Origin of the sequence: Paenibacillus sp. P46E (assembly GCF_001909095.1) — a bacterium.
Classification (GTDB): Bacteria; Bacillota; Bacilli; order Paenibacillales; family Paenibacillaceae; genus Paenibacillus_AQ; species Paenibacillus_AQ helianthi.
The window spans coordinates 1-57671 of the sequence record NZ_LVYZ01000054.1 but is presented as its reverse complement, the minus strand read 5'-3'; the positions used below and the strand labels follow the sequence as shown (position 1 = coordinate 57671).

Here is a 57671-nt window from a genome sequence, read left to right as displayed (position 1 = left end):
GCATGGGAACTAGTTTCCTGATTCAGCTAAGGACGGATCAGGAAACATTCCCGGTAAGCTTTTTCAGATAGTAAGAATTGGAATTATATTTATATTGGTTTTGCAAGCGTTATCAATGGTATATTCAGGACTATCCTGATATGCATAGATCAAACACACATTACAAGGGGGATAAAAAATGAAAAGCAAGAGTATCAAGACTGCTTTCACGCTCATGCTCATGAGTTCCATGCTGATTGCCGGCTGTGGTGGGAACAACAATGCCGACAACAGTAAAAATGCGGCTAACACCGGAAATAATACGCCAGCTGCAACTGCGACCGATAGTGCAGCGAATACAACTGCAGATACCAGCCCCGTTACATTCTCATTCTTCGGTGCTGATGCCAGCCCTAACTGGAACAAAATGCAGGACGAAGTAGGTAAAGTGATTACGGAAAAAACCGGTGTAACCCTGAATGCTGAATATGATGTAGGCAGTGGCGGCGGTGAACAAAAGATTTCTCTGATGGCAGCCAGCGGTGACGTGCCTGATCTGATCTTTGCTAAAGGTAATCTAAGTAAACTGGTTGATGCAGGCCTGGTTATTGATATGACAGATTTGATCGAAAAGTATGCGCCTAACTTGAAAAAGGTCTACGGCGATAATATGAAGCGGTTGAAATACAGCAAAGACGATCAAAAAATCTACTCCATTCCTACAAATGCCGGGGTTGATCAACAATCCTTTGACGCCGGAGGCGGTTTTGAAATTCAGCAGCGTGTACTGAAAGAACTTGGATATCCTCAAGTGAAGACAGTTCAAGATTATGAAAAGGTTCTTAAAGACTATGTAGCCAAACATCCTGAAACCGACGGTCAGCCAACTATTCCGCTTACGCTGAATGCAGATGACTGGAAAATCATGATCACGGTTACCAACCCGGCATTCCTATCCACTGGTGCACCGGATGATGGTGAATATTATGTAGATCCAACGACATATGCAGCACAACTTCACTACAAACGTCCAGCTGAAAAAGAATATTTCCGTTGGTTGAACCACATGTACAGCGAAGGGCTGCTGGACAAAGATACTTTTGTACAAAAGGATGACCAATATAAAGCAAAAGTGGCCAGCGGACGCGTACTCGGTCTGATCTCCCAGAAATGGGAATACCAAGATGGGGAGAATGCTCTGAAGGCAGCAGGTAAAGACGAGTATACTTATGCCCACTTCCCGGTAACTTTGACCGATGAGTACAAAGACCACTCCTTCCAATCTGCAGGCCTTGATGCATCTGGAATCGCCATTACTACCGCTTGTAAAGATCCTGTTCGCGCCATTAAATTCCTGGACTGGCTCGCTTCTGACGAAGGACAGGTACTGATGAACTGGGGTATTGAAGGAAAACAATATACGGTTAACGCAGACGGCAAACGTGAAATTCCTGCTGATGTTCAAAAGAAGAAAACAGATGACGCTAACAATTTTGCCAAAGAAACAGGTATTGGCCTGTACACAGCTTTGACTGCTCACTATGGTGACGGAGTGAAGGATTCCACAGGCAACTACTACACTACTAACTTCCCTGAACAAATTGTAGCTGGATATACTGATGCTGAAAAAGAAACTCTGAAGGCTTACAAGGCTACAACATGGAAGGACTTGTTCCCTAAGGAGTCTGACTTCCCGGTTAAGGAATGGGGCGCTCTGTACAACATGCCTACTCCTACAGATGGTGATTATCAGGTTACTTTCAAGAAAACGCAGGATATTATCCGTAAACGTATCCCTGAAGCCATCTTGTCCAAACCAGCTGATTTCGATAAGGTATATGATGCATTCATCGCTGAGCTGAACAAAGCCGGTGCTGAAAAGATGGAAGCTGAATACACTGATCTCGTAAAAGCAAGAGTATCCCTGTGGACTGGCAAGGATTTGTAATCTAACAAATTAGTAATTGAAGCATTTATCTGCTATCTGCTAATGTAAAGCAAAGGCCCGACTTTGGTCAGGGCCTTTTGCCTGTAATTAGGTACTTGGAGGAGGAGAGGGAATGGCGGAGGAGAGCAAAACACATACCTGGATGTTGAAATATGACCAGCCGGCGGCGGTATGGGAAGAAGCGCTGCCGCTCGGTAACGGGCATATGGGAGCTATGGTATTCGGCGGAGCAGCCAAGGAGCGCATTCAGCTTAATGAGGATACATTATGGGCTGGGTTTCCCCGGGACAGCAACAATTACGAAGCTCAGCGTTATTTGAAGAAAGTGCGTGGACTGGTCTCCGAAGGCAGCTATGGCGAGGCTGAGGATCTTATTAACACACGGATGCTTGGTGTAAACACACAGCCGTATTTACCGCTGGGCGATCTGTATCTGGAACATCCGGGAGTGGAGAATACTGAGGGGTACCACCGGGTTTTGGATCTGGACAGCGGCATTGCCAACGTGTCTTATCGGACAGCTGATGGTACTTTTACCCGTGAGGCTTTTATTAGCGCACCGGATGGAGTCTGTGTGATTCGGGTGGCAAGTGAGATAAAGGGGAAGCTTGAACTGGTCATCTCATTGGATAGCCTCTTGAAACATAGTGTACAAAGCAGCGGACAGCAAAAGCTGACGATGCGCGGGCAGTGTCCTACGTATGTAGCCGATAATTATTTTGGGGATCATCCGTACCCGGTCCAGTACGAGGAGGGCCTGGGTATTGGCTTTGAACTGCAGCTGGAGGCGAAGGTTACCGGCGGAAGTGTGCAGATAGTAGAAGGAAAGATTGTAATCACCGGCGCGGACAGTGTAGTACTGCTGCTTGCAGCAGGGACCACTTATGAAGAGTTGAAGCAGAAGGCGGCGCATATCCGCACCGACCTGGCTGAAATCTCTACCACAATTCCAAGCCCTGCAGAAATTTGTGCAGAGCGCTTATCGGCGGCTGCGCAGAGGTCCTATCAGGAACTGCGGCAACGTCATGTGGATGACCACCAGGCAATCTTCCGCCGCGTGGACCTCAATCTCGGGGGCTGGGAAGCAGCTGCACTGCCGACGGACCAGCGTTTAGCCGCATACCGGGAGGGTCAGGCCGATCCGGCATTGGAGGCGTTTTTATTTCAATATGGCCGTTATTTGCTGATGGCCAGTTCCCGGCCGGGTACCCAGGCCGCCAATTTGCAAGGAATATGGAACCATCATCTGACACCGCCATGGAACAGCAACTATACCACCAATATTAATGCACAGATGAACTATTGGCTGGCTGAGGTATGCAATCTGAGTGAATGTCATGAACCTTTGATCGATTTGATTCGTGAGGTCAGTGTCACCGGGTCAAGAACAGCCGCTATTCATTATGGAGCCCGTGGCTGGGTTGCCCATCACAATGTGGATCTGTGGCGTCATTCATCTCCATCGGGCGGGGACGCCAGCTGGGCCTTCTGGCCGATGGGCGGGGTATGGCTCAGCAGCCATCTGTGGGAACATTATGCATTTAACCCGGACCGCGAATACCTTGCACAGACGGCATATCCGCTAATGAAAGGGGCGGCGTTATTCTGTCTGGACTGGCTGACGGAAGGGCCGGATGGCATGCTGATTACGAATCCCTCTACCTCGCCGGAGAACCGTTTTGTAACGGAAGATGGCCGGCCGTGCAGTATCTCTATGGGTTCTGCTATGGATATGAGCCTTATCCGCGAATTGTTCGGAAATTGTCTTACAGCTGCTAATATTCTCGGTGTTGACGAAGACTTCCGGCTTCAGTTGGAAGAGACGGCTTCCCGCATGTTCCCTCTGCAGATCAGCAGAGACGGGCGCTTGCAGGAGTGGTTCCAGGATTTCACCGAGTCTGAGCCGGGGCACCGTCATGTCTCCCATTTGTATGGGCTGTATCCCGGGAATATGATTAATGAGAAGGAAACACCGGATCTGCTGGAAGCCGCCCGCTTGTCACTGGAGAAGCGGATCGCCTCCGGCGGAGGCCACACCGGCTGGAGCTGCGCATGGCTGATCAATCTGTACGCCCGGCTGAAGGATGGAGCCGCCGCATACGGTTTTGTGCGTACGCTGTTAACCCGTTCCGTGTACCCGAACCTGTTCGATGCCCATCCGCCGTTTCAGATTGACGGAAATTTCGGAGCTGCCGCAGGGATTGCGGAAATGCTGCTGCAGAGCCATCTGGGAGAAATCAGCCTGCTGCCTGCTCTGCCGGATCATTGGAACAACGGCCGGGTGGAGGGGCTCAGAGCCCGGGGGGGCTTCGTGGTGGATATCGAGTGGCAGGATCATGTACTTGTCTCTGCCAAGATTACAGCCGGGCAGGATAGCTTCTGCCGGTTGAGCTATTCGCGTGAGCTGAAGCTTCAGCTTCAGGGCGGCATGATGGAAGAACCTGGAACTCCGCTGTATATGAAGGCTGGAGATAGTATTATCGCAAGCGTGTAAAAGAGCATTCATGCAGAACAGAAGCCGTGTCAATATGGCGGCTTACATTGTATACTGCTTTCTGGCAAAGGAATTGCCGGGAAGCAGTTTTTTTGCATATTCAGATTTATATGTTTTACAACCGCTAAGGACATTGTTTAGCTGTGGGCCTTATTCTGCGGCTGTGTCGAACCGATAATAGAGAATATATAGCAAGATTTTACGATGGGAATTGCTCCAAGAATAAAATGCAAGGTATATGGGATGCTACGGTTGTGCAGACTGGATTTTCGGCATCTACTATACAGTACATACTATTGGGTGAGCCATTATAGGGCATGCAGGAGGAACAGGATCTATGGGGAAAAAGCATTTGTCGCTGATGAAGTCCATTCTGGGAGGCGTGCTTATATGTGCGGCTCTGCCGCCGGCGCTATACTGGGGTTGGGACCAGGCTTATGCGTCCAGCACTCAAACCGTGCTCCAATCGGGAACGGAAATGGCCCAGAAGCTGACTGCAGCAATGAATAACCGGAGAGAGAACATCACATTCGTATATGAAGGAAAGACCACCAATTTGAAATCCTTGGTGCAAAAGGCTATTGACCAGGCTATGGGTAGCGACCCTTACCTCTACTATATTATTGACAGCTACGCTTTTTCTTACCAGGGGAGCAGCCGCTCAGCCAACGTAACGGTGCAGATGAAGTACCGGGAGACATTGCAGCAGACCGCTCTGGTGAACAAGCAGGTGAAGACGATTCTGCAGCAGATTATTACTTCCGGGATGAACAATCACCAGAAGGTGAAGGTTATTCATGACTGGGTGGTACTGCATCTGCAATATGATGCTACGTACCGTAAATATACAGCTTACGAAGGATTAGAGACCGGCAGTGCTGTCTGCCAGGGATATTCATTGCTAACCTATAAATTGCTCCTGGGTGCGGGTATCCCTAATAAAATTGTTGAAGGTACGGCAAGACCGGCGGGTAGACCTGCCCAATCCCATGCCTGGAACCTGGTGCAGCTTGACGGGCGCTGGTACCACTTGGATACCACCTGGGACGATCCAACACCAAGCCCGGAGGGCGGTGTCAGCACGCTTTACTACATGCGGACTGATGCCCAGATGCGGCATGATCACAGCTGGATCAAGTCCTATCCGGCAGCATCCGTCGGCTACGCGCAGACCTTGTCTGAGCTGGTGAACCGCGGAGGGCAGAACGTGTCTGTATACAAGGACCTTCAGCAGAAGCTTGACTACCGTCTGTATGAGGAGGGCCAGGTGGTTAGTTCTGCGTCAGAGTTGAATCCCCTCGTGAAGGAGGCTGTGGCGTCAGGTAAACAGTCCCTTTTGTTCCGTTACCGGGGCACGGAAAGGCTGCTCAAAATCGATCTGCAGGGATTGTACAGCTTAGGCTTGAAGAATTTATCTTATAACACTACTCCGTTTGATAATACCGGGGATTTGAAGGTATATGTGACCTGGAAATAACCCTCAACGGTTCAGCAAAACAGGGATGTCACCGAGCCATTTGGCTGCGGGACATCCCTGTTTTGCTGTTGACTATTATATTCACCTGTTAATCTGCGTGAGTGCTCAGATCGCATTGATCCAGCGGGATAATGCGGCTCTGGCGGAACCAGCGGTAACCGATCCAGATTAGCAGGAACAGCGGGAGGCTGACATAGGAGACGAGGATACCATACCAATCGACCGTGCCGCCTGTGAAAGCACCAAGGTTTTGTCCGAATACGGCAATGAGACATAGCGCCAGTGCGAACAACGGCCCAAAGGGGAACCATCTGGCCCGGTAAGGCAGCTCATCCAGCGAATGGCCCTGCGCTACAAAAGCGCGGCGGAAACGGTAATGGCACACCGCAATACCGAGCCAGTTAATGAATCCGCACATCCCGGAAGCATTAAGCAGCCAATTATAGACGGCACCATCACCAAAGAATGAAGCCAGAAAAGCCAGCATACCTACCGCAGTGGTCACGAGAAGAGCCCCAACAGGCACTCCGCGGCGGTTCAGTCTGCCGAGCGCACGCGGTGCCATGCCATCCTTGGCCATTGCATACAGGACACGGGTGGAAGCGTACATGCCAGAATTTCCGGCGGACAGTACAGAACTGAGAATGACAGCATTCATGACGGATGCGGCAATCGCAAGTCCTGCTTTATTGAAGACGATGGTGAACGGGCTGACACCGATATCATCGATGCCGCCGCGGAGCAGATCCGGATTGGTATAAGGGATAAGCAGCCCGATCACAAGAATGGCGAAAATGTAGAAGATCAGGATGCGCCAGAATACCTGGCGGATGGCCAGCGGCACATTGCGGCGCGGGTTTTCACTCTCCCCTGCTGCAACTCCGACGAGTTCAGTACCCTGGAAGGAGAAACCGGCAGCCATGAAGACCCCGACGAAGGCAAAGAAGCCGCCATGGAAGGAGCTCCCGCCAAGCTGGAAGTTGCTGAGGCCTACGGCTTTGCCGCCCATAATCCCGAAGATCATCAGCACGCCGACAGCCAGGAACACCACTACAGTGATAATTTTAATAATCGCAAACCAGTACTCCGATTCGCCGTAACCGCGTGAAGACAGGAAGTTCAATCCGAACATCAGCAGCAGGAACAGAAGGCTCCAGAGTACGGAAGGGCTGTCCGGGAACCAGTACTTTATAATCACTGTGGCAGCGGACAGTTCGGCAGCGATGGTGACAGCCCAGTTGTACCAGAAGTTCCAGCCGATGGCGAAGCCGAAGGCAGGGCTGACAAACCGCGTGCCGTAGGTGCTGAAGGAGCCGGAGTCCGGCAGGTACGTTGCCAGCTCTCCAAGACTGGTCATAAGAAAATACACCATAATGCCGACCGCCGTATAGGCCAGCAGGGCACCTCCCGGTCCGGAAGAAGCGATAGCGCCGCCGCTGGCCAGGAACAGCCCCGTTCCGATGGAACCGCCGAGCGCGATCATGGTTAAATGTCTGGCCTTGAAGGTTTTGCGCAGCCCCGGAGCGGCAGGGTTACTGCTCTGTGCCGTTAAGTGCTGCTGTTTGTCTTTCTTAGCTTGCATGAATAGAACACTCCCTTAATTGTGATGTTTCTGTTCAAGGGCTCTAACCAAGAAGGATATCCATCCTGCAAGCACAAAAAAACCGCAGACGGATTCTGCGGTTTCCTGTATATACAGCTCCGCACCATACTCCCTGTTCAGATAGCGCAACACAGTGCCTGGCCGCAGTTTCCTGACGGGACAAGCGCTGTGACAGTTCCGTGCCTTTCGGCGACGGCCCCAGCCTGCACTGCTTAATAAGAGCAGCGGCGCAGACTTCGGCGGATATTCCTTTCGGCGGCGTTTCACAGACGGCTCTTATAGCGTCTCCACGCGCGTACTCTTTATATCCGCGACCTCTACCTCATCTTAGGTATGATGAGGCTATCTTGTAACGATATGAACACAACAGGGATTAGTATAATGCAACTTGGCTGGGCAAGCAATGACAATTTAAGGCAGGTTAACGTCAGGTTCTCCGGCGCTCCGACATCTGCTGCCAGACGGTACCGGCAGCCTCTTCACCGGATGCGATGCGCTCCAGCGCCATTCGGGCCTGCAGGCCGACCTCGAATTCAGGGTCGTCCGCAGCAAGGCTCAGCGCGTCCTGAGCTTCAGCTGTGCCGACCTCGTAGAGGAAGCGTGCCGCCCGCCAGCGGACGAGCTTGCTCTTGTCCGTGAGCGCCGCTGTCATCACCGGCGTCGCTGCCGGATCGCCGATGTCGGACAGCGTGTCTCCGGCCGTGCGCCGCACGGCTGGGGCGCTGTCTGCCATCGCCTCATAGAGCAGCTCCATCGCCTCGGGCGTGCGGATGTCGCCCAGGTACACGACCGCAAGCCTGCGGATATGCAGCTTGGGGTCGTGCAGCGCCGTGCGCAGCTCCGGCAGGAGCTCTGCCGTAGGCTGAAGATCCTCCAGCGCGGCGTAGCGCACGCGCCAGTCCTCGTCCTTCAGGTCTCGCAGCAGCTCGGCCTGTTCCTTCTTCTGCCGCTGCTCGATGAACTCGCCGCCAACCCCGTGCGCGATGGCCTGCTGCACGAGGGAGTCGAGGCGTTCCTGCGGATACGCCGCTTCCAGCTCCTGTTCGACCTCGCGCGCGATCGCTTCGGGCTCGCCGTAGCGCACGCCGTAATCGGTGAGCTTGCGCTCCTTGATCATTACGGCGCTGGCCACATCCGTTACCGCCTTTGTGAACCGGGCGGCGAGGGCGATGCGCTCCTCACTCGCGCCGGTCTTGACGCGGATCTGGATCGGGATCCCGCGGAACATCTGTACGAACACCTGTGATTCCCCAAAGTGGGCACCGGCCTGTTCATCCTCCAGATTGAAGTCGGCGCTCAGGCCTTCCGCACCGAAACGGGTCTGGACCTCGCGTAGAATCGCTGCCCAGTCGGCACTGCCTCTACGCTCCAGAGCAGCAAAATCAGCCGCGTGATATATGCTGGTGACTCCAGGAATAGTGAGCATCTCCCGCGCCCAGGAAGGGGCGGAACGCTGGCTCTCCGGTGTATAGGTACGGCGGACTCCGGCCTCCAGAGTCTCATCGAGATGAAGCTTCATCGTATTGGGACTTGGAGTCGGTTCAATAAATGTAATCTTCATACGCTTGGCTCCTCTTTAAACGGCGTAAGCACCGTAAGTACTTTACCCGCATTTTACCTCATTTTGACCCCTCAATACAAAAGAGCTGCAACACCGTTCCGCTTAAGCCTGGTACCAAATGGTTAAACTTTGTAGCATAAGGGTTTGGGCATTACGCGACTTTGCAAATCCATTCGTAGAATCCTATAGTTAGAATAAAGTATATTTTCCGGCAACTTGTTAAGGAGAGATGCGGAATGGCCAGATTACGCTACAATAACATTGACAATGTCAGTACCGACAAAACGCTCAAGCAGCTCCGCCAGTGGCGCGAGGAGCGGCGGATGAAGAAGAAAGACTACTCCTATAAAGTGCCGAATTATCCGCCCAAGCTGGACTATCTAGTGGAGAACCGTCTCGATACGACGATAACCTGGATTGGGCATTCGACATTTTTGCTTCAATATGAAGGGATGAATATCATTACCGATCCTGTATGGGCACAGCGGCTGGGGTTTGAGAAACGGATCTGCGAGCCCGGCATTCCGCTCAGCGGCATACCCCCGGTGGATCTTATTCTGATCTCCCATTCGCACTATGATCACCTGCATCTCGCGTCTATACGTAAACTGTACAAGACGGGAACCACGCTGGTGGTGCCGGTAGGACTGAAACGCAAGATGGTGCGCAAAGGCTTTGCGAACTGCCTGGAAATGCAGTGGTGGGAGGAGCTTACCCTGGGGGCCGTGAAGCTGACCTTTGTCCCGACACAGCACTGGACGCGGCGGACGCCCTTTGATACCAATACCTCCCACTGGGGCGGGTTTGTGCTGCAGCCTGCTGAGCCCGGCAAGCATCCCCGGGGTGACGGAGCCGCGCATGAGCTACCGCCCAATCTGTACTTTGCCGGAGACAGCGGATTTTTCCCGGGATTCAAAGAAATTGGCAGCCGCTTCAAGCTGCATGTGGCGCTGATGCCAATCGGTGCCTATGAGCCGGAATGGTTCATGAGCTCGCAGCATGTGACTCCCGAGGAAGCCGTCCAGGCCTTTATGGATGTAGGCGCGGAATTGATGATCCCCATGCACTTTGGAACCTTCCGGCTGGCGGATGACACGGCCCGGGAGGCGCTGGACCGGATGGAACAGGCGCGCCTGGCACATGGAATTGACGGTAAACGTATACGTACACTGGCTTATGGGGAAACGCTGATTGTACATCCGGCGGAGCGGACACCAGCCCAATAGAGATTACATGTATCCGTTTATTGGGCAAAACTATACTTTATAGGCGGATCTTCGGGCTTTTTTCCTTGTTTTTATGCTATAATGAGCCGGAACCCTAAGTGAAAAGGATGGTAATGCTTAATGATCAGTACAAGCGGCGTAACACTCCGCTACGGAAAACGCGCACTATTTGAGGATGTCAACATAAAATTCACACCCGGCAACTGCTACGGCCTAATCGGAGCGAACGGTGCGGGTAAATCCACTTTTTTGAAAATTCTGTCTGGAGAGATTGAAGCCAACATCGGCGATGTGCATATTACACCCGGCGAACGTCTGGCCATACTGAAACAGAACCATTTCGAGTATGACGAGTATCTGGTACTGGAAACGGTAATTATGGGCCATACCCGCCTGTATGACATCATGAAGGAAAAGGATGCGCTCTATGCCAAAAGCGACTTCACCGAAGCTGACGGACTTCGCGCCGGTGAACTGGAAGGCGAATTTGCTGAACTGAACGGCTGGGACGCAGAGCCTGATGCTGCTGCTATGCTGATCGGGCTTGGGATTATGCGTGAAATGCATGATAAGAAAATGGCCGAACTCAGCGGCAACGAGAAGGTCCGGGTACTCCTTGCACAGGCCCTGTTCGGACGTCCGAACAACCTGCTGCTCGATGAGCCTACCAACCATTTGGATCTGGAATCCATCGGCTGGCTGGAGAACTTCCTCATGGATTATGAAGGCACTGTTATTGTCGTATCCCATGACCGTCATTTCCTGAACAAGGTATGTACGCATATTGCCGATATCGATTTCGGTAAAATCCAGATGTATGTAGGCAACTACGACTTCTGGTATGAATCCAGTCAGCTGGCCCAGGCGCTGCAGCGTGACTCGAACAAGAAGAAGGAAGACAAGATGAAGGAGCTGCAGGCGTTCATCCAGCGCTTCTCCGCCAATGCTTCCAAGTCCAAACAGGCGACCTCCCGTAAGAAACAGCTGGAGAAGATTACCCTGGACGATATCCGCCCGTCGAACCGCAAATATCCGTTCCTCAACTTCAAACCGGAGCGTGAAGCCGGTAAGCAACTGCTTACCATCAGCGGGCTGAGCAAATCGGTGGAAGGCGAGAAGCTGCTGGATGAGATCAGCTTTGTGGTCAACAAAGGCGACAAAATTGCTTTTGTCGGTCCTTACTCTCAGCCAAAATCACTGCTGTTCGATGTGATTATGGGCGAGAAAGAGGCTGATGCCGGCGAGTATACCTGGGGCGTTACAACAACACAGGCATATTTTCCGAAAGACAACTCCAGCTATTTCGATGGGGTGAACATGAATCTGGTAGAATGGCTGCGTCAATACTCCAAGGATCAGGACGAAACTTTCCTGCGCGGATTCCTTGGACGGATGCTGTTCGCCGGTGAGGAAGCACTGAAGAAAGCAAGTGTGTTGTCCGGAGGCGAGAAGGTTCGCTGTATGCTGGCCAAGATGATGTTGAACGGTGCCAACGTGCTCGTGTTCGATGAGCCCACCAACCACTTGGATCTGGAATCAATTACTGCACTCAATAACGGACTGATTGATTTTGATGGCACGATTCTATTCACTTCCCATGACCATCAGTTTATTCAGACCATCGCCAACCGTATTATTGAAATTACACCGGCAGGGGTTATCGACCGCTCCATGACCTATGATGAGTATCTGGAGAATCCGGAAATCAAGGAAATGCGTGCCCGGATGTATCCTGTAGAAGTGTAAGAATAATATAGAAGAACAAGCAATGTTCATATGATAAACGGCTGCGTCGTCCCGAAAGGGATAACGCAGCCGTTTATGTTCCAAATATAAACAAGTACCCTTACTTAGGAACCACCGGTCCGGCGGCGCTGATTGTTGGGCTTTTTGTTATTCTGGCTTTTTAGCGGTTTGGCAGAACCGGCTTGAAAGGTGGAACCGGGTTTGCCGGAAGCGTGCTGTTTCTTCTGCTCCAGTTTTTGACGGATGGCATCTGCCAGGTTGATTTTTGGTTTTTCATTGTTCTCGCTCATTATGTTAACCCCCTTAGGTAGCAAGTCCTTTCCTTTATTCTAATTGTTTTTAAAAGCTGCCACAAGGGCAAGAATAATTCAAAGAATGATCTGCCGGGGCACGGGAACAGTATAGAGAGTAATATGGGGGGATGACGGTTGGTTGATATATATGATGATATACGTAAAGGTGAACGGGGCGCTCTAATCAGTATTATCGCCTATCTCATTCTATCGGCCTTCAAGCTGATCAGCGGGTATGTATTCGGTTCGAGCGCACTGCTTGCGGACGGGTTCAACAACCTCACCGATATTGTTGCTTCGCTTGCGGTGCTGATTGGTCTGCGCATTTCGCGGAAACCTCCCGATTCGGATCATGCCTATGGACATTTCCGTGCGGAGACGGTGGCGGCGCTGCTGGCCTCCTTTATCATGGCGGTGGTTGGCATTCAAGTGATTGTGGAAGCTGTCCGTTCCTTATTTGAGGGAGCCAAAGCCACGCCGCAGTTATGGTCAGCCGGGGTCGCAGTGGTGTGTGCCGCAGCTATGATGGGGGTATATATATATAACAAACGGCTCGCCAGACAGATTAATAACCACGCACTGATGGCCGCAGCCAAGGATAATTTCTCGGATGCAATGGTAAGTATTGGAGCTGCGGTAGGGATTGTCGGGGCACAATTCGGCCTGCCCTGGATTGATTCCGCGGCAGCAGTCGCTGTCGGTTTGCTGATAATGAAGACGGCATGGGATATTTTCCGTGATTCAACATACCGCCTGACGGACGGATTCGACCAGGATCAGCTGCTGGATCTTCGAAGCACAATTGCCCGCACACCCGGAGTCGAAGGTATCAAGGACTTAAAGGCCCGTGTTCATGGGAATCATGTGCTGGTGGATGTGGTTGTGGAAGTCGATGCCCAGATTACAGTGAAGCAAGGCCACGCCATCAGTGACTCTATTGAGGAGCGGATGAGCAAGCTGCATAACATCATGAATGTGCAGGTTCATGTCGAACCGAAGTCTTGAGATTCCTTAATTTCTTCTAATTAGCTGTAATTTCCACCAAATCCAAGGAGAATTCAAGACTATAGACCCGGTAGTTACCATAAGTTGGCAAGCTTTTTTGTGAAATTTGGAGCATGTTCCATTTCCCGGTCAAGCCTATAATGAGGGCAGAAAGCAACAAACGAAGCGCGCACCGTTGTTGATTTTCTCATTATGCTAAGCGGGGGAACGCTATGATCGTATCATATAAAGGGCTGGCATCATCTTTGCTGGTCTCGGCATCACTTGCGGTATCACTGGGAGTGTTCAATCCGCAGCAGGCGCAGGCCGCTTCTGTTTCTGCCCAATCATCCGTTTCGGTATCCGCAGCGCAAACAGGCGTTATTGTATCGTCAGTCCGTCTGCGTACAGCTCCATCAACAAATGGAAAAGTGCTGAAATATTTGAATAAGGGCGACCAGGTTGTTATCCTGGAAGAAACGAACAGTTATTGGTACAAAGTCAGAACCGTAGACGGTGACGTTGGATATACAAGCAGGGGAGAGCAGTATATCCAAGTAGCCGCAGCTCAGGCAGTTCAAACAGCAGTGATTCAAGCTACAGTCCGTCTTCGGGATACCCCTTCAACGAGCGGGCAGATTACGGGATATCTATATAAAGATGATCAGGTTGCCATTTTGGAAGTACCGAATAGCTACTGGTACAAGGTAAGAACGGCTAATGGTAATGTTGGATATACAAGCTCGTCGGATCAATACATTTTAGTGGATGAAGGTACGGCATTGCCTGTTCCTGCTCCGACACCAGTGCCAACACCAGTGCCGACACCAACACCTGCACCGGTGCCTACGGCTCCACCACAGGCGGCAGTCATTGAGAGTGTAATTGCTGCAGGGATGGGCTACCTTGGAACCCCTTATGAGTTCGGTTCCAGCCGCAGCGATACCAGCACCTTTGATTGCTCCGATTTTATCCGGCAGATTTTTATGGATGCAGCCAATCTGAAGCTTCCTGCCGATTCCCGGCAGCAGGGTGACTGGATTAAGCAGAACAGTACGGTAGTCACCGATATTTCCGGCCTGAAGCGTGGAGATTTGATGTTCTTCACGGATTATCAAGGCAGCTCGGTTTCCGCATATGCCGGAATTGACAAGTTGACAGCCAGAATTACGCATGTAGCTATGTATTTGGGGGATGGTCAGCTGCTCCAGACCTATTCAGTAACTTCAGGCGGAGTACGGGTTGATAAATTAAGCGCTTCTTGGATGAATCGTTTCCTTTACGGGGGCTCGGTCATCCGCTAAAATATAGAATAGTAGAGATGCGAAGCGACAGCAGTACAAGTTTGTGACGGGTGAACTAGGGCGGGTGTTTTGTGGGGCTATCCCTTTAGTAGATTGATTCTGCTGAAGGGATAGCCTCTATTTTTATGTGTATTATTCATTGGCCCCATAGCAGGCCCAGACATAAACAAGCCGTGCAGATCTTATGGATCTGCACGGCTTGTTGTATGTAGGCCCGCAAAGAGTATGAAAAGGCTGGGATTTACGGGCGCTCGGCCGGGCATAGAATATGCTTCATAGCATGTTCTTCCTGCCGGAGGTACAATTATGAAATCATTACATCGCTGGAGTGATTACATAAGCAGACGCAGGCACCTTGATCCAGGCTTTACCCAGCCAAGTGTAAATTTCTCTCCATTCATTGCCCCAGCTGTCGGTCATGACAGCCCCAGTGGTATCTATGGTCTGTGCGCTCAACCAGCCCGCTGGAGTCATACTATCCATGGAAAGGTGGAAAGGCGTCGCTTTGGTCAGGATAATCATAGGAGTGGCTGGCTTAATATCTGCTTGTGTGATTACAGTTTCGAATTTTTCACCGTATGTGCTACCTGTTACGGTTGTGGTGGTACCCGATACTTCATCGGCTGAAGCTGTTGCGGCAAAAGAAGCTACAAGACCCATTGCTACTGCGATACTGGCGAATTTTTTCATCTGTGATTCCTCCTGGGATTGGTTTGTTTGTAGCAGGTTTTTCCTTATTCGTGCTGTGCTAATAAGCATGTAAACAGAAAGAGGGCCTTATGAACCAAACGTCTTATTTTTTATTTTTCGCAGCAACGGTCAAGGGTGAAGGCCTACATTTTCTACAGCGTGAATAGGATAGAAGAACGTTCCGAAGCATGGATAGGTGGTTTCCGGGGAAAAGGCGGCAGGTTGCTGCTTCACACACATTGAGCCCGGATACTCCATCAGGAGTCCGGGCTCAATGTGTGCCTGTATATGGAGAAGATCTTAAAAGCGGCTGGTGCTATTTACATCGATCTTCCCCTGCGTCCCATAAACAGTGAAACAATGAAGAGAATCAGGAAGATGTAGAACAGTACTTTTGCGATGCCTACAGCGGCAGCTACAACATTGAAGAATCCGAAAATACCGGCGATTAGAGCAATAACAAGCAGAATTACCGACCATTTTAACATGATGTGTCATCCTTTCGGTGTGTAGGGTGTAGTCGAATGTAGTCATTGTTTAAACGGGGAGTCTTGATTTGAAACAAACAAGGGGAGGGGATTTGACTTTTGTTTCGGGCTATTCACGTAAGGGTAACTATGCAGTAATAAGGCAGGGCAAGCAGACATTCAACGATTTGGAAGGGGTTTTGGAAATGATTATTGATCTAAGCGTCGCACTTGTGGCGATTGCATTTGCCGTACTCGTCTACTTTTTAATTAAAACCTTGAAATCAGCGAAGGAATCCCTCGATAAGGTCAGCCAGACTCTGCAGGAAGTGCAGAAAACGATTGACGAACTTACTTATGAAGTGAAAACCACAGTCAGACACGCGAACGATATTACCGCAGATGTTCAGAGCAAAATTCAAAAGATTGATCCGATTGTCGATTCCGTGAAAAACCTCGGAGACGTTATGAATGAACTGACGCTGACCGTGAAGCAGGTATCGGTAACCGTCATTGAGAAGTACCGCAAGTCGCGTGAACTGAAGGAAAAGGCTAAAGCGGTATCGATAGACAGCACTCCGCTTAGTCCCGCAGAAGAACGCACCGTGAATTCCTACGATAGTACAAATGCCAAGAAGGCACCTGGAAAAATAGCCATGGCGTTAAAAGGTGTAGACACAGCCGCTACCATTTGGCAGAAATTCCGCCATTAATTCATAAGACTGAGAACACGCAGCCGGGGCGGCCATCCAAGCAGCAGATCATGAAAGGCGGGATGTTCCATGAACGTTATCCTTCTTTTGCTAAGTCTCCTGTCTCCCTATTTATCTGCATCTCCGCAAAAGGAGTCTGTTCCTGCCGCCTGGTTGTTTCCGCAGTCGCCGGTAGTGCTCGCCACTCAGCACAGTGTAGATGCCAGCCCCTATATCACTGCCTTTGATTCCCTTGCCGGGGTGCCCTTGTATATGCCGGAAGAGGAGCTGCTGCAGGTTAAAGGTACGCCGCTCGCCGTTACCCCGGATCCTTGGCAGGGGTGTGAGGAGTACCATTATCCGGATATGTCCGCCGGAATTTGTGATGGGGCTGTTCTATACGTGCATGTCACTCCGGCTGAAGCGGGGCAATACGGACTGTACCTGAATGGACAGCGGATTGAACCGCAGAAGAATAATCTGCCTGAACTCCTGGGCTCTTCGGATTTTGTAGCTGAAGACGGTGATGTATATATGAGAGGAAGCACCGCACTTAAGATATACCGTAATTCACAGACAGGTGAATGGGACGGTATTGATTTGTTTGACGGGAATTCTTCTTGAGGCGTTTCAAACGCGTGGAAAGATGGTTAATGAAAGTCAGTCATCTTTTTAGCGTTGCCCTCTTATATAATACAAGGAGCGTGATTTCATGGATTCAATCCGTACGCAGGCTTACGCCAAGCTGCTTGAGAATGGTATTCAGGCGATAGAAGAAGTGAATCGGCTGCGCGATAGTGGTTACACTAGAGATGACATTTATGTGATCAGCCATAATGCGGATCGCGAGGGCCGAATTGTGGATGCAGCAGATACGAATGAGGTAGGATTACACGAAGAGGGGCTGTTCGGCTCCATTGCCAACATGTTTCGTTCACGGGGTGACGCACTCCGCAACAAGATTACTTCACTAGGTTTCAGTGCAGCAGAAGCTGGCTTTTACGAGAAAGAGCTTGATACGGGCAAGGTTCTTGTTATCGCCAAAAAAAACCTGCATTAATTCGATGGCATTCACATGGAGAGACCTATAGTCCAATAGCGTAACCTCCAGTCCCACTGCAAGTGGTGGGGCTGGAGGTTACTTTGTTGAATACAAAAACACGGATTTATTCCAATATCTTGCTTTATGGAAACTGGCTTTTTAGATATCGTATGATAGAGTTAAATGTTTTCTGGATTTTACGGTTGAAACACTATTCGTGCGGGGTGAAGAAGATTGAGAATATTAATCGTAGATGATAATCCGACTAACGTAATCATAATCCGTGAAATTCTTAAGAAAGAAGATTACCGGAACTTTATAACTGCAGCTTCTGCCAAAGAGATGCTACAGATGCTGGGTATCGGCACAGGGATTGAAGACAAGCGGCCAAGACAGTCGGATATTGACCTGATTCTGCTGGACATGATGATGCCGGAGATGGATGGGATTGAGGCCTGCCGGGTAGTCCAGCAATATGAGCATCTGAGAGATATACCGATTATTATGGTTACTGCGGTCGGTGACTCCAAGAAATTGGCCGAAGCGCTTGATGCGGGTGCTGTAGATTATGTGACCAAGCCCATTAACAAGGTTGAACTGATGGCACGTATCCGGCTGGCACTTCGTTTAAAGCGCGAAAAGGATTGGCATGTGGAGCGGGACCAGCGGATACAGGACGAGCTGAAGCTGGCTGCATTGGTACAAAATGCAGTCCTCAGTCTGCCGCTCAAGGAGGAGGCTTTTGAAGTTCATGCTCTTTACCAGCCTTCAGCGGAGCTTGCAGGTGACTTGTATGCCTGGTACCCGCTTGGAGACGGCAGGTATGCCGTTATTCTGCTGGATATGATGGGACATGGTATTTCCTCATCCCTATTCTGCATGTTCCTGGCCTCTGTACTCAAGGATACCGTAACGACGTATGTACAGCCGGAGAAAGTTATTCAAGAGCTGAACCGGCGGTTTAACCAGTTATATATCGAGAAACAGCTGGTGCAGTATTATTTTACCGCGATTTATCTGGTCATAGATACCCGGATGAAACGTATTGATTACGTGAACGCGGGACACCCGCCGGGGCTCTTCTTCGAGGGTGGGTCCCTAAGTCCTGTTTTGCTGGAGAGCAACTGTCATCCGGTTGGCCTATTTGACAGCATTGATATAGAGCCGCAAACGCTAACCTTTGAGGATGAAGGCCACTTGGTGCTCTATACCGACGGATTGCTCGAAATGTCAGAGGGCGGACAGGAAGAACAGCTGGACTTTATGGTCGGTTATTTGAACGGAGGGCATGAGTGGCATGAGCAGCTGATGCGTGCCTCCTTCTTCCATGACGTTCCTGACCAGGAACGTGATGATGACAAATGCCTGGTATGGATTTCGCTGAAGAAAGGAACAGATCCGGAATGAAAATAAAGGCTAAACTGCTGATCGGCTTCAGCGCGATGCTGGCCATTATGCTTTTGTTAACCTTCATTGGATACGACCGGCTTAATGATATGAGCAGCCAGCTGGACAGCTTTCAGGATAGGTACAGCAAGGGCCGCGCATCCTCCGGACTCCGGGGTGAAGTAAACGACATGGCGCGTATACTGACGACCTCCATGCTCAATGCCGACAAGCTCTCGGTCGGTTCCCAAAAAAGCGAGCTTGATGTTAAAGTCAAAAAAGCCGAAGGGTACCTCCAGAATATAGAAGATTCAATGGAAACCACAGAAGAAATGCAGCTGCTGAAGCGTATTGAATCAGCTTATTCGGGTTACATCAATTATCAGAACAAAGTGCTTGATATGCTCTCTGCCGGCTATTTTCAGAATGCCAATGCCTACCGGAATGCCGAAGGGCAGAACATTCAGGAAGAGGTGCTGAACAGCCTGAATGCCCTATCGGATTATAACGCATTCAGAATGACGGAAGAGAATACTAACGCTAAGCATGCTTATGAGAGCTCCATCCAGACGGTGACCTTAATTATGGTTATAGGGCTGCTGCTGGGGCTTGGGGTTATTTTATGGGTGATTCCGAGCATTACTCGAGGGCTTGATGTCGTTTCCATGATGATTAAGAGCTTTGGCAACGGCAAAATGAGGGCTATCCGCCGAATCAGGGTTACCTCCAAAGATGAGATTGGGGATGTCGCACGGGTATTTCAGAACATGGCCAAAGATCTTGAACAGAAGCAGGAGATGGAGAAGGCCTATGCACAGGCGCAGAGTGATCAGGCTTGGCTGAACGCAAATATTGCCCGTGTAACAGATCTTCTGCGTGGAGTCAATTCACTGGAACAGGTGTCCCAGACCTTCATTGGTGAGTTCACCCCGGTGCTTGGTGCACAATACGGGGCGATTTACCTGAAGGATCAGAACAATCCTAATCTGCTTGTCAGCAGTGCATCTTATGCGGGAGAGGGCAGCGCCAAACTCAAAGCAAGCTTTGAAATGGGGCAAGGGCTTGTGGGGCAAAGCGCGCTGGATAAAACTCCAATCAAGCTTATAGAGGCACCAGATGACTATATTTCTGTTACATCCGGTTTTGGGGGTTCACATCCGGATCATATTCTGATCTATCCTGTCCTCTTCGAAGATGAATTGATGGGTGTTCTTGAATTTGCTTCCTTGACGCCATTTAGCGTTCTGCAGAATGAATTGCTGCACCAGCTTGCAATCAGCATGGGTGTGATTCTAAATAATATCAGCCGCCGGCTTGTAGTGGAGGAGCTGCTCCGGGAATCCCAGGCGCTTACTGAAGAATTGCAATGCCAGTCGGAGGAGCTGCAGACACAGCAGGAAGAGCTTCGCCGCTCCAATGAGGATCTGGAGGAGCAGACGGATGCGCTTAGACGCTCTGAAGAATTACTGCAGCGGCAGCAGGAAGAATTGGAGCATTACAATACCGAGTTGATCGCTAAGACCCGTGCACTGGAGGACCAGGTGCAGGAGGTGGAAGAGAAGAAGGATGAAATCGAGCATGCCCGCAGCCAGTTGGAGAAGCAGGCGATGCAGCTTGCCGTGACCAGCAAATATAAATCCGAGTTCCTGGCCAATATGTCGCATGAGCTGCGGACCCCACTCAACAGTCTGCTAATTCTATCTCAGCTGCTTACAGAGAATAAGGACGGCAATCTGACGGAGAAGCAGGTGGAGTTCGCACATACGATCTATATGTCTGGCGCAGATCTGCTTAAGATGATTGATGAGATTCTTGATTTATCTAAAGTGGACGCCGGCAAAATGGAGCTGAATTATGAAGAAGTACCTTTAACCGAGCTGAAAACCTTTGTGAAGCAGAATTTTGCACCGCAGGCTGTGAAAAAAGGATTGTCTTTGCGCCTGTTGTTCGATGAGCCGTTGCCGGATTCGCTCTTCACGGACAGTCACCGGCTGAAACAAATTCTGCGGAATCTGTTGTCCAACGCCTTCAAGTTCACGAGTGAGGGTTTTGTGGAATTTGCGGTAAGTGCCGCGGATAAGGAGCATCTGCCCGCCTTCCTTCCGCATGAGTTCGAATATATTGCGATATCTGTGAAGGACAGCGGGATTGGGATTCCTGCAGACAAGACAGATATTGTCTTTGAAGCGTTCCAGCAGTTGGATGGGACAACCAGCCGCAAATATGGCGGTACCGGACTGGGACTATCCATTAGCCGGGAACTTGCACGGCTTATGGGCGGAGCCATTGGTCTGGATTCGCGCGAAGGTCAAGGCAGTGTCTTCACCTTATACTTGCCGGTTAAGGGTCATTACAGCCTCCTTCCCGGTGTGCTCGAGGCTGCAGCTTCCCGTGAGCGTGAGGATTCGGTGATATCCGAATATAACAGCGAGTACGGGACAGGACATACAGGAGACGCTATGCCTGCGCCTATGGAGCCTATTATCATGGAGGATGACCGTGATCATCTGTCTTCCAAGGATAAGATTCTGCTGATTATTGAAGATGATGAGAAATTCGCCAAGATTCTGCTTGATATGGCCCGGAGCCGCGGCTTTAAGGGTCTGGTGGCCCTTCAGGGAGATATTGGCCTGAGTATGGCCCAAACGCATCTGCCGGATGCGATTATCCTGGATATTCAGCTTCCAGTTCTGGATGGCTGGTCGATTCTACGGGAGCTCAAGGGCTCCTCACAGACCCGCCATATTCCTGTTCATGTGATTTCTGTGAATGATGAAGTGAAGCAGGGATTGATGATGGGGGCTATGGCTTACTTAAGAAAGCCATCCTCCAGAGAAGCGCTGGACCATGCATTTTCACAAATTGAGAACTATACGGCCAGTACCCTGAAGCATTTGCTGATTGTAGAGGATGACGCTACTCAGCGCCGCTCTATTATGGAGCTCATCGGGCATGATGATGTCGCTATCACTGCAGTTTCCACTGGACATGAAGCGCTGAGCGAGCTTCGCAAGCAAAGATATGACTGTATGGTTCTCGATCTGATGCTGGATGATATGACGGGTTTTGAGCTGCTGGACCAGATCCGTGATGATGAAGATCTGAATGATATGCCGATTATTATCTATACCGGCAAGGACTTGGACAGTAAGGAAGAAACAAAGCTGCGCAAGTATGCTGAATCTATTATTATTAAGGATGTGCGTTCACCGGAAAGACTGTTGGATGAAACGACGCTGTTCCTGCATAGGGTGGAAGCCAACCTTCCGGAAGATAAGCGTAAAATCCTGCAAAAACTGCACAATAAAGAAGAACTGTTCGACGGTAAAAAAATACTGCTGGTCGATGATGATATCCGCAATGTATTCGCCCTTTCCAGTGTGCTGGAAGGGTATCATATGGAAGTTAAGTTCGCAGAGAACGGCCGTGAGGCGCTGGACATGCTGGTGGAACAGGAGGATTTTGATCTGGTGCTGATGGATATGATGATGCCGGAAATGGATGGCTATGAGGCCATGCGCCGGATCAGACAGATGCCGCAGTATCAGAAACTGCCCATTATTGCGCTTACGGCCAAGGCAATGAAGGAGGACCGGGCCAAGTGTATAGAAGCCGGTGCCTCTGATTATATGAAGAAACCTATCAGTACTGAGCAGCTACTTTCTCTAATGCGTGTCTGGTTGTATTCGTAAGCCCGCTTTTGGGGTAATAGGATTACAGTACTAATTTACAACCCATCCGGAGATATGTTAGGTGCAAGGGAGCCTTGATAATAATGACAGCTATGGAACGCGGGTATGAAGAGCAATCTGCCCAGACCGGGATCAAACAGGAGCTTGAGCAGATTGAAATTGAACTGCTTCTCAGCGGTGTACACCGCCTTTACGGATATGATTTCAGGAATTATGCGCTGCCTTCCCTGAAGCGGCGGATCTGGCATCATGTGCATGCGGAGAACGTAGCCAGCATTTCCGCCCTGCAGGAGAAGGTGCTGCATAACCGGGACTGTTTTGAACGGTTTGTATACAGCTTGTCCATTCCGGTAACGGAAATGTTTCGGGATCCCGGCCTCTTCCTGACCTTCCGTCAAAAGGTAATCCCGCTGCTTCGGACCTATCCCTATATTCGGATCTGGCATGCCGGGTGCTCCACCGGAGAAGAAGTGTATTCCATGGCCATCCTCCTGCATGAGGAAGGACTGTACGACAAGGCGCGCATTTATGCCACGGATATGAACGCACGCTCCCTGCAGCAGGCCAAAGAAGGGGTATACGAGATCAGTAAGATGAAGCAGTATACCAAGAATTACATGGAAGCGGGGGGAACCCGCGCATTCTCCGAATATTATACAGCGAAATATAATTCTGTGATTCTGCAGCCTTATTTGCGCAAAAACATTATTTTTGCAGAGCATAATCTGGCTACAGATACCTCTTTTAATGAGTTCAATGTAATATTCTGCCGGAATGTCATGATCTATTTCAACGACGAGCTCAGGGATCATGTGCATGGCTTGTTCCATGAAAGCTTAAGCCGTTTCGGAGTCCTGGTACTGGGTTCCAAAGAGTCTATACATTTTACCAGGTTCAGCGACAGTTATGAGCCCCTGGACAGAGTGGAAAAAATATACCGTAAGAACAAATAGCGGGTGAGGAGGGGCCAATGGGGGTTCAAGAACCGATTCATATACTGCTTGTCGATGACCGTCCTGAGAATCTGCTGGCGCTGGAAGCAGTGCTTGAAAGCCAGCATTATAAGCTTGTCAAAGCGAATTCCGGTGAAGAAGCACTGCGGTGTTTATTAAGATATGAATTTGCAGTGATTGTACTGGACGTACAGATGCCGGGTATGGATGGAATTGAAACTGCCAAATTGATCAAAGCCAGAGAGAAGACAAAGGATATTCCTATTATTTTTATCTCAGCCAACAGCAAAGAGGCGGAGCATCTGTTTGCGGGATATTCGGCTGGTGCGATTGATTATATGGTCAAGCCCTTCATCCCCCAAATTCTGAAATCCAAAATCGAAGGCTTCGTCGATATGTACCTTACGACCAAAAAGCATCAGATGCAGACCATGCTGCTGCAGCAAAAGACACAAGAGCTGGAGAGAATTAACGGAGAACTGACCAAAGCCAAGGAAGAGGCGGAGATTGCCGCCAAAGCCAAGACGGAATTCCTGGCGATGATGAGCCATGAGATCCGCACGCCGATGAACGGTGTGGTAGGCATGATTGATCTGCTCATGGAGACGGAGCTTGCTCCAGACCAGAAAGAGTATACGGAGATCATCCGCAAAAGTGCCGATACACTCATTACCGTCATTAACGATATTCTTGATTTCACCAAGATGGAATCAGGTAAAATGGAAATGGAAGAACAGTTATTTGAGTTGCAGACCACCATCCAGGAGGTATTTAGTTTATTTTCTGCGGAAGCTGGCAAAAAAAATCTCGAACTGGCCTATTTTATTGACCAAAAGCTGCCTAGGCTGATTTACGGGGATATGGCCCGTTTGCGTCAGGTATTAATCAATTTAGTCGCGAATGCCGTTAAATTTACCAATCAAGGCGGTGTTTACCTTGTAGCCTCGAGTGTGTCTTCGGAAGATAATAAGATGACCGTAGAATTCACCATTAAGGATACAGGCATTGGGATTTCTCCGGAAAAATGTGACCGGCTGTTTCAGCCGTTTTCTCAGCTCGATTCCTCTATGACGCGCAAATACGGCGGCACAGGCCTGGGACTGGCTATCTGTAAATCCCTGGTTGGAATGATGGGCGGCGAAATCCGTGTGGAGTCCATGGAGGAAAAAGGGGCGACCTTTGTTTTTACAATTAAGACTACAGTGCCTGATGATGAACTTGGAAGAACCTTTCAGGAAGAGGACCATACTGTTGTAGAAACCGGTCAGCATTGGCGGAAAAAAATCCTTGTAGTGGATGATCATCCAATCAATCAGCGTCTGATGGTAAGTATGTTGGACAAGCTGGGCTACGACTCCACAGTTGCCCAGGATGGGCATCAGGCGGTGGAATTGTCTCTCCGCGAGGATTATGATTTCATATTTATGGACCTGCAGATGCCTGTTATGGATGGATTGACGGCCACCTCCAGAATCCGGCAGGGCTCTGGACATAATGCCACCCATGCCGTCATTATTGCGATGACCGCGAATGTGATGGAGGGGGTTCAGAACCGCTGTTCTGCTGCTGGAATGGATGGGTACATCAGCAAGCCGCTGAAAATGAGCAGTCTGAAACAGATTATTTTACGTTATGCCTCCAGTGACAATCAGGCTGAGAAACGGAATATCTCACTTTTTAAGGCATAATCCATAAAGTACCATTGTGTGAATGTCGCGTTTTTTGTTTCAACCGTATTGCTTTAGGGTTATTGGTAAAGAAAACATTTATCAGGAGAGATTGTCTATGAATACAAATAAAAGCGAAAAGTTCCACGCAAGAACTGAAACTGAAGGCAATGTATGCACGGTGTACTTAGTTGGCGAGCTCGATTTATCGGTAGCTCCCGATTTTCGTCTGGTGATGGAACCACTGGTAGGGGATACTGGGCTTGACCTTGTGATTAATTTGAAGGAATTGAGATATATTGACAGCACCGGCATTGGCATTCTGCTCTCGATTCTCAAAGCAAGACATGGAATGGACGTTAAGTTTTCAGTTGAGGAAGTTCCGCCGCAAATACAGAAGCTATTTGATATGACAGGAATCTCCAAGTTTTTTGCCCCCCAAGAGAATTCCCACTAGGAAAGGATCGAACTAAGGATGAGTGATGACGTGCAAAAAGTAATACTTCAGTTACCCGCAAGTGCAGAATATGTCGATATCGTCAGACTGAATTTATATGGCATTGCCTCCAAGATGGGTTTTACTTATGAAGACATTGAGGATATGAAAGTAGCAGTATCAGAAGCATGCAACAACTCGGTTCTTTACGCTTACGGGCAGGAAGACGGGATGGTTGATGTGATCTTTGAAGTTGGAACACGAGCCTTGTCCATCACCGTCAAAGATGAGGGGGAGAGCTTTGACGGATTGGAAGAGTCCGAGGAACGCATGACGCTGCATGATAAAGAGCTGAATGATGTTCAGGTAGGCGGGCTGGGTTTTTATTTAATGCAAGCGCTCATGGATGACGTTAGCGTAGTGAGCGAAGCAGGGAGAGGGACAGTTGTCACCCTGACCAAGCGGCTTAATTTCAGCGAGGAGAAAGTATGAACGAAAAAGTGACTCCCCCCGAGTCCATGAACGAAGCGGTAAGTCTGATCTGGGAATACCAGCAGACCAAAGATAATGAAATTGCAACGGTTTTGATCCGAAAATATGAACCTATGGTGAAGATGGCTGCCGGTAAAATTGCCCGCAACCGTCCAGATCTGTACGAAGACTTGTATCAGGTAGGACAAATGGCGCTGATTAGGCTGCTGCAGCAATATGACATCAGTCTGGGAATTCCTTTTGAACCGTATGCCATGAAAAGCATGATCGGGCACATGAAAAATTATCTGCGCGATAAATCCTGGTACATACAGGTCCCTAGAAGGATCAAAGAAAAAGGTGCCCTTGTCCAGCAGGCCATTGATGAGCTAACCATCAGATTGGAACGTTCTCCTGCCGTAGAGGAAATTGCTCATTATCTTGATCTTACCGTAGAAGAAACTGTGGAAGTACTGGCCGGTCGAGAGTGCTACCATTACGTATCCCTGGATTCGCCTCTATCCCAAGAGGAGACAGGAGCTACACTTGGTGAGCTTATCAGCTCTGAAGCCAATGATTATGAGACCGTAGAGAAACGCATGGATTTGCAGCAGGCCCTCGGGCAGCTTAAGGAACAGGAACAGCAGGTGTTGCTGCTGGCTTTCCAGGACGGGCAATCCCAACGTGCCATCGCCCAGAAGCTTGGAGTGTCGCAAATGAGCGTATCACGGATTCAGAAACGGGCTACAGAAAAGCTGAAGCAGATTATGGCGAATTCATCCTATTAATATAAATTAGGGTTATAACAAAATGGACATGCCTGATTCCCGTGCGGGGAGGGCATGTCCATTTTGTATATTATATCAGTACCTGACCGAATCAGCTGTTGGCATCGATGTACTTCTTGATCTCTCCGAGATATTCTCCGATGACCGGCACATTCAGGAACAGACTGAGAATATAGCCCAGTAAGCCCAGAATAACAAAGGTGCCAAGGGAGAGTCCCAGACCACGGGATATGCCTGCCATGAGATTGGTGATAATCCGTTTTTTAGGGTCCGTATAGTTTTCAAGGATATCCTTAAATTCCGATTTTTCCAGCGAATCGGCAATTTTGTCAAGCCTGGCGTTTAGCCGCTTCACTTCATGCCTCAGCTCGAAGGGATGCTCCTCTACATCGTAGGTTTTCGTGTTGTTCCCCGCATCTCCCATAAGGGTTACCTGCTTTCTATAGCCCGTAACCGGACTTTGATAAATAAACAAATATTACATAACAACAGCCAGCTGCAAGTGAGCTGGCTGTTTCCGGATTTAGATCAAGCCGTGAATCACCGCTTTTAGTAAGAAGATTTATAAGAAGCCTTAACTTCTTCTTTAGCTTCCTGTGCTGTATCCGATATATCCTTGGAAGAAGCGGAGGCTTCCTCGGCAACGTCCTTTGAAGCGTCTTTGACATCAGAAACGATATCAGTAGATGCGCTTCCTACCGTTTCGCCGATTTTTTTACCAGTTTCAGATAACGTGGCGGCAATTTGATGTTTGCTGTCATTGACTGTAGTGAAAATATCAGAAGCTTTGGCGGATACCGTGCTGGCAAGATCAGTAGTCTTTTCTAGGGCAGTAGCAGCAATCGTTTTGGTTTTATCCGTTACGACACCTGCAACTTCTTTGGTTTTGTCCGTAGCAGTCGAGAATTTCTCAGACAAGTCACTGCGCATTTCACGGCCTGGCTTGGGAGCGAACAGCAATGCAGCGGCAGCTCCAATCAAACTTCCGATGAAAATACCTTTGAAAAATGTGTTTCCGCTCTCTACCGGATATTCTGTCTCTGCTTTATTCATAACCAATCACTCCTCATTCGATTATTGTATTCCAGTTCCTGGAGGCAGGGAGTAGTGCATATAGTGTAGATAGTTACCTTTGCCGCCGGTACCGGATTTCAGGGTGGCCTGAACGTTCTTACTTCGTATATAAACTTGGGCGTATGGCCTGAAACAGCAAAGAAGGATGGAAAAGATTCCTGGAGCATACTTTAGCATTTGTGATGTTAAGAGACATATTGTGATAAAAACGGGGGATTTTGCGACTTTACAAACTGCCGAAACTTTAAAAGCAAAACAAACCATTCTGGCTTCCTTGATTGACAAAGAAAGGAAGAGGGTAAGGAATACATAATTACAGCGCCCTTGTATTTGAGGATAGAATTCATACATCATTGGAGGTGCACGCAATTATGATCAAAGTCATTACTTCAGCAGAGCGCCATACTTCGAATAAAGAATGGATACACAGTGAATTCAGCTTTTCTTTTGCCGATTACGATGATCCAAGCAATGCGCACTTTGGGGCACTGCTGGCCCATAACGACAACGAGCTTAGACCGGGGCAAGGCATGCATGAGCATCCGCATCATGACCTGGAGATTATCACTTATGTTGTTTCCGGAGTGCTGAAGCATCAGGATGATCAGGGCAATCATGCCGAGCTTCAGGGCGGCAGCATTCAGATCATGAGCGCAGGTACGGGCATTAATCATTCCGAGACTAATCCATCGGACACTGACAATACGCGTTTTCTGCAAATTTGGCTGCTCCCGGATCAGCCGGGCCGTCAGCCCAAATGGGACGCGAAGTTCTATCCGGTTGAGCATAAGACCAATACCCTTCTGCCTGTAGCTTCAGGAAAGGGGGAAGAGGGTGCGCTTGAGATCCATGAGGATGTAACGATCTATCTGTCTTCTCTGGAAACGAACCGGGAGCTGAAGTACCTTCAACGTGAAGAGAGGCGGACGCATATCTACCTTATTTCCGGCAATTTGGAGATCTCTTGCCCGGACGGAACGTTTCACCTTCAGCCAGGCGATGCAGCCCGTATCCGCAAGAGCTGCGATCTGAATTTGAAAGGAACGGGCAGTGACATGAGCGCGGAGTTCCTGCTGATCGACCTTCCTTAGACGTTCAGCAAGACAAAGAGAGTCCCATGCCTTAGTGTCCATCTGCTGATGGCCGTAAGGCATGGGACTCTTGTTCTACTTGTATCACATTTTTATTTCGCCCGCAGGCGTCCGAGTTCGGAAACCAGCGCTTCGACCTGGGAAATGCTTAGTCTGTCACTGCCCATAGCCACTTCGTAAATATCAAGAATATCCTCATAATTTTTTACCGAGAAGGCTGAAGCCTGCATGGCTGCAGCACTTGCCATTTTTAGCTTGCTTTTAATGCCCTCAATCATATATTCAACATTTTCCTGGGTAGGCTGGGATAGATCCATTGGGGTTAACAGTCCTCTCTGCATGTTAATTCAAATATTCTATCATGCTTCGGGGCCCAAACACCATTTTTTTGTCCATTCCATGGATATCATGTTAAAGTGAACTACACACCACCTTACATGTAGAAAGGGGCAGGGGAAATTGGCAATCAGGGAGCAGGAGAGCAGAAAACGCAAAAAAGTGGATGCTTCCGGGCTGACTTCCTTCTTCCGGGAGATCGCGTTCCGGCATCCGCTGGAGCAGATCACATTTTTGTGCATAGGTACGGACAGGTCCACTGGGGATGCGCTTGGACCGCTGACCGGAAGCCGGCTTATGGAGCATGGATTTCCGCATGTAAGCGGCACGCTGCCGTCACCTTGTGACGCGGATAATCTGGAGGCACGGATAGCAGAGATTCCTGTGGGGCAGGTTATTATTGCTATTGACGCATGTCTCGGTCCCCCGGCATCACTTGGCTATTTCCTGACGGCTGCTGAGCCGCTGCGTCCGGCACAATCGGTGGGACTGATGCTTCCGGCGGTGGGGCATTACAGCTTGGCTGCTATTGTAGACGTGAACGGACCACGTCCTTACCGGACACTGCAGAGTACTCCCCTGAACCGAGTGATGGGTATGGCCGGGCAAATTGCCCTGGCTGCAGCGGCCGGATTCGGAATGGATACCCGGAAAGCGTTTCAAAAGTGAAGAAATGGCTTAATAATTAAGACAAGCAAACCGTCTCAAGCCTCGGATCGTATAGCTGTCCGCGAGCCGTGTTTGGCTATTACATAGAAAGAGGGAAGCTGACATGGAAAACATTCGTTGTGAGGGAAGCAATATTTGTTACAGTGATCAGGGCAAAGGTGACGTTATTGTGCTGCTGCACGGTTTCTGTGGAAGCTCCGCTTATTGGGAGCAGGTAATTCCGTCTCTGAGCAGTAATTATCGGGTGATCGCTCCGGACCTGCGGGGCCATGGGGCCTCGGACGCCCCGCTCGGGGCGTATACTGTGGATCAGATGGCTGATGATGTACTGTCACTGCTTAATGCGCTGGAGATCCCGGAGTGCTACCTGCTGGGGCATTCACTGGGCGGATATATCACTCTATCCTTTGCGCAGCGTCACGCATCCCGTCTAAAAGGGTTCGGGCTGATACACTCTAGTGGCTACCCAGACAGTGAAGAAGCCAAAGAGAACCGTCTAAAAAGTGTAAGCACGATTCAGAATGAAGGAATCTTTGCTTTTGTGGATGGTCTGGTACCAGGTCTTTTTGCACCGGGTGCCACTCCTCAACTGCTTGAGCGCACGAAGGAGATCGGTTACAGAACACCTCCGCAAGGGGCAGTGGGTGCAGCGATGGCGATGCGTGAGCGTCCTGACCGCCGCGATGTCATCTCAGCTACGATGCTGCCGGTGCTGCTGGTAGCCGGGGCAGAAGACAGCAAGGTATCTCCAGAGCGGACGTTTACTTCGGACAAACCGAATGTAACCCAGGCGACCCTTCCAGGAGTAGGACATATGAGCATGTATGAAGCTCCCGGACGCTTGTCGGAAATCATTAATGATTACATGCATGCGGCTGTGCGCACATAACTAGAGATTGGAACAAACCGCAAGATCGTTTGCTAAGCATATAGTAAACCTATAGAGGCAGCACCCGCCAGACTAGGCGGGTGCTGCCTTTATTATTGGAACACTACTCCTGATCTCTTCAGCCATAGGCTAGTTAAGTAGCGCATAGATGTGTAATGGTTTAAGATGAATTCAAAGGGCAGCCCAGCTGTAAGGGGTGTCCGTTAAGAGAAGCATAGCAGTCTATGCGCTGCAGCTATGGAGGGAGTGTGCCCTATGTTCCGAAGAGACTACATCGTGCGGATGATTGAGGACATGACGGCAATGGTTGCCAAGGTAATGACGCTTAAGCAGGAGAAAAAGACAACTGAGGCTTTGTGGGAGGTCGATGAGCTGCTGATCCGGCATTTCCGCCTGAATTCCCGGCTGCTGAATTCATTGTCCGTAGAGGATATTATCGATATGTATTTGCTTGGAGGCGTTGTGGAATCCGATAAGCTTCAGGGTGTGGCGCGGCTGCTTAAAGAAGAAGGAGAAATCTATGCTGCGGCTGGAAATCAAGATGCGGCTTTGTTCAGAGCGATGAGGTCGCTGCATCTTTTTTTGTACGCGGATCTTCATGGTGCAGAACGTGAATTGCTGCAGATGCCGGCTGATATTGATGAGCTGTTAATAGAAACGCAGGCGTATAGGCTTCCGGCAAAAACAGAACGGCTGCTGCTCACCTACATGGAATCGATCGGACGGTATGCCAAAGCAGAGGACAGCCTCTACAGACTATGGGAGCAAGGGGAGAATGTTGCCCGGGAAGGTAAAGAGCTGTATGACCGTCTTCTGCTGAAAAGCCCGGAGGAACTGGAACTCGGCGGTCTTCCGTCACAAGAGGTTAGAGAAGGCAGGGAGGAATGGGAGAGACGGCTACAGGTTCACTGAAAAAATGCTATACTACATTAAGAAAATTCAAGAGAACAATCGTCTCCCATGTTATGAATAACTATGACCTAAATGTATAACCCTATAATTTATTTTTGCGTGACGAAAGTGAGATGTACCCTGTGGAATCTTTGAATGCATTGATTGAACAAGTCATAAGCGGCCGTACTCTGATTACGGCAACTCTTAGCCAGCTGCGCAGCAAAGGAGAGACCCTGTATACCAAGGTTCAGGTGAAGCCTGTGGAATTAAAGGGCAAGCTGAATTATCAGTTTGCCTATTATACCGGTCCCAAGGTTGAACACCGCAATATTCCGGCTGAGGCCGCAGCGGAGGAACTGATGTCGCTGCTGAGAGAGACGTTTCGCCAAGGGCTGCTCTGTACCATTGAGGCAGATTATCAAGTGCTGATCAGCAAAAAGTACAAGGTTTCGATTCTGACCAAATCTCCGAGCAAACAGGAGGCTCCGGACTTGGCCCATAACCGCCGCAAGCGGTATGTGCTGGATGAAGGAGAGCCTGTGCCGTTTCTGGTGGAGCTGGGCATTATGAATAGTGATGGAAAGGTGCTGGCTAAGAAATACGACAAGTTCCGCCAGATCAACAGGTTCCTGGAGATGGTGGAGGATGTGCTTAACGATCTGCCTGCTGGCCGTCCATTGACCATTGTTGATTTTGGCTGCGGCAAATCCTATTTGACCTTTGCCCTGTATCATTATCTGGCCATCCGCGAACAGCGGGAGCTGAACATTGTCGGACTCGATCTCAAAGCCGATGTCATTGAGCATTGCAGTGCGCTTGCGTCCAGGCTCGGCTACGACAAGCTGCGCTTCCTGGTTGGTGATATCGCGGACTATAACGAGCTGGATCAGGTCGATATGGTCGTAACACTTCATGCCTGCGATACGGCTACTGATGCTGCACTGGAAAAAGCCGTCCGCTGGGGCGCATCGGTGATCCTTTCAGTTCCCTGCTGCCAGCATGAGCTGTTTGCCCAGATCGAAAGTGAGGTGCTGAATCCGCTGCTGACGCACGGAATTCTAAAAGAACGGTTCTCCGCCCTAGCTACCGACGCGATCCGGGCGAAGCTGCTGGACCTCATGGGTTACCGGACACAACTGCTGGAGTTCATCGATATGGAACATACGCCGAAGAACATCCTCATCCGCGCTGTCAAAAGCGCAAGCGGAGACAACGCTGCCAAATGGCGCGAATACAGTGCATTCCGTGACTTTCTTGGTGCCGAACCGTATCTTGAACGTGCTTGCACTGATCTGCTGCCGGCAAAAAGCAGCCTGGAGGGTTAATCCCTTTAATAGGATGAATAGTTAATACCATGACAGGACGGACGGTTCCCGGAGGGAACAGCCGTCCTGTTTTGAATTTATACATTCATATGGCCCCGCTATAAATAATCCGGATATTCAGCTTACGTTATCTTTTGTTTTAGATTAAATCTGGAAATACTGAAGGTAACTTGATTCATACAGGAGAAATTCGAATGCGGTGGAATAAGCGGCAGAACAGCCCGGAGCGGAATATAGTGTGTATTTGTGCAGGTGCGGTATTTACTGCGGGGGTGGCAGCCTGTCTGTTGAGAGGGCTGTTTTTTACCGGGGAGATGTATCCGTTTCTCACGGTGTGGTTTGCACTGTGCGGGCTTCTTTTCGCCCCGGTGCTGGCTGTATTTGAATTGCACAAGAGGACTGACGGAAGAGGTCAAGAATTCGGGAGCCCTGTGGTGAAAAAGGCCGCTTTGACCCTGCTGGGCTGTCCGCTGGCGATCCTTGTTCTTTATGCATGGTCAGGGCTGCGGGGGCCTATATCTGCGCAGGGGACACTGGATGAGCTGCTCCGTTGGGGATTTTATGCTTCTTTTGCCGTACTGGCTTATTTCTGTTCGGGGTACCGGCAGGGTGCCCGGCTTCTTGGGGCGATGTGGCATGCGATGGGATTAGCCATCAGTTTAAGCGCATTGCTTGCAGTATGTGTTGGGTTCAAGCTCCCCTATGCGGTAGCATATACTTCAGCGCCTGAAGTCAGCGCCACAGGCGCCAGACTGGCAGGTCTGCTCGAATATCCGAATACCTTTGGAGCGGTAATGGCTGTTTTCCTGCTGGAGCGGCTGTTTGCCGCTGCTCCCCTGATGGAATCAGCTAAGTCCAGGCCATCAGCGATCAAACAGTCCGCAGTTACTGGAATGTATGGCATGCTGCCGCTGTTTCCCTATGCTGCCGCGCTGCTCCTCAGTGAGTCGCGCGGCGCGTGGTTGTCCGCGGCCTTCGCCGGCGCCGCGGTCCTGCTCTGGAAGCGGCAGCTCTGCGCGCCGCTTCTGCTTGCCGGCGCCGCGCCTATGGCTGCTGCGGCGCTGCTCTACCGCCAGCTGGCCCGTGCCGGGCTGGCGGTAGAGCCTGGACCCGGCCTGCTGCTGCTGGCCGGGCTGTGGGGCGCCGCGCTGCTTGGCGGCGCGTGGCTGTGCCGCCGCCGGCGAGTCGCGGCAGGCGGGGGCTGCGCCGCCAGGGTGGCTCTGGCGGCGGCGGTGTGGACGGCGGCGGGCAGCGCCGTCCTCCTGCAGGTACGCGAGCGGATAACCGGACCGTCATCGACGGTCGCTGCTCGCGGGCTGCTCTACCGCGATGCCTGGAAGCTCGCGGCAGAGGCGCCCTGGCTGGGACGCGGGGGCGGGACTTGGCGGAGCTCGTATCTCGCCGCCCAGTCCCGCCCCTATGTGGGCAGCCAGGTGCACAATGGTTACCTCGACCTCCTGCTGAACCTGGGAGGCGCCGGCCTTGCCATTCTCCTGCTGCTGCTGGCCGCAGCAGGATGTCTGGTGGCAGCAGCAGCGCCAAGGCTGCTGCCGTCGCTGCTGGCGCTTGCCCTGCACAGCGCCGTCGACTTTGACTGGAGCTACGGCCTCATGTGGCTGCTGCTGTTCCTGCTGCCAGCGCTTGCCCGGGCCGAGAAGCTTCACAGCGCTGCTGCAGGCGAACCGCCACAGCTCCCCATATCCGCCAAGTCGCCACCCGTTCCCGGCGGGCTGGAAAGGGCTGCTGCGGTGGTTGGCCCCACAAGGTCAGTTACATTCCCATTATCACCTGCAAGGGGTCCAGTCACATGTACCTCGTCACAGCTCCCCGCATCCGCCAAGTCGCCACCTGTTCCTGGCGGTCCGGGAAGGTCTGCTTCTGCGCCGGATGTTTTTCCGGTAGCTGCGAACCCTGTATCTGTTGCAGCCTCGCCAGAGCTGACGCCAGTACCTCCCATGTGCATGCTTGTACCCGTCTTCACTATGCCGCTTCGTCCATGGAGGGCTGCGGCAGTCACACTGCTGTGCAGTGTGGCGCTGGCACTCTTCATCCTGTCCTTTCAAGCGATGAAAGGGGAAACACTATATATGCAGGCGGCGGGCACCTTGCAGGTTAAAGACAGAATTGCCCTGCTGCAGCAATCCCTGCAGTGGAACCCTCGTGATCCCATGACTGCTGCCGCTTTATCCCGGATGGTGCCAGTGAACCAGGGACGTGACCTGCTTTTGAAGAGTCTGAAGTACTCTCCAGAGAATGCTGTTATAAAGTGGGAACTGGCAAAACGGGCACTGGAAGGGGATCATCCGGGAACGGCACTGTACTGGGTGCGAAAAAGCCAGCAACTTGATGTCTTTAATGCGGTCAAACGGATAAAAGCGGCAGAAGGAATGCTGGACATGAGTGTACGGAGACTCCGGGAGGGGGACTGGATAAGCGCGCGACTGAGTGCGGAAGCTGGTCTGGAGCTGCTGCGGCAGTACCATCTGTTGGGGGAGCGGGAGATTGGGAAGGGAATTCAGCACAATGACCGCCGGTTTGGCAATAGGCAAGAAGCCGAAGGCTTAGGCCTACGGCTGAGGGGAGTACGTTCCGAAGCCTGGCATTTGGAGACGGCAATCCGTTTGTAAACTGGCAGACGAGTTGCCGGAACTAAAGTTTTAATCTTATGAAATCATGCCGTTGCCAAATTCCTTCTTTTCAGCGACGGCAGCACATCGGACGTTGCGTGGGTTGCTCTATTCTAAGAAGTTGTATCTCCTGTTCTTAAGCCCTGTTACGGGGAGAGATCAGCCATGAATACGCCAATGGCAGTAAGATGACAATCACAAGTGCTGCAATAATCATACTCATGGACAAGCTTTTGGGTAAAAATGCTCCGAGCACCATCAACAGACCGCCGATCATCCACATCCTGCCTGAGAAACGGTGTGTCTTCCGCCATACCTCCGGGCTGGCCAGCGTCCAGGCTGTGCGGATGCCTGTGAAATAGTTGTCCCGGATCTGGGGCATAAAGTTGCCTACTACAACAAACAGCAAGCCCAGAACGACCATAGCAATTTTTCCGGCAGGAATGCTTTGATCCAGACCATAAGAGACGTTCAGTACGAGCATGGCATCGAACACAGCTGCGATCACTAGACGAATCATTTTGTAGGCATTTTGAAATTTACTGTAATTCTCTCTCTTGGGATCAATATTGCGGATGAACTGCATCGCGAGCGGAAAAACCAGCCCCATAAAGCCCGTCAAGGCGATAATAGAACCTTTGCTCCAGTACGAGTTAACCTCACCGCTGATGCTGAAATGGGCAGGGAGCTGATCGGGCAGCTTGCTGTAATTGACCAGTGCATAACCCAGTGAGAGAACACCCAGAATCACAATCATCGTGTCCTGCCATTTCCATTTGAAATCCTTCATCATCAATCAGCCTCCTTGTTTTTATCTTTACCCTGCTTGGGTGTGGACTCTGTGCGGTTTGGCGCTTCACTCTCTTTTCCCGTACCCGTAAACTCAAGGAACCAGCCGAGCACCTCTTCAAGCACGGTCGTATCGAGTGAATACAGAATAAATTGTCCCTGACGTTCGTCCTGTACCAGTCCCGCATGTTTCAGGGCGTTAAGATGATGGGAGATACTGGGCTTTGACATGTTAAAATAATCGGCGATCTCCCCGGCAGTACGATCCTTTTCCCTAAGCAGCCGTAGAATCTGTCTCCGGGTCGGGTCAGCCAGCGCTTTGAAGGATTCGTTCATCATTCACCTGGCCTTTCGATATTTAAATAATTATCTAAATGTATAATATTTCTTTCAGGATAGAAATGTCAATGTGCATTTTCATACCGGAGCGGCAACATTGATTTCTTCTTGAAATATAAGGATTTATATGTTTCACGCTATAAATCATCCTTCTATTTCTCGCTGAAACGGATTCCGTCCCTAAAAAGGACGGCGAAGCCGTTTTCACTTGCCAGAAAGGTTTTCAGTTTCCCTTAAGTAGAAGTCGTAAGCCCGCATATGCTAGAATAGGCTAGGAGAAGCTGGGTACATAGAGTGGAATCGCCAAAAGTTTATGAAACACAAAGCGAATTCCGCGAAAAAAACGGGAGGAGGAGCTGCATTTGCATGTTATTTCTGATCTGATCTCGCAGTTGTTTGAATGGATTCAGAGTCTTGGGTATTTCGGGATTATGATCGGACTAATGATTGAGGTTATCCCAAGTGAAATTGTACTGGCCTATGGCGGCTATCTGGTCTCGCAAGGAGAGATTAATTATTTTGGCGCGGTGCTCTTTGGTACAGTAGGCGGAGTTGTGGCCCAGATATTTGTATACTGGATTGGCCGTTATGGCGGCAGACCCGTTCTGGAGAAATACGGGAAGTACATTTTTATCAAGAAAAAGCATATTGACCATTCCGAAGAATGGTTCCGAAAGTACGGAACTGGCGTTATTTTCACAGCGCGGTTCATTCCGATTGTGCGCCACGCCATATCGGTTCCTGCCGGAATCTCGCGTATGCCGCTGGCCAAGTTCACTTTGCTGACTACGCTTGCGGTCATTCCATGGAGTGCGCTTTTTGTATTTTTAGGTAAGACGCTAGGCGCAAAATGGGAAACAATTGATGAAGAGGCTGCCAAATATACCCACGAGCTGATTCTTGCCGCCATTGCTGTCATTGTTATATACTTCCTGTTCAAATGGTACAAATCCAAGAAGAAAGGTAGTGCAGTATGAAGCAGAATGTAGCCCCTAAATTCGGTCAAGGCCTTACTCCGCGCCAGTTCGTGGAGGGATGACGAAGAATCAGCAGGTATTCGAATCATGGTATGAAAAATTCACCTGGGAAGATGCAAACGACCGGGAGTACTTTGAAAGTTTGAACCACCGGGATGACCTTCGGGTACTGATACTCGCTGCGGATTGGTGTGGAGATGTTGTACGCAATGTACCGGTCGTGTTCCGTATTCTGGAAACAGCAGGCATCCGAACCGAAGTGCTGATTTTGGAAGAAAATCAGGACGTTATGGATGATTATCTAACAATGGGCGGCAGATCCGTGCCGATCGTGATTTTTGCCGATACAGGCGGTTACGTGCTGGGTCATTGGGGACCCCGTCCAGAGCATGTGCAGTCGCTGATGAGAGAGTTCAAACAAGAGAATCCTGACCGCGAGGCTCCTGACTACGAGAGCAAAATTGCCGAAGTCCGCAAGGCGATGGGCCAAGCCTATGGGGAAGGAACGGAATCGCACGCAGTAATCGCCAAAGAACTGCGCAGCCTGATCTCCGGATTCTAAGAAGAGATGCTTAATATTCGTTCATATAATTTGGGATCGCTTCAGACGAATGCTTATTTGCTTACCGGAGCGGACCCCGGACGTGGCATTATTATTGACCCCGGTGCAAATCCGGCAGCCCTTCTCCGGGCTGCTGAAGGAATGGAGATTGAGGCTGTTCTACTCACCCATGCCCACTTTGATCATATCGCCGGGCTTGATGAGATCCGCAAAGCCAAGAAATGTCCAGTGTACCTGCATCCTTTGGAGAGTGAGTGGCTGGGCAGTCCCAAGCTGAACGGCTCCCTCTTGTGGCCGGATGTCACACCACCCATTAGCACAGAACCTGCTGAGTATGATCTGGCAGAAGGGCAGGTACTTACGCTTCTGGGGCTTACCTTCCGTGTCATGCATACGCCTGGGCATTCTCCGGGCAGCGTCAGCTTCCTTTGTGGAAATGATCTCTTTTCCGGTGACGTACTCTTTAAGCTTGGAGTAGGACGTACCGATTTGCCTGGAGGCAGGGAGCGTGATCTTATTGATTCCATCCGGGGGAAATTATACCGGCTGGATGAGGAAGTCAGAGTATTTCCCGGCCATGGGCCACGGACAACGATTGGTTTTGAGCGGCTCCGTAATCCTTATGTGCCCATGTAATGGTCTGCATCGCGCCCAATCGACAATAAGTGAGAAAATACTGATGGACAAGAGAATACAAAGTTGCTACAATATTGTTAATTAAATGTAACATTAACCTCGCGAAGCACGCAGACTGTGGAATAATCCCGGTTTGCGTTCTTTTTTTGTCTATTTTTAAGGAGAAAGGGTGCTAGGGGACGGGATCATGAAAAAAATTAAACAGGAATTACATAGCGGGGAAGAATATCCGGTATCAGTATCTATTATGGTAGCGCAGGAGAAAAAGGAATGTCTCTTCTGGAGCTTCCCGCACGGCAAGGGTGCAATTCAACCCTGGCGGCGGAGATTGTGGGAACTGCAAAATAATTCAGATGGCGAATGAACGATTCGCTCTACATATTCGTATTACATAGGAATGAACGATACAGATGGAGGAGCAGATGAGCGACGGGACGCACGATAGGATCATCAGAGCGCAGCAAGGCGATGCTTCCGCGCTGGCTGTGCTACTGCGGGATCATTATGCCTTTCTCTACAAATATCTGATCAAGGCAACCATGGACCCTTCACTTGCGGAAGAGCTTGCCCAGGATACCATGGTCCGTTGCATGGAGAAGATTGCTGCCTATAACGGAGCTTCTTCTTTTTCCTCATGGCTGATTACCATTGCTACCCGTCTGTATATCGACAGGAAGCGCCGCTGGAAGCTGGAGATGCAGTGGAAACGGCAGGAAGAGGGAGTGAGGTCCATCCGCTGGCGTTTCGAGAGCCGGAATCTGGAGTGGAGCGAGGTACTTGATGCGCTCTCACGCCTGACCTCCGCTCAGCGCATGGCAGTACTGCTCAAGCATTATTACGGTTATGGGTATGAAGAGATTGCTGATATTTTGCAGATCCCTTCCGGCACTGCCAAATCTCGGGTAGCATCGGGGCTAAATCAACTGCGAAAGGAGCTTAGTGAGGATGAAGAAGAAGGATGAAGAATTGCTTCGGATGCTGTCGTCAGACCTGGCGCGGCTTGACGCACAGTACGATGATATATCGCCACCATCCTTGCCCGGACTGGAGCAGCTAATCGCTGATGAAGCTCTTCACAGGCAATTCCGGAGCCGCAGAGAGTTTCAGAGATTTTTACTAGTGGGGCTGTTCTTGGTGAGTGTTGTCTTGTTTAGCTTGGGATTCGCACCAGTAACGTACTGGATCCTTCAGGCGGCATTTCCGGTTGCCGCGCTTGGCTGCTTGGCGGTTGTACGGCTCAGGCTTCGGCGGGAGGACACAGAAGAGTGAATGAACTGCAGGATGTGCCTTATTGGTTGTGGGGTTGTCTGGCTGTGGCACTGCTGCTCCAGGGTACCTTGCTCTTTCGGAATGCACAGAAGCGCGGCAAAGGCAAAATGGCCTGGTTCTGGGGCCTATGGGGATTAACCGGGATTCCTACACCGCTTATTTGTTATCTGTTGTTTGTGGTCTATTTTGACTGGAGAAAAACATATAAGAAGCCTTGATCAGCCGGACTGTGGTTCCGGAGAAGTATATAGAGGGTGGGTGTAATTATGGATGAAATCAAATGGGGTTTAATTTGGCCGCTGCTTGCACTGCAGGCAGTGCTGGCCATAATCGGCTTGATCTCTTTGGCCAAGGCAGAACGGACACGGGGACCCAAGTGGCTGTGGGTGATTATATTGATTTTTGGGAATCTCCTGGGCAGCGTGGCATATTTTACGGTAGGAAGGAAAGAAAGCTGATGCCGCTGCTACAAGTAACAAATTTACGCAAAGTCTATGGAGAGCATACCTCAGTGGACGGAATCTCTTTTGATATTGAAGCAGGAAAATGCGTGGCTTTACTGGGCCCTAACGGCGCAGGAAAGACCACCACCCTGCGTATGCTGGCCGGTCTGTTGCAGCCTAGCTCGGGGTTAATATCTTTTGATGGCGGCAGCGGTGTGGATTACCGCAGTCTGCTGGGCTATTTGCCGCAATCTCCGGCATTTTACGGCTGGATGAGCGGGCAGGAGTATGTTGTGTTTGCTGCGAAACTTAGCGGTATCTCTTCTAGCGAAGCTGGGAGACTTGCGGCGGAAGCTCTGGAACACGTAGGTTTGAAGGACGTATCCCGCCGCAGGATCGCCGGATATTCCGGTGGGATGAAGCAGCGGCTTGGTCTTGCCCAAGCGCTGGTTCACCGCCCCCGGTTGCTGCTTCTGGATGAACCGGTTTCTGCCCTTGATCCTATTGGACGCCGGGAGGTTATGGAGCTGCTGAGGGGGATCCGGGAGGAGACCACCATTATTTTTTCTACCCACGTCCTGCATGACGCCGAAGAAATTTGTGACGATATTATCCTGATGAATCATGGTTTAGTAGCAGAACAGGGAACGCTATCCCGGCTGCGCTCACAATACAGCCTGCCTGTGATTCGCTTGAGTACGGGGATGGATGAGAAGGCACTGGGCTGGCTGCAAGATCTTGCACACAGATCCTTTGTTGAGCAGTCCGTGATCTTTTCCGGGTCTGCTACCCTGAATGTCAGTGATATGGAACTGGCGCGCCGTACTATTCTTCAGGAAGCTGCAAGCCTGGACATTTCGTTGCTTCAATTCGAAGCGGGCTCTTCCACCCTTGAAGACCTGTTCATGAAGGTGGTGGGGGCATGAAGAATGTATGGACGCTTTACCATAAAGAAATGTTGGAGGCCCTGCGCAGCTATAAACTAATTTGGGTCCCGGTAGTATTTATGATTCTTGGTATTATGCAGCCGCTCACAACCTATTACATGCCAGAGATCCTCAAAGCATCCGGGAATGTGCCGCCTGGAATGCTGGAGGGATATGAGATGCCGGGACCGGCTGTCGTAATGGCACAGACACTTGGACAATATGGTACCATCGGTATGCTGATACTCGTGCTGTGCGTAATGAACAGTCTGGCCGGTGAACGGAGCGGAGGGACTATAGAGATGCTGATGGTCAAGCCGGTGGCCCCCGCGGCTATCGTCTCGGCCAAGTGGGCTGCCCAATTGACTACTCTTATTATTGCTCTTGGACTGGGCGTAGCAGGAGCGGCCTATTATACAGAGCAGTTGATGGGTCCTCTTTCCTGGGGCAGGTTATGTGCAGGAGCCGGGTTATACGGGCTGTGGCTGCTGTGTGCAGTCTCGCTGACGCTGCTGTTCAGCGCATGGCTGCGCGGACCAGCGGCTGCGTTTCTGGGCCTGGGGGCCGCAGCGGTGATGTCGCTGGCCCATAGCCTGCTGCCATTGCAATTAGGTTGGACACCTGCGGCGTTAACTGCCCAGTCTGCTGCAATTATTACGGAAGGAAGCGGCGCAACCTGGGGGCCCGTGTGTTCTGCAGCTGTTCTGATTGTAGTATGCATTGCCGCCGCATCCCTCCTGATTCGCAGGAATAAACTGCCCGATTGATAATACATGCGAAATTTGACGAAATTAATCGGTTTTTAGAATGTTATCTGCAAAAAAACAGCTGAACCCGCTTGCTGGTGCTGGACAGCTCTATCTTTTTTTAGTAGACTGTTGGAACAAGTAAGAGTTATGAAAGATTCCAGGTCAGGAGGTAGGGCGATGCTGCGTTTAGGTGAGAAGATTGTCATTGTCGCGGACGCTTTCGAGCAGAGTCTTCCTATCGGAGACTATGGCTACCTGATTGCTTATGACCGTAATCCTGACAATGCGTTTGATTACGTCATCCGTGTTCCGCAGGCCAACAGAAATTTCTATGTTACAGCTGAGGATGTTGAAGCGGAAGAGCAGTTGCTGGCAGCTCAGGCTGAAAGTGCAACGCATGAAGCATTGATAGACTATGCTTTGTCCACGCACAATGAGAAGCTGTTTCATCATTTGATGAATGGCGAAGAAGTGGAAGCAGTAGAGACAGAGACAACCAATAAGGAAAGCCTGTCCCAGGCGGATTTCATCAAACAGGTGAATCTTCGCGCTTGGATTTAAGGAAAACCGGCGAAAGCCGGTTTTTTTGTATTTCGTGTTTAATTTTTTGATATATAGAGTATCGCTGCTTCGGAAGTATACGCTCTTCTTACAGAGACCGGCGTGGCCGTTTCTACTTGTTACACAATAACAAAGCAATATGTATCAAATTTCCCCCCTATTTTAGAACAGTTTGCTCCTTATCCCGTCTGTAGCAGCTATGCTACGCTTACAGCGAACGGACACCACTACGGGTGAAGCCTGATTTCAGCAGCGGGCGGGGACCGACAGACTGCCAGGGGGAGATAAACAAATGAAAGCTTTCAGGAGCGCACTTTGTGTGCTGTTATGTGTGTTGATGATTGTAAGTATCGCAGGTTGTGAAGGTGGAAAAGCCGGAGAACAGGTGATTCCTGCGGCTTCGGCACAGCAGAAGGACGGTACAGCGGCCGCAAAAACAGATGGAGAGGCTGATCAGACGGCCAAAGGAAACGCAGTGCTTACTTACAAGCCGGGAACCTATACCGGATCAGCCAAGGGCCATAACGGATTAGTAACGGTAGAGACAGTATTCAGTGAAACTGCAATTGTCTCGGTGAAGGTTACGGAGAGCTCGGAAACAGCAGGGGTTGGTGATGCCGCCAATGAGAAAATTCCCCAGCGGATTGTCGAGAACCAATCTTTGGCTGTAGATGCTGTTTCGGGTGCGTCGCTAGCAAGTAAAGCCATTATTGAGGCAGTGCAGGATTGCGTCAAGCAGGCGGGTGCCGATCCGGCAGTGCTGCTGGTGAAGCAGGAGAAGAAGGGCGGAGGAGTACAGAATATGGCCTACGACGTTGTGGTGGTTGGTGCTGGAGCTTCGGGCACTGCCGCGGCGTTGGCTGCAGCGGATGCAGGTAGCAGTGTACTGCTGTTGGAGAAGACTTCGGTACCAGCTGGTGCAGGTACGATGGCTGGGGGAATGTTCACTACGGGCAGCAAGCTTCAGCAAGCGGCAAATCTGCCGGATTGTTCGCAGTGGTTGTATGACCAATATATGGAGACGAGCAATTATAAGGCCAACAGCCGTCTGGTCCGTGAAGTGATCAGCAAATCAGGCAGCACGGTAGACTGGCTCATGGAGAATGGTGCTAAATTTACGCTGATTGATCCGGGTGTAGGTGGACAGCCGGTGCATAAAGGTGACCCTAAGGCATTCGTCGGCTACGTGGACGGCGGTTCGGCAGCGATCGGTGCCCTGCATAAGTCGATTGAGAAAAAGGGCGGGAAGATTCTATTCGATACAAAAGGCGAATCGCTGATTATTGATAAAGGTGCTGTAATTGGTGTGAATGCTACACAAACGGATGGCACCAAGCTGGTGATTTCTGCTAAGTCCGTTGTGCTGGCTACCGGCGGTTATGCCGCCAATGCCGAGATGATGAAGCAGTATCTGGGCGACAAAGCGCCACTTGGCTCCATTGCCTCAGCTACCGGGGATGGAATCAACATGGCCTGGAAAGCCGGGGCGGCTGAACTGGGTACAGATGTCGGGCAGTTCTTTTTCCTGAACGGTACAGAGAAGGGACAGGCCATGAAGCATGCTTCCGATATATGGACAGTGGGAAGTTATCCGTTTCTCTGGGTAAATAACAACGGTGAGCGTTTTACAAACGAAGAGGTGATCTTTGAGTATGCTGCGGCAGGGAACGCGCTGTATGAACAGCCGGGCGGAGCGGCCTGGAGCGTTTTTGACCAGGGGACTGTTGATCAGATCAAGCAGAAGGGCTTTGTGTCTATTGCTGACATTTACGGCACCTGGAAGAATGATCCGCAGGCCTTCAAGGAATTTAATGAGCCGGTCAATACGGTAGCGCTGAACAAGTTCCAGGAGACACCTTATGACCTGACTCCTTTTTTGGAGGAAGGAATTGCAGCCGGGGCTGTGGTCAAAGGCGAGACCTTTGGTGAGCTTGGAGAGAAGGCGGGCATGAGCAAGACTGTCTTCGAGTCTACGGCCAAACGCTACGCGCAAATGGCCAACGCTGGCAAAGACAGCGATTTTTACAAAGATCCCAAGTATTTAAGCAAGCTGGATAAGGGGCCTTACTACGCAGTTAATATCATGACACGTACACTAACGACTCTTGGCGGAGTCAAGGTCAACCAGAATATCCAGGCGGTTGATAACAATGAGAAGGTGATTCCGGGTCTGTGGGTAGCCGGAAGCGATGCGGGAGGCATGTACTCCAGCAGCTATGTGATGTTTGAAGGTGGAACCTTGGGCTTTGCCTACATTTCGGGACGGATGGCCGGAGAGAATGCTGCCAGGTACGCCGCGACTGTTCAATAACTCATTACAACAAAGGGCTATTCATGCCCCTGTCAGAATCGGGATGTACCTTGTCCCGGTTTTTTGGCATATCTGTCTCCGTTCTTCCACTCTCCTGCCAATTCCAACATTTTAAAAGACATGCCCAGATGCAGCCCGAGCTCAGCGTCTCCCAATTGAATATCGGCAATTTCCTGGATTTTTTTGATTCGGTATAGCAGTGTGCTGCGCTGGATATGGAGATCTTGTGCAGTCTTGGATTGATTGCAGACATTCTGCAAATAGCAGTATAGCGTTGAGGTGAAGCATGTATTGTACTGGCCGTCATATTCCAGAAGGACAGCCAGCGCCGGATGGCAGTGCGTTCTCAGCTTCTCGGAGGTAGTTGAGATCTCTAACAGGTCATAGAGCACATATTTCTCATAAAAATAGAGGGCCTCCCCTATGTGAAGTGTGGAGCCGAGCTTCAGTGCCTTCTGCGCCTGCTGATAGTGTGGGCGGACTTCTGAAAGACAGTGGAAGCGCCTGCTGATTCCGCAGTGCAGACTGTGACCCAATAGGAGTGTCTGCAGATTCTGCAAATCTTCCGGCAATAATTGTTTGGTGTTTCGGCGCGTTGCTGTCACGACAATGCAGCCGTTATAAATGATTGTTATGGCACCGGACAGAATCTCCTCCAGTTTTTTACTGAGAAACTGCAGCATGGTATTCTCACGTTCGTAGTCCTGAATGGAGATGACTAGCATATAGAAACTACTGGCCTTAGAAGTAGCCAAGGACAGGCGGTTCAAATCCGGAATCGGTTCCGGCAGAGAATCTTTCTCTAGAAGATGATACAGCAGATATTCGTCATATTTCCCGCTGGCATTGCTCAGGAAGCTGTCCTTCTGCATTTCCAGGCTGACCATTTTGCAGAGAACGGCGACAAGCTCATAATCAAATTCATGGAACGGGCGCTCGTATTCGAACACGGAGATAAAAGCTGCCAGCTGGCCGTTGATCCGAATGTTGGAAATCATATAGGCGTATTCATCGATCTCATGTTCAATAATCAACTGCGGGTAGTCGTTTTGATTGACCATCTCGAATCGTCGTTTGTTGCGGTACACATCATAGCAGGAACTAAACCCGCTTTTACCGTCATAGGTTGCAAGAAACTCCGCAACGGGTGCGTCCTGTTTCAGTTGGCGCGGAGTTGCCATAAGAGTAAAGGACATATCGCATAAAGCAAAGGGGTTCTCTAGCATCGTATAGGCTTCATCAAGCAGCTTCTGCAAGGCGTAGCCCTGCAATAACGTATTGTGCAATTTTTCACAATTGGTATTGAACCTCCGCCAGGCATACAGCAGATCTCTGAGTTCGTGATATACGGCTGCACCGCAGGCGGCATTCCTTAGCAAAATGAGGTTTTTGGCAACAGGCAGGTCGGAACAGCGGTTCAGCGCGTCATTGGCTGCGGCTGCACAGGGTGCGGCATACAGAATATTGATGCAGTCGCTGTCTAAGAGCAGACCCAGTCTCTCTTCGGAGCTGGCGATATAAAGAACTCCGGGATCCAGTAAAGTCAGGCGTTCCGTGTCCAGTTCCACCCCATATATAACAGTACAATCCTGACGGGATACTAGTAATTCGGTGTCATACTGTTCCAGTCTGGAGGAGATGGAGAATAGCGTTATTTGCATCGGAGATCTTCCTTTTCACTGTTTTAGCAAGGTCGAAGCTGTTGCTGATCACTCCAGTTTAACATGCAGCACAAGCGGTGAATTAGGAGGAAACGCACAAGCACATTGAATTGTAGAGGCTTCTACAATATAATTAACACGTTATCCGGGCGCTTTAGCCCTTTAAACAGGAGGGATATTCGAATGAGCATTACCGTCAATGATGTGCAGCATGTGGCCAAGCTTGCCCGTCTGCATTTAAGCCCGGAAGAAGAGGCAAAACTTACTGAACAGATGAATGCTATTTTACAATATGCTGAGAAACTGAATGAGCTGGATACCGAAAACGTAAAGCCTACCACACATGTACTCCAGGTCAGCAATGTCATGCGCGATGATGTGGTGAAGGAGAGCTTGTCTCAAGAGGAAGCATTGCTTAACGCACCTGAAGAGGAAGACGGGCATTTCAAGGTTCCCGCAGTTCTGGAATAACTATAGCGAAAGGAGGAAGAATGTTGAGCCTGTTTCAATATCGATTGCCTGAATTACATAATATGCTGCATACCAAAGAGATTTCGGTCAGCGAACTGACTGAAGAATCCCTGGCTGCCATTGCGGAGCGCGACGGTAAAGTGCATGCATTTTTGACTTTAAATGAAGAAGGGGCCCGCACTTCAGCACGTGCGCTGGATGATAAGCTGGCCTCCGGAGCAGCCCGTGGACTGCTCTTTGGTCTTCCTGCCGGAATTAAGGACAATATTGTTACCAAGGGGCTGCGCACGACTTGTGCCAGCCAATTCCTCACCAATTTCCAGCCGGTCTATGATGCCACCGTCGTCTCCAAGCTGCGCGAGGCAGATGCTATTACAATCGGCAAACTGAATATGGACGAGTTCGCCATGGGCGGCTCCAATGAGAATTCTTCTTTCGGCCCGGTTCGTAACCCTTGGGATTTGGAACGTGTTCCTGGCGGCTCCAGTGGTGGATCTGCAGCAGCGGTAGCTGCCGGAGAAGTATTGTTTGCTCTCGGATCTGACACAGGTGGCTCCATACGCCAGCCCGCTTCATACTGCGGAGTAGTGGGCCTTAAGCCTACTTATGGCCTGGTTTCACGTTACGGGCTTGTCGCATTTGCTTCTTCACTGGACCAAATTGGCCCTATTACCCGCAATGTAGAGGACTCGGCTTATGTGCTCCAGGCCATTGCCGGCTATGACGCTCAGGACTCTACCTCGGCCAAAGTTGAAATTCCTGACTATCTCAGTTCCCTCACAGGCGATATCTCGGGACTGCGGATCGCTGTGCCGAAAGAGTACATCGGTGAAGGTGTGGATGCTTCTGTCCGTGAGACTGTCCTGTCAGCACTGAAGGTACTGGAAAGCCTTGGCGCAGTCTGGGAAGAAGTTTCTTTGCCGCATACTGAATATGCCGTTGCAACCTACTATCTGCTTTCTTCTTCAGAAGCTTCTTCAAACCTGGCACGTTTTGACGGTGTGCGCTACGGGGTACGCGCCGATGATGGTGGAGGTTTGCTTGATCTGTACCATAATTCCCGCAGTCAAGGCTTTGGGGCCGAGGTGAAGCGGCGGATTATGCTGGGTACTTACGCACTGAGCTCCGGTTATTATGACGCGTATTATTTGAAGGCGCAGAAGGTGCGTACATTGATTAAACAGGACTTTGACGAAGTCTTCAAAAAGTATGATGTAGTCATCGGGCCCACAGCGCCAACCACCGCCTTCAAGCTGGGGTCACAGACTGAAGACCCGTTGACGATGTATCTAAATGATATTTTGACGATTCCCGTAAGTCTTGCCGGTATTCCTGCGGTCAGCATCCCCTGCGGTTTTGCTGAAGGATTGCCTGTAGGCCTGCAAATTATCGGCAAAGAATTTGATGAGAGTACAGTTCTGCGCGTTGCGCATGCCTATGAACAGCATACGGATCATCATAAGCAGCTCCCGCAGCTGTAATTGCAGCAGCCGGGTGTTCAAGCAGGAGTATAGGCTCACAAAACATTTAAGGGAATGAGAATAGATATGGCTAAATACGAAACAGTCATCGGACTGGAAGTTCATGTGGAGCTTCATACCAAGTCCAAAATCTTCTGCGGCTGCTCTACGGAATTTGGAGCCCCGCCCAATACACATACCTGCCCTGTCTGTCTGGGACATCCCGGTGTTCTGCCGGTACTGAACCGCCAGGCGGTGGAGTATGCCATGAAAGCAGCGATGGCACTGAACTGTACGATTGGTGATGTCAGCAAATTTGACCGCAAAAACTACTTCTATCCCGATTCACCCAAGGCATACCAAATTTCGCAATACGACCAGCCTATAGGCCTGAACGGCTGGATTGATATCGAGGTGAACGGAGAGACCAAACGGATTGGCATCACCCGTCTGCACCTGGAAGAAGATGCAGGTAAGCTGACCCATGTTGATGGCGGGTTTGCTTCATTGGTCGACTTCAACCGTGTGGGAACACCCCTGATCGAGATTGTCTCCGATCCAGATCTGCGCTCACCGGAGGAGGCCCGCGCCTATCTCGAGAAAATACGCGCGATTATGCAGTATTGCGACGTATCCGATGTGAAGATGGAAGAGGGCTCGATGCGCTGCGATGCCAATATTAGCCTGCGGCCGGAAGGCCAGGCGGAATTTGGCATCCGCGCAGAGCTTAAGAATATGAACTCCTTCCGCGGTGTTCTCCGGGGTCTGGAGTATGAACAATACCGTCAGGGAGAGATTCTGGACGACGGGGGTACTGTGATTCAGGAGACCCGCCGGTGGGACGAAGCTCAGGGCAAGACTTTGTCCATGCGTGGCAAGGAAGAGGCTCATGATTACCGCTACTTCCCGGACCCTGACCTGATTGTGCTGCATATTGATGATGCCTGGAAAGAGTCGATCCGGGCTACCATTCCAGAACTGCCGGATGCACGGCAGAGCCGTTACAGCGAGCAATATGGCCTTACAGCGTACGATGCGGGTGTCCTGACTTCCTCTAAGCCGTTGGCTGATTTCTTCGAAGGCAGTCTTGCCTTTACTAAGGATGCCAAAGCGGTTGCCAACTGGATGATGGGGGATTTACTGGCGTATTTGAACGGTGGCGGTCTGGAACTTTCTCAGGTTAAGATTAGCCCGCAAGGGCTCGGTGAAATGATTGGTCTCATTGCTGAAGGAACCATTAGCAGTAAGATCGCCAAAACCGTATTCAAGGAGATGCTGGAGAGCGGTAAGCTTCCAGCGGCAATCGTTGAAGAGAAGGGACTCGTTCAAATCAGCGATGAGGGAGCGATCAAGCAGATCGTCGAAGCGGTTGTTGCTGCCAATCCTCAATCCGTTGAGGATTATAAGGCGGGCAAGCAAAAAGCGATTGGTTTCCTTGTGGGACAGGTTATGAAAGAAAGCAAAGGAAAGGCGAATCCGGGACTCGTAAACACGCTGCTCGCAGAAGTATTGAACAGCTGAGTTTACCCGCTTCCGGGGTAATATACATTTGAAGCATAAGCGCTAGGGCTTGTCGGCAACGGCAGGCCTTTCGCGGCATATAAGGGGAATGTGCGGATGAACAAAATAATGAAGCTGGATCTGCAGGACGGGGATACACTCAGTGAGCTGTGGAGCCTTCAACACAAGGCTTACAGGCTGGAAGCTGAGATTATAGGGTTCCACGAAATCCCACCGCTGCTGGAGACCAGAGACATGCTGAGCCGCTCAGAAGAGCTGTTCTATGGCAGTTTCGACGATCATGGGGATTTAATGGGTGCTGTTGCCGTTCTTGAAGAATCACCGGGCAAGCTGACAGTGACCCGAATGATGGTGAACCCTGATTTTTTCCGCCAGGGGGTTGCGGGTAAGCTTTTGGAATATATTTTTGATCTATACCTGGACATGGAGCATTTCATCGTCTCTACAGGTAAGCTTAATGTTCCGGCTGTTACACTGTATACCAAGTATGGTTTTATTCCAGCCGGAGTAGAAGAAGTGGCTCCCGGTGTAGAATTAATTGAATTTCACCGGAGCGGCCGGCTTTCATGAACAAGAATCACAATCCTGATGACAGGAGGAGTCCCAAAATGAGTCCCGAGCACAATGATTCTACTATGCTTCCCATCAAGGAGGAAGGGGAGTGTGGTTCTGCCGCGCAGGCAGGAGACGACGTACAGGAACAGACCCCGCCTTTGATTCCTCCGCGCCTGAAGCGCCGTCCCCGCCGCAAACGCAAATTCATTGCCGGACTTTTGGCAGCGCTAATCCCTGGCACGGGGCATATCTACTTCGGGCTGCTTCGCAAAGGCATTTCTTTTATTTTCATTATTTTGCTAGATATTGCTGCACTGATCTACTTCTCATCGATCGGCATGCAGATTAATGTTCCACTGCTGATTCTGCTGGCTTTGATGATTCCCGTACTGTATTTCTACAATGTGTTTGATGTGCTGCAGTCGGCAGACCGTCTTTTGCGGTTGCCCGGAGAGCTGGACCCTGAATTGACTCCTCTCCCGGAAACGAATGGAAAACGACACCGTCTCGTCAGTGAACCTGGGATTTCGTTTGGGCTGATGCTGCTGCTAGGGGGAACACTGCTCTTTCTTTTCCGGCAAAAACCATCCTGGCTGCAATATTTTATTGAGCATTATGCTGGTGTAACAATTGCAGCGCTGCTAACATTTTGTGGGATAGGGTTAGCTGTCCGGGAGATCACCAAAGGGTTGTCCTGGCAGAACGGCAATGGACAGCGCAGCCGGCGGGTGGGCAGGTACACTGCTTCTGTACTGCTGGTATCGGTTGGAGTTTTGTTGTTCCTGGACTGGAGAAACGGAACCGATAATATGCTGTTCCTATTGAAATGGTGGCCGATCGTAGCGGTATTATGGGGAGTGGAGTATCTGCTCATTTACTTCTCCGTAAGGCGCGTTGGACAGGGGAGGAAGCGATCCCGTTCAAGAATGGATTTGCGCGGACTGCTATCCGCTGTAGTGCTCGCAGCCTGTGTATTTATGGTCTCAGAACAGGAACATTATTTGCATCTATGGAATAAGGTGAGTCTTAATTTGACCGCTGCAGCTGTGGATTACGGCGAAGCCAAAGGAAACAAGTTCCAAAAAGCCCCACTCGTGGTTCCAGTTGAACTAAGTACTTCCAAAATCACAGTGGATGGCATCAACGGGGATATTCTCATTCATCGTGCACCCGTTGAGGATATCGAAATTTCAGCAACCGTTTGGGTGGATCAACTGGAAGGGGCAGTCGCACAGTCTATCTCAGAACAGTCCTTTGTAGAAGTAACTGAAGGTTCCACCATCAATATCACCCCCAAGAGCAAGGCGTATGGAGATTCCGGCAAACGTCAGCCTCGGATGGACCTGGATATCTCGTTGCCTGAAGACCGCCGGTTTAATCTGGAGGTGCGGACGATGAATGGCGGCATTACCTTGCAGAATGTGGAGGCCATAGAGAATATTAATCTCGAGACCGGGAATGGGGAATTGATTCTGCACCGCATTTTTGGCAATGTCAAAGGAAAGACGCTTAATGGTGCAGTTCGTGCCAGAACGGTTCAGGGAGCAGTAGATTTGGCGACAAGCGGCGGGGATATGGCAACCTGGGATGTAATGGGTTCGCTCAAGCTTTCGACTGCTGTCGGCAATATATCGGCTGTGGGAAGCAGAGATGAGATTGACGTGTCCAGCAAGAACGGAAACATGGAGATTAATGGGGCCAGATCGAAGCTGAGTGCCGAATCTCTCAATGGCAAAATCGATGTACGCTCTTCCGACCTCGGGGGTAACTGGGATATCTATAGTGCGGTGGGGGATATTGATCTGTACCTTCCTATGTTAGGGAATTACACCATGGATGGTTCCAGTGGCTATGGGGACATCATTTCGGATATACCAGAGCTGATCATCGACAAAAAAAACATCTCCGGAGAAGTAGGTACGGGTGAGTTTAAATTGCATGTCGAAGGAAACAGCAACCTAAATGTGAGGAAATATTGAATAAAGTAATTTTTATTATATAATAATGAATATAATATACTGACTGCGTTGACAACATTGAAAGTGCGGTCTTACAATTACTTTAAAGTTATTATTATGCTTTTTACTAAAGGCGGTGGCATTGATGGGTAGTGGCGTACAGCATGCATTGGAACAATTGAAGACAACCGGTGTCCGTATTACGCCCCAGCGTCATGCGATTCTTTCGTATTTGATGGAAGCAATGAATCATCCAACGGCGGATGATATTTACCGCGCGCTTGAGCCGCAGTTTCCGAGCATGAGTGTAGCAACAGTTTACAATAATCTCAAGATGTTTATGGAAGCAGGTATGGTCCGCGAGCTGACCTACGGTGATAATTCGAGCCGTTTTGATGCAAATGTGTCAGATCATTACCATGTGATCTGCCAGGAATGCGGCAAGATTGAGGATTTTAGCTATTCATCGCTGTATGAAGTGGAACTTTGTGCCGAGCAGGCAACAGGCTTCAAAATCCATGGTTTGCGTATGGAGCTATATGGGGTCTGCAAATGCTGTGGCGAGAAAGCACATTAATTCTGGATCGTGAGAATTTCTTTAACGTGAGGAATCCGGTTTCGGAATCCTCACGTTTTTTTCGAAAATATAAGGATTTATATGTTTCACACTATAAATCTTCCTTCTATTTCTCGCTGAAACGGATACTGTCCTTAGCAGGACGGTATCCGTTTTTGTTTGATTTGCAATGACTTTTTTAATTCCTTTCTATCAGATAAGCCCAATCCTTCCATTAGATTTACGCAACCAAAGAGTCTGAGATAGCGTATACTTAAGATTGGTCCACCGCAATCTAATTCTACTAGTGATCTGGAGGTACATTTTGAATACAAGACAGAGACAAAGACGCGTCAAGAAACGCGGAGGTCTTTTTCGCCGTTTATTAACCCTTGTTATCTTAGCCGCAGCAGCTTATTGGGTAGTTTTCTATGTATTGCCGAACCGTCTGCACACCGATCCCGATTGGAAAGGGCTAGAACAGCCTGTTTTCGTCAAAGGAGTGCTAACGGGCTATTCCGCTTCAGGTACCGGAGATACGCTGCTTTTGCCGCTTCCGCTGCTGCAAAAGTATGTAGATTCATCCATCCGTTATGAAAAAGAGACCAAATCCGTTATTTTATCGACAGACAATGAGCTTTTATATATGCAAGAAAATACAACTGCCGCCAGTCTGAATAACAAACCGCTTCAGCTTCGTCTGGCTCCGGAAGAAAAGAACGGAGTAACCTACCTGCCAGCGGACACGCTTGAAAACTTATATGGTTTCGAGGTGGAAGAGGACAAGGATACTTCGGCTGTTCTTTTGATGACTGCTGGAGAAACGGTCCCGCTTGGTAAAGTTAAGGGTGAAGAGGGCGGGAAAACAAAAGCACTGCGCAGTCAGGCCACCGTCCATGCTCCGATTATTGCCGACATGTCCCCTGGAACCGTGGTGAGAATTTGGAACTCGGACAATGAGAAATGGCTGTATGTGCAGATGAGCAACGGATTCGCGGGCTATGTCAAAACAAATGAGATTATCAAGGATGGGGAGAAGAAAGTCGGTGTGAAACCGGTCACTCCCTCGCGCGCGGAGCGCAGCTGGAAAGGCAAACCGGTGAATCTTTTCTGGGAAGCTGTATATGAACGCAAGCCCAACCCCGCCAAATTTGGTGAACTTCCCGGAGTCAATGTTGTCAGTCCTACCTGGTTCGAAATTGTCGATACCAAAGGCAATGTGCGCAGCAAAGCAGACAGCGCCTACGTCCAGTGGGCCCATAAGCGAGGGATGGAGGTTTGGGGTCTGCTGACCAATAGCTTTAATGCCGATCTCACCACCCAGGCCTTATCAAGCTATGAGAAGCGGATGAATACGATCGTGCAGATGCTGGAGTACGCTGATCTTTACGGTCTGGATGGAATAAATATCGACTTTGAAAATGTCTACACTAAGGACGGAGAGAACGTTACGCAGTTCATGCGGGAACTGAAGCCGATGGCTCAAGCCAAAAACCTCATTGTTTCTATGGATGTCACTCCAAAATCAAATAGTGAGATGTGGTCGCTCTTTCTGGACCGCAAGGCACTTAGCACAGTTACAGATTTCCTGATTGTTATGGCTTATGATGAGCATTGGGCATCCAGTCCTACCGCAGGTTCTGTTGCTTCGCTGCCATGGGTGGAGAATGCCGTAAGCCGCATCCTGGAGGAGGACGGTGTTCCTGCTGAGAAGCTGGTTCTGGGCATTCCTTTGTATACCCGGATTTGGTCGGAAACCACGGCGGACGGAAAAACCAAGGTCAGTTCCAAAGCTGTTAGCATGAATGCTGTCCAGGAAATTATTGCTGAAAAGAAGCTAACCCCTGTGCTGGATAAGAAATCAGGACAGAATTATGTGGAGTATACGGAGGATGGAGTTCTTCGTAAGATATGGATAGAAGACAAGGTGTCATTAAAGGCGAGGGTTGAACTGGCCCAATCATTTGGGCTGGGAGGCATAGGCTCCTGGAACCGCAGCTTCGCCGTTCCGGAAGCGTGGGAAACGTTGCAGAAGATTAGCGAGTAGACAGCAGCTATTGTAGACATAGCACAGGGGTTCCCTTAGGGAACCCCTGGTTTTTTATAATAGTATCTGTACTTACTTAAAAGAAGAAGAGGCTAAGTGTGGCCGAATTCATGCAGCAATATGACTCGCTAATGTTTTAACTGCTGCCCTTCAAGTTGCTCTGCAGTGATCGTTGCTTGTGCGGGGTCCATCGTCAGGATGGTATGGCAGAACATACAACGGTCTGTTTTTCCTAGCATTTTAGTCAGCTTGTGGCATTCCGGACATTCTACCTGGACTGCACTCGTTGAAAGCATGCCGGCCCAAAAATAGATCGCCAGACTGGCCATCATGGAGATCAAACCAATGACAAGGCCGATTGCAGCAACAACCTTTCCGGCCGAACCCCAGAATACAATACCCGCTGTCCCCAGGATCATTAGACCCATTCCGAGCATGGTAAGCAGCAGTCCCCAAGTGCGAAAAGCATTGATTTTAGCCGATTTAAATTTCATGAGTATTTGCTCCTAACTGAAATATAGTTCGGTTGTCCAGGAGGAACTGATATGAATATGTAGAATATTAATATTTAAGAGAATTATAACTGACAGACGCAAATTCGCCAAATTTGATGGAGGGAAGCATGGAACTGTCCAATTTGACCTTGTTTAGTGGAGAAACATTTGACGAGAACGTCCTGGGCGCTGTAGCTCTGCATCAGACCGGCAATGCTCCGGTTCAGAGCGCGCTTCTTCATGATTTTGATGTGGTGGTACTAATGCTGCATGAGGAGCAAGAGAAGGAACGTATTATTACCCATACGATAGCCGGAGAACGGCGCACACAAACAGTGCATGTCGGCCTTTCTGCTCTGGAAAGAGCGGTAATGGCTGGAGATAACAATGAACTGCTTACCAGTCTGATAGCGGGTGAAGTCATTTGGGACCCCAAGGGAATTCTAGGTGAAATGCGCAGGGAGATTATACAGTTTCAGGGGCCGCTCAAGGAACGCATACTGTTCATGGAGTTTTCCAGGTTTCTGCATATGTACGTGAAATCCAAGCGGTACATGGAAGCAGGCTTTACAATGGATGCCTATAACTGTGTATTGATTGCTTTGTATCACTGGGCACGTCTTGAAGTTAGTGAGGCAGGTTGTTTTCCTGACCCCGCAGTCTGGGAGCAAGTGAAGGGCCTTAATTCGTCCGTTCATAAGTTATATGAGGAGCTGACCGTCAGTACGGAGACACTGGATCAGAGAGTAGAGCTCATTCTTCTAGCCTGCGAATTTGCCATTATGTCCAAGATGTCTGATTGTTGCACTATATTATTGAATATTCTCGGCAGCCGTAAGGAACCTTGGAGTATAAAAGAACTCCTGCAGCATTCGGGACTTAGTCAACTTGGCGCTGAACTGCCTCTGGTGTTGCGTAAGCTTGTATCCCGTTCACAGATCAGGGAGATTGCTTCATGGGCCGAGGATGCCGGAGATGGTCACACAGTACGGTACACCTTGTAAATATAAAAGAAACACACATGGATTAAGGAGAGGCAACCTGCTCTCTTTTTTTTGTTGATTTTTTTGCATGAGTTGAGCGATACAGGGAATATTTATAGTTGACGCTTATGTTAATGTTGTGTTAAATTATAACTCGTCCCTCTGACGCAGGTAATAAGCTTCAAAGCATGCGGAAGACAACCGAAAAAAAAGAAATTAAAAAAAGGTTGACTAAATCGAGGGTGCTGTGATATATTATAAAGGTCGCTGCTGACAAGCAACGATGAACGAAAAGAGAATTTGATCTTTGAAAACTGAACAACGAGTGAGTGGGATTTCACGCAAGTGAGATCCAAAAATAGAGAATATTTTATTCTCGTCAGATGTTTCAAAATGAGCAATCGCTCTTTCTAAATACCAATTTGGAGAGTTTGATCCTGGCTCAGGACGAACGCTGGCGGCGTGCCTAATACATGCAAGTCGAGCGGAGCTTATCCTTCGGGGGAAGCTTAGCGGCGGACGGGTGAGTAACACGTAGGCAACCTACCCTCTAGACTGGGATAACTACCGGAAACGGTAGCTAATACCGGATAATTCCT

The 57671-nt window shown here is 50.0% G+C and carries 54 protein-coding genes, 1 rRNA gene, 1 pseudogene and 1 riboswitch; of the genes and pseudogenes, 44 read left to right on the top strand and 12 right to left on the bottom strand.

Translation table 11 applies throughout. The features are described from left to right. Positions 1 to 178 precede the first annotated feature (178 nt). The 3 genes from A3849_RS20520 (at position 179) to A3849_RS20510 (ending at position 5898) form a co-directional block, all read left to right on the top strand. A complete protein-coding gene (locus A3849_RS20520; protein WP_074113089.1) occupies positions 179 to 1927 on the top strand; it encodes an ABC transporter substrate-binding protein in 1749 nt (582 codons plus the stop codon). Positions 1928 to 2039: 112 nt separating this feature from the next. Beyond that, on the top strand, positions 2040 to 4421 hold the full coding sequence (locus A3849_RS20515; RefSeq protein ID WP_074113088.1) for a glycoside hydrolase family 95 protein: 2382 nt from the start codon (positions 2040 to 2042) through the stop codon (positions 4419 to 4421). A 337-nt stretch (positions 4422 to 4758) separates the two neighbouring features. Beyond that, positions 4759 to 5898, top strand: a complete 1140-nt coding sequence (locus A3849_RS20510; protein WP_074113087.1) for a transglutaminase domain-containing protein — start codon at positions 4759 to 4761, stop codon at positions 5896 to 5898. Positions 5899 to 5986: 88 nt separating this feature from the next. Here the strand turns inward: A3849_RS20510 and A3849_RS20505 are convergent, their stop codons facing one another. Together A3849_RS20505 and A3849_RS20500 are read right to left on the bottom strand one after the other, a co-directional pair. Further along, a complete protein-coding gene (locus A3849_RS20505; protein ID WP_074113086.1) occupies positions 5987 to 7480 on the bottom strand; it encodes an amino acid permease in 1494 nt (497 codons plus the stop codon). Between the two features lie 134 nt (positions 7481 to 7614). Next, positions 7615 to 7829: riboswitch (Lysine riboswitch) on the bottom strand. A gap of 99 nt (positions 7830 to 7928) precedes the next feature. Next, a complete protein-coding gene (locus A3849_RS20500; RefSeq protein WP_074113085.1) occupies positions 7929 to 9062 on the bottom strand; it encodes a virulence factor in 1134 nt (377 codons plus the stop codon). A 236-nt stretch (positions 9063 to 9298) separates the two neighbouring features. Between A3849_RS20500 and A3849_RS20495 the strand changes: the two genes are divergently transcribed. Next, positions 9299 to 10288 carry an MBL fold metallo-hydrolase gene (locus A3849_RS20495; RefSeq protein WP_074113084.1) on the top strand — a complete coding sequence of 330 codons (990 nt, stop codon included), beginning with the start codon at positions 9299 to 9301 and terminating at the stop codon, positions 10286 to 10288. A 120-nt stretch (positions 10289 to 10408) separates the two neighbouring features. After that, positions 10409 to 12034 (top strand): ABC-F family ATP-binding cassette domain-containing protein, encoded by a 1626-nt coding sequence (locus tag A3849_RS20490; RefSeq protein ID WP_074113083.1) that lies wholly within the window; start codon positions 10409 to 10411, stop codon positions 12032 to 12034. A gap of 104 nt (positions 12035 to 12138) precedes the next feature. On the opposite strand, the gene A3849_RS20485 is transcribed toward A3849_RS20490, so the two are convergent. Continuing rightward, on the bottom strand, positions 12139 to 12324 hold the full coding sequence (locus A3849_RS20485) for a hypothetical protein (RefSeq protein ID WP_036694961.1): 186 nt from the start codon (positions 12322 to 12324) through the stop codon (positions 12139 to 12141). Between the two features lie 138 nt (positions 12325 to 12462). Here A3849_RS20485 and A3849_RS20480 point away from each other — a divergent pair, with 138 nt between their 5' ends. Together A3849_RS20480 and A3849_RS20475 are read left to right on the top strand one after the other, a co-directional pair. After that, positions 12463 to 13332, top strand: coding sequence for a cation diffusion facilitator family transporter (locus tag A3849_RS20480; RefSeq protein ID WP_074113082.1), 870 nt, complete (start codon positions 12463 to 12465; stop codon positions 13330 to 13332). A gap of 212 nt (positions 13333 to 13544) precedes the next feature. Further along, on the top strand, positions 13545 to 14615 hold the full coding sequence (locus A3849_RS20475) for a C40 family peptidase (RefSeq protein ID WP_074113081.1): 1071 nt from the start codon (positions 13545 to 13547) through the stop codon (positions 14613 to 14615). A gap of 315 nt (positions 14616 to 14930) precedes the next feature. On the opposite strand, the gene A3849_RS20470 is transcribed toward A3849_RS20475, so the two are convergent. Further along, on the bottom strand, positions 14931 to 15305 hold the full coding sequence (locus A3849_RS20470; protein WP_074113080.1) for a hypothetical protein: 375 nt from the start codon (positions 15303 to 15305) through the stop codon (positions 14931 to 14933). Between the two features lie 320 nt (positions 15306 to 15625). Continuing rightward, on the bottom strand, positions 15626 to 15793 hold the full coding sequence (locus tag A3849_RS20465; RefSeq protein WP_039838412.1) for a DUF1328 domain-containing protein: 168 nt from the start codon (positions 15791 to 15793) through the stop codon (positions 15626 to 15628). Positions 15794 to 15978: 185 nt separating this feature from the next. Here A3849_RS20465 and A3849_RS20460 point away from each other — a divergent pair, with 185 nt between their 5' ends. From A3849_RS20460 to A3849_RS20415, 10 genes are all read left to right on the top strand, one after another. After that, positions 15979 to 16485 carry a DUF948 domain-containing protein gene (locus tag A3849_RS20460; protein ID WP_074113095.1) on the top strand — a complete coding sequence of 169 codons (507 nt, stop codon included), beginning with the start codon at positions 15979 to 15981 and terminating at the stop codon, positions 16483 to 16485. A 69-nt stretch (positions 16486 to 16554) separates the two neighbouring features. Then, complete coding sequence (locus tag A3849_RS20455; RefSeq protein WP_074113079.1) at positions 16555 to 17088, top strand: hypothetical protein; 534 nt, start codon at positions 16555 to 16557, stop codon at positions 17086 to 17088. Between the two features lie 88 nt (positions 17089 to 17176). Then, complete coding sequence (locus A3849_RS20450; RefSeq protein WP_074103525.1) at positions 17177 to 17524, top strand: YflT domain-containing protein; 348 nt, start codon at positions 17177 to 17179, stop codon at positions 17522 to 17524. 216 nt (positions 17525 to 17740) lie between these two features. Next, complete coding sequence (locus A3849_RS20445; protein WP_074113078.1) at positions 17741 to 18913, top strand: SpoIIE family protein phosphatase; 1173 nt, start codon at positions 17741 to 17743, stop codon at positions 18911 to 18913. Then, positions 18910 to 22584 (top strand): response regulator, encoded by a 3675-nt coding sequence (locus A3849_RS20440; RefSeq protein ID WP_074113077.1) that lies wholly within the window; start codon positions 18910 to 18912, stop codon positions 22582 to 22584. Before A3849_RS20445 ends, A3849_RS20440 begins: the two co-directional genes overlap by 4 nt. Positions 22585 to 22667: 83 nt before the next feature. Further along, positions 22668 to 23537 (top strand): CheR family methyltransferase, encoded by an 870-nt coding sequence (locus A3849_RS20435; RefSeq protein ID WP_074113076.1) that lies wholly within the window; start codon positions 22668 to 22670, stop codon positions 23535 to 23537. Positions 23538 to 23554: 17 nt separating this feature from the next. Continuing rightward, the gene (locus A3849_RS20430; RefSeq protein WP_074113075.1) at positions 23555 to 25225 is read left to right on the top strand and encodes a response regulator; all 1671 of its coding nucleotides are present in this window, start codon (positions 23555 to 23557) and stop codon (positions 25223 to 25225) included. A 97-nt stretch (positions 25226 to 25322) separates the two neighbouring features. Further along, the gene (locus A3849_RS20425) at positions 25323 to 25661 is read left to right on the top strand and encodes an STAS domain-containing protein (protein ID WP_074084981.1); all 339 of its coding nucleotides are present in this window, start codon (positions 25323 to 25325) and stop codon (positions 25659 to 25661) included. An 18-nt stretch (positions 25662 to 25679) separates the two neighbouring features. Further along, positions 25680 to 26132: an anti-sigma B factor RsbW gene (rsbW, locus tag A3849_RS20420; protein WP_074113074.1), complete on the top strand. Its 453-nt coding sequence runs from the start codon at positions 25680 to 25682 to the stop codon at positions 26130 to 26132. Beyond that, a complete protein-coding gene (locus A3849_RS20415) occupies positions 26129 to 26899 on the top strand; it encodes a sigma-70 family RNA polymerase sigma factor (RefSeq protein WP_074113073.1) in 771 nt (256 codons plus the stop codon). The genes rsbW and A3849_RS20415 overlap by 4 nt, the downstream gene beginning before the upstream one ends. A 91-nt stretch (positions 26900 to 26990) precedes the next feature. Here A3849_RS20415 and A3849_RS20410 read toward each other — a convergent pair whose 3' ends face one another. Further along, a complete protein-coding gene (locus A3849_RS20410) occupies positions 26991 to 27323 on the bottom strand; it encodes a DUF5665 domain-containing protein (protein ID WP_074084978.1) in 333 nt (110 codons plus the stop codon). Between the two features lie 125 nt (positions 27324 to 27448). Beyond that, a complete protein-coding gene (locus A3849_RS20405; RefSeq protein ID WP_074113072.1) occupies positions 27449 to 27952 on the bottom strand; it encodes a YtxH domain-containing protein in 504 nt (167 codons plus the stop codon). Between the two features lie 392 nt (positions 27953 to 28344). On the opposite strand from A3849_RS20405, the gene A3849_RS20400 reads away from it, so the two are divergent. Next, positions 28345 to 29064, top strand: a complete 720-nt coding sequence (locus A3849_RS20400; RefSeq protein WP_074113071.1) for a pirin family protein — start codon at positions 28345 to 28347, stop codon at positions 29062 to 29064. 92 nt (positions 29065 to 29156) lie between these two features. Here A3849_RS20400 and A3849_RS20395 read toward each other — a convergent pair whose 3' ends face one another. Beyond that, a complete protein-coding gene (locus A3849_RS20395) occupies positions 29157 to 29381 on the bottom strand; it encodes a DUF1128 family protein (protein WP_074084975.1) in 225 nt (74 codons plus the stop codon). A gap of 142 nt (positions 29382 to 29523) precedes the next feature. On the opposite strand from A3849_RS20395, the gene yyaC reads away from it, so the two are divergent. From yyaC to A3849_RS20370, 5 genes are all read left to right on the top strand, one after another. After that, positions 29524 to 30069: a spore protease YyaC gene (gene yyaC, locus A3849_RS20390; protein WP_074113070.1), complete on the top strand. Its 546-nt coding sequence runs from the start codon at positions 29524 to 29526 to the stop codon at positions 30067 to 30069. Positions 30070 to 30172: 103 nt separating this feature from the next. Next, positions 30173 to 30958 (top strand): alpha/beta fold hydrolase, encoded by a 786-nt coding sequence (locus A3849_RS20385; RefSeq protein ID WP_074113069.1) that lies wholly within the window; start codon positions 30173 to 30175, stop codon positions 30956 to 30958. Positions 30959 to 31213: 255 nt separating this feature from the next. Next, positions 31214 to 31870, top strand: coding sequence for a DUF6483 family protein (locus A3849_RS20380; RefSeq protein WP_074113068.1), 657 nt, complete (start codon positions 31214 to 31216; stop codon positions 31868 to 31870). Positions 31871 to 31983: 113 nt separating this feature from the next. After that, a complete protein-coding gene (locus A3849_RS20375) occupies positions 31984 to 33177 on the top strand; it encodes a class I SAM-dependent methyltransferase (protein ID WP_074113067.1) in 1194 nt (397 codons plus the stop codon). Positions 33178 to 33371: 194 nt separating this feature from the next. Beyond that, positions 33372 to 35804, top strand: coding sequence for an O-antigen ligase family protein (locus A3849_RS20370; RefSeq protein ID WP_074113066.1), 2433 nt, complete (start codon positions 33372 to 33374; stop codon positions 35802 to 35804). A gap of 136 nt (positions 35805 to 35940) precedes the next feature. Here the strand turns inward: A3849_RS20370 and A3849_RS20365 are convergent, their stop codons facing one another. Then, on the bottom strand, positions 35941 to 36597 hold the full coding sequence (locus A3849_RS20365; RefSeq protein WP_074113065.1) for an SdpI family protein: 657 nt from the start codon (positions 36595 to 36597) through the stop codon (positions 35941 to 35943). Then, the gene (locus A3849_RS20360) at positions 36597 to 36929 is read right to left on the bottom strand and encodes an autorepressor SdpR family transcription factor (RefSeq protein WP_256700832.1); all 333 of its coding nucleotides are present in this window, start codon (positions 36927 to 36929) and stop codon (positions 36597 to 36599) included. Before A3849_RS20360 ends, A3849_RS20365 begins: the two co-directional genes overlap by 1 nt. Before the next feature lie 365 nt (positions 36930 to 37294). Between A3849_RS20360 and uptA the strand changes: the two genes are divergently transcribed. The 12 genes and pseudogenes from uptA (at position 37295) to A3849_RS20305 (ending at position 45366) form a co-directional block, all read left to right on the top strand. Further along, a complete protein-coding gene (gene uptA / locus A3849_RS20355) occupies positions 37295 to 37909 on the top strand; it encodes an undecaprenyl phosphate transporter UptA (RefSeq protein WP_074113064.1) in 615 nt (204 codons plus the stop codon). Beyond that, a pseudogene (locus tag A3849_RS20350) lies at positions 37906 to 38471 on the top strand (thioredoxin family protein). Before uptA ends, A3849_RS20350 begins: the two are co-directional and overlap by 4 nt. A 6-nt stretch (positions 38472 to 38477) precedes the next feature. Next, the gene (locus A3849_RS20345) at positions 38478 to 39107 is read left to right on the top strand and encodes an MBL fold metallo-hydrolase (RefSeq protein ID WP_074113063.1); all 630 of its coding nucleotides are present in this window, start codon (positions 38478 to 38480) and stop codon (positions 39105 to 39107) included. A 187-nt stretch (positions 39108 to 39294) separates the two neighbouring features. Beyond that, positions 39295 to 39471 (top strand): hypothetical protein, encoded by a 177-nt coding sequence (locus tag A3849_RS33015; protein WP_178382756.1) that lies wholly within the window; start codon positions 39295 to 39297, stop codon positions 39469 to 39471. A gap of 58 nt (positions 39472 to 39529) precedes the next feature. Next, positions 39530 to 40069, top strand: a complete 540-nt coding sequence (gene sigY, locus A3849_RS20340) for an RNA polymerase sigma factor SigY (protein WP_083613605.1) — start codon at positions 39530 to 39532, stop codon at positions 40067 to 40069. After that, positions 40053 to 40376, top strand: a complete 324-nt coding sequence (locus A3849_RS20335; RefSeq protein ID WP_074113061.1) for a YxlC family protein — start codon at positions 40053 to 40055, stop codon at positions 40374 to 40376. Before sigY ends, A3849_RS20335 begins: the two co-directional genes overlap by 17 nt. Then, on the top strand, positions 40373 to 40594 hold the full coding sequence (locus tag A3849_RS20330; RefSeq protein ID WP_074113060.1) for a hypothetical protein: 222 nt from the start codon (positions 40373 to 40375) through the stop codon (positions 40592 to 40594). Before A3849_RS20335 ends, A3849_RS20330 begins: the two co-directional genes overlap by 4 nt. Positions 40595 to 40642: 48 nt before the next feature. After that, a complete protein-coding gene (locus A3849_RS20325) occupies positions 40643 to 40834 on the top strand; it encodes a PLD nuclease N-terminal domain-containing protein (RefSeq protein ID WP_074113059.1) in 192 nt (63 codons plus the stop codon). Then, entirely contained in the window at positions 40834 to 41745 is a 912-nt protein-coding gene (locus tag A3849_RS20320) for an ABC transporter ATP-binding protein (protein ID WP_074113058.1), read from the top strand. The genes A3849_RS20325 and A3849_RS20320 overlap by 1 nt, the downstream gene beginning before the upstream one ends. Next, positions 41742 to 42512: an ABC transporter permease gene (locus A3849_RS20315; RefSeq protein WP_074113057.1), complete on the top strand. Its 771-nt coding sequence runs from the start codon at positions 41742 to 41744 to the stop codon at positions 42510 to 42512. Before A3849_RS20320 ends, A3849_RS20315 begins: the two co-directional genes overlap by 4 nt. A gap of 159 nt (positions 42513 to 42671) precedes the next feature. Then, positions 42672 to 43055 carry an ATPase gene (locus tag A3849_RS20310; protein ID WP_074113056.1) on the top strand — a complete coding sequence of 128 codons (384 nt, stop codon included), beginning with the start codon at positions 42672 to 42674 and terminating at the stop codon, positions 43053 to 43055. 292 nt (positions 43056 to 43347) lie between these two features. Beyond that, on the top strand, positions 43348 to 45366 hold the full coding sequence (locus A3849_RS20305) for an FAD-dependent oxidoreductase (RefSeq protein WP_074113055.1): 2019 nt from the start codon (positions 43348 to 43350) through the stop codon (positions 45364 to 45366). Positions 45367 to 45398: 32 nt separating this feature from the next. On the opposite strand, the gene A3849_RS20300 is transcribed toward A3849_RS20305, so the two are convergent. Continuing rightward, the gene (locus A3849_RS20300; protein ID WP_074113054.1) at positions 45399 to 47027 is read right to left on the bottom strand and encodes a PucR family transcriptional regulator; all 1629 of its coding nucleotides are present in this window, start codon (positions 47025 to 47027) and stop codon (positions 45399 to 45401) included. Between the two features lie 183 nt (positions 47028 to 47210). Between A3849_RS20300 and gatC the strand changes: the two genes are divergently transcribed. From gatC to A3849_RS20265, 7 genes are all read left to right on the top strand, one after another. Then, positions 47211 to 47498: an Asp-tRNA(Asn)/Glu-tRNA(Gln) amidotransferase subunit GatC gene (gene gatC, locus A3849_RS20295; RefSeq protein WP_074113053.1), complete on the top strand. Its 288-nt coding sequence runs from the start codon at positions 47211 to 47213 to the stop codon at positions 47496 to 47498. 23 nt (positions 47499 to 47521) lie between these two features. Continuing rightward, a complete protein-coding gene (gene gatA / locus A3849_RS20290) occupies positions 47522 to 48979 on the top strand; it encodes an Asp-tRNA(Asn)/Glu-tRNA(Gln) amidotransferase subunit GatA (protein ID WP_074113052.1) in 1458 nt (485 codons plus the stop codon). 60 nt (positions 48980 to 49039) lie between these two features. After that, on the top strand, positions 49040 to 50479 hold the full coding sequence (gene gatB, locus A3849_RS20285; RefSeq protein WP_143191875.1) for an Asp-tRNA(Asn)/Glu-tRNA(Gln) amidotransferase subunit GatB: 1440 nt from the start codon (positions 49040 to 49042) through the stop codon (positions 50477 to 50479). A gap of 96 nt (positions 50480 to 50575) precedes the next feature. Next, the gene (locus tag A3849_RS20280; protein ID WP_074113050.1) at positions 50576 to 51049 is read left to right on the top strand and encodes a GNAT family N-acetyltransferase; all 474 of its coding nucleotides are present in this window, start codon (positions 50576 to 50578) and stop codon (positions 51047 to 51049) included. A gap of 38 nt (positions 51050 to 51087) precedes the next feature. Then, a complete protein-coding gene (locus tag A3849_RS20275; RefSeq protein WP_256700830.1) occupies positions 51088 to 53013 on the top strand; it encodes a DUF4097 family beta strand repeat-containing protein in 1926 nt (641 codons plus the stop codon). 124 nt (positions 53014 to 53137) lie between these two features. Then, positions 53138 to 53569, top strand: a complete 432-nt coding sequence (gene perR / locus A3849_RS20270) for a peroxide-responsive transcriptional repressor PerR (RefSeq protein WP_074113049.1) — start codon at positions 53138 to 53140, stop codon at positions 53567 to 53569. Between the two features lie 304 nt (positions 53570 to 53873). Beyond that, positions 53874 to 55595, top strand: coding sequence for a glycosyl hydrolase family 18 protein (locus A3849_RS20265; RefSeq protein WP_074113048.1), 1722 nt, complete (start codon positions 53874 to 53876; stop codon positions 55593 to 55595). A 128-nt stretch (positions 55596 to 55723) separates the two neighbouring features. On the opposite strand, the gene A3849_RS20260 is transcribed toward A3849_RS20265, so the two are convergent. Beyond that, a complete protein-coding gene (locus A3849_RS20260; RefSeq protein WP_074113047.1) occupies positions 55724 to 56089 on the bottom strand; it encodes a DUF2614 family zinc ribbon-containing protein in 366 nt (121 codons plus the stop codon). 128 nt (positions 56090 to 56217) lie between these two features. On the opposite strand from A3849_RS20260, the gene A3849_RS20255 reads away from it, so the two are divergent. Continuing rightward, positions 56218 to 57093: a nucleotidyltransferase-like protein gene (locus A3849_RS20255; RefSeq protein WP_074113046.1), complete on the top strand. Its 876-nt coding sequence runs from the start codon at positions 56218 to 56220 to the stop codon at positions 57091 to 57093. Between the two features lie 398 nt (positions 57094 to 57491). Further along, positions 57492 to 57671, top strand: a 16S ribosomal RNA gene (locus A3849_RS20250); the annotation flags it as partial.

What these genes read in the sequence shown, in the direction of transcription:
- A3849_RS20520 (WP_074113089.1), top strand. Translation starts at nt 179, where the DNA reads ATGAAAAGCAAGAGTATCAAGACTGCTTTCACGCTCATGCTCATGAGT.
- A3849_RS20515 (WP_074113088.1), top strand. Translation starts at nt 2,040, where the DNA reads ATGGCGGAGGAGAGCAAAACACATACCTGGATGTTGAAATATGACCAG.
- A3849_RS20510 (WP_074113087.1), top strand. Translation starts at nt 4,759, where the DNA reads ATGGGGAAAAAGCATTTGTCGCTGATGAAGTCCATTCTGGGAGGCGTG.
- A3849_RS20505 (WP_074113086.1), bottom strand. Translation starts at nt 7,480, where the DNA reads ATGCAAGCTAAGAAAGACAAACAGCAGCACTTAACGGCACAGAGCAGT.
- A3849_RS20500 (WP_074113085.1), bottom strand. Translation starts at nt 9,062, where the DNA reads ATGAAGATTACATTTATTGAACCGACTCCAAGTCCCAATACGATGAAG.
- A3849_RS20495 (WP_074113084.1), top strand. Translation starts at nt 9,299, where the DNA reads ATGGCCAGATTACGCTACAATAACATTGACAATGTCAGTACCGACAAA.
- A3849_RS20490 (WP_074113083.1), top strand. Translation starts at nt 10,409, where the DNA reads ATGATCAGTACAAGCGGCGTAACACTCCGCTACGGAAAACGCGCACTA.
- A3849_RS20485 (WP_036694961.1), bottom strand. Translation starts at nt 12,324, where the DNA reads ATGAGCGAGAACAATGAAAAACCAAAAATCAACCTGGCAGATGCCATC.
- A3849_RS20475 (WP_074113081.1), top strand. Translation starts at nt 13,545, where the DNA reads ATGATCGTATCATATAAAGGGCTGGCATCATCTTTGCTGGTCTCGGCA.
- A3849_RS20470 (WP_074113080.1), bottom strand. Translation starts at nt 15,305, where the DNA reads ATGAAAAAATTCGCCAGTATCGCAGTAGCAATGGGTCTTGTAGCTTCT.
- A3849_RS20465 (WP_039838412.1), bottom strand. Translation starts at nt 15,793, where the DNA reads ATGTTAAAATGGTCGGTAATTCTGCTTGTTATTGCTCTAATCGCCGGT.
- A3849_RS20460 (WP_074113095.1), top strand. Translation starts at nt 15,979, where the DNA reads ATGATTATTGATCTAAGCGTCGCACTTGTGGCGATTGCATTTGCCGTA.
- A3849_RS20455 (WP_074113079.1), top strand. Translation starts at nt 16,555, where the DNA reads ATGAACGTTATCCTTCTTTTGCTAAGTCTCCTGTCTCCCTATTTATCT.
- A3849_RS20450 (WP_074103525.1), top strand. Translation starts at nt 17,177, where the DNA reads ATGGATTCAATCCGTACGCAGGCTTACGCCAAGCTGCTTGAGAATGGT.
- A3849_RS20440 (WP_074113077.1), top strand. Translation starts at nt 18,910, where the DNA reads ATGAAAATAAAGGCTAAACTGCTGATCGGCTTCAGCGCGATGCTGGCC.
- A3849_RS20435 (WP_074113076.1), top strand. Translation starts at nt 22,668, where the DNA reads ATGACAGCTATGGAACGCGGGTATGAAGAGCAATCTGCCCAGACCGGG.
- A3849_RS20430 (WP_074113075.1), top strand. Translation starts at nt 23,555, where the DNA reads ATGGGGGTTCAAGAACCGATTCATATACTGCTTGTCGATGACCGTCCT.
- A3849_RS20425 (WP_074084981.1), top strand. Translation starts at nt 25,323, where the DNA reads ATGAATACAAATAAAAGCGAAAAGTTCCACGCAAGAACTGAAACTGAA.
- rsbW (WP_074113074.1), top strand. Translation starts at nt 25,680, where the DNA reads ATGAGTGATGACGTGCAAAAAGTAATACTTCAGTTACCCGCAAGTGCA.
- A3849_RS20415 (WP_074113073.1), top strand. Translation starts at nt 26,129, where the DNA reads ATGAACGAAAAAGTGACTCCCCCCGAGTCCATGAACGAAGCGGTAAGT.
- A3849_RS20410 (WP_074084978.1), bottom strand. Translation starts at nt 27,323, where the DNA reads ATGGGAGATGCGGGGAACAACACGAAAACCTACGATGTAGAGGAGCAT.
- A3849_RS20405 (WP_074113072.1), bottom strand. Translation starts at nt 27,952, where the DNA reads ATGAATAAAGCAGAGACAGAATATCCGGTAGAGAGCGGAAACACATTT.
- A3849_RS20400 (WP_074113071.1), top strand. Translation starts at nt 28,345, where the DNA reads ATGATCAAAGTCATTACTTCAGCAGAGCGCCATACTTCGAATAAAGAA.
- A3849_RS20395 (WP_074084975.1), bottom strand. Translation starts at nt 29,381, where the DNA reads ATGGATCTATCCCAGCCTACCCAGGAAAATGTTGAATATATGATTGAG.
- A3849_RS20385 (WP_074113069.1), top strand. Translation starts at nt 30,173, where the DNA reads ATGGAAAACATTCGTTGTGAGGGAAGCAATATTTGTTACAGTGATCAG.
- A3849_RS20380 (WP_074113068.1), top strand. Translation starts at nt 31,214, where the DNA reads ATGTTCCGAAGAGACTACATCGTGCGGATGATTGAGGACATGACGGCA.
- A3849_RS20375 (WP_074113067.1), top strand. Translation starts at nt 31,984, where the DNA reads ATGTACCCTGTGGAATCTTTGAATGCATTGATTGAACAAGTCATAAGC.
- A3849_RS20370 (WP_074113066.1), top strand. Translation starts at nt 33,372, where the DNA reads ATGCGGTGGAATAAGCGGCAGAACAGCCCGGAGCGGAATATAGTGTGT.
- A3849_RS20365 (WP_074113065.1), bottom strand. Translation starts at nt 36,597, where the DNA reads ATGATGAAGGATTTCAAATGGAAATGGCAGGACACGATGATTGTGATT.
- A3849_RS20360 (WP_256700832.1), bottom strand. Translation starts at nt 36,929, where the DNA reads ATGAACGAATCCTTCAAAGCGCTGGCTGACCCGACCCGGAGACAGATT.
- A3849_RS20345 (WP_074113063.1), top strand. Translation starts at nt 38,478, where the DNA reads ATGCTTAATATTCGTTCATATAATTTGGGATCGCTTCAGACGAATGCT.
- A3849_RS33015 (WP_178382756.1), top strand. Translation starts at nt 39,295, where the DNA reads ATGAAAAAAATTAAACAGGAATTACATAGCGGGGAAGAATATCCGGTA.
- sigY (WP_083613605.1), top strand. Translation starts at nt 39,530, where the DNA reads ATGAGCGACGGGACGCACGATAGGATCATCAGAGCGCAGCAAGGCGAT.
- A3849_RS20335 (WP_074113061.1), top strand. Translation starts at nt 40,053, where the DNA reads ATGAAGAAGAAGGATGAAGAATTGCTTCGGATGCTGTCGTCAGACCTG.
- A3849_RS20325 (WP_074113059.1), top strand. Translation starts at nt 40,643, where the DNA reads ATGGATGAAATCAAATGGGGTTTAATTTGGCCGCTGCTTGCACTGCAG.
- A3849_RS20320 (WP_074113058.1), top strand. Translation starts at nt 40,834, where the DNA reads ATGCCGCTGCTACAAGTAACAAATTTACGCAAAGTCTATGGAGAGCAT.
- A3849_RS20315 (WP_074113057.1), top strand. Translation starts at nt 41,742, where the DNA reads ATGAAGAATGTATGGACGCTTTACCATAAAGAAATGTTGGAGGCCCTG.
- A3849_RS20310 (WP_074113056.1), top strand. Translation starts at nt 42,672, where the DNA reads ATGCTGCGTTTAGGTGAGAAGATTGTCATTGTCGCGGACGCTTTCGAG.
- A3849_RS20305 (WP_074113055.1), top strand. Translation starts at nt 43,348, where the DNA reads ATGAAAGCTTTCAGGAGCGCACTTTGTGTGCTGTTATGTGTGTTGATG.
- A3849_RS20300 (WP_074113054.1), bottom strand. Translation starts at nt 47,027, where the DNA reads ATGCAAATAACGCTATTCTCCATCTCCTCCAGACTGGAACAGTATGAC.
- gatC (WP_074113053.1), top strand. Translation starts at nt 47,211, where the DNA reads ATGAGCATTACCGTCAATGATGTGCAGCATGTGGCCAAGCTTGCCCGT.
- A3849_RS20280 (WP_074113050.1), top strand. Translation starts at nt 50,576, where the DNA reads ATGAACAAAATAATGAAGCTGGATCTGCAGGACGGGGATACACTCAGT.
- A3849_RS20275 (WP_256700830.1), top strand. Translation starts at nt 51,088, where the DNA reads ATGAGTCCCGAGCACAATGATTCTACTATGCTTCCCATCAAGGAGGAA.
- perR (WP_074113049.1), top strand. Translation starts at nt 53,138, where the DNA reads ATGGGTAGTGGCGTACAGCATGCATTGGAACAATTGAAGACAACCGGT.
- A3849_RS20260 (WP_074113047.1), bottom strand. Translation starts at nt 56,089, where the DNA reads ATGAAATTTAAATCGGCTAAAATCAATGCTTTTCGCACTTGGGGACTG.
- A3849_RS20255 (WP_074113046.1), top strand. Translation starts at nt 56,218, where the DNA reads ATGGAACTGTCCAATTTGACCTTGTTTAGTGGAGAAACATTTGACGAG.